This window comes from uncultured Pseudomonas sp. (assembly GCF_913777995.1).
Taxonomy (GTDB): domain Bacteria; phylum Pseudomonadota; class Gammaproteobacteria; order Pseudomonadales; family Pseudomonadaceae; genus Aquipseudomonas.
Genome location: NZ_CAJYVE010000011.1, coordinates 1 through 57671, shown reverse-complemented (window position 1 = coordinate 57671; position 57671 = coordinate 1). Strand labels below are relative to the sequence as shown.

The window sequence follows — 57671 nt, the reverse complement described above, 5'->3', positions numbered from 1 at the left end:
GCGCTACAGCCAGTTGCTGCTGGCGGTGACCGGCCCGCAGGGCAGCGGCAAGACGCTGTTGCGCCAGGCGCTGGTAGCCAGCACCAACAAGCAGTCGGTCCAGAGCGTCGTGGTTTCCGCGCGTGCGGCTGGCGAAGCGGCCGGTGTATTGCAACAGGTCGCCGAATCGCTGAGCGTGCCTCAGGCAGAGATCAAGCCGATCCTCGACCAGGTGGTGCAGCTGGCCCTCACCGGACAGGAGGTCTACATCCTGGTCGACGACGCGGAACAACTCGGCGACTCGGCGCTCGAAGTCCTGCTGGAACTGGCCGAAGGCGTGCCGGAAGGGCGTCCGCATGTGTTCCTGTTCGGTGAGGCGTCGCTGATCGACCGCCTGGACGAGATCTGCGGCCAGATGCAGGGCGAAGTCGAAGGCGAACGTTTCCACGTCATCGAGCTGCAGCCCTACAACGAAGAAGAAACCCGTGAATATCTGGCACAGCGCCTGGATGGCGCGGGGCAAGGCATTGCCCTGCTGACGGCGGAGCAGATCGCCGATATTCACGAACAGTCCGAAGGCTGGCCTGGGAACATCAACCAGGTGGCCCGCGACTCAATGATCGAAGCGATGATCGCAAGCCGTTCTGCGGTCAAGCGTCCTAGCGTGGGGTTCAAGATGCCGAAGAAACACGTACTGGCCCTTGGGGCCGTGGTCGTAGCGGCGGTGGCCGCGGCCGTGCTGATTCCGGGAGGCGACAAGGGCAAGGCGCCCAACGCTCCGGCCACGGCGCAGGCACAGCTGCCGCTCGGGCAAGGAGCGCCGGCCAACCAGCAATCCAACAATGGCGGCCCGGCCATCGAGTTCGCTGGCAACTCGCAGCCGATGCCGCTGCCGCTGGCTGGCAACTCGCAGCCTGTGATGCGCGGCCCGCTGGCAGAAGCTGCCGGCGGTAGCAGCGATGCCGACGAAGACAGCGTGCCGTCGACTTCGCCGGCGCATCCGCCAACCGTCAACACCAGCACGCCACCGGCCGGTCAGGCTGCCGACGTGCCACGGTCGTCGATTCCGGCGCCGACGCAGGCCGCTCCGGTCCAGGCGCCGGCAGCCAAGCCTGCTCCGGCGCCACAGACCCAGGTCGCCACCGCCAAGCCGGCGCCTGCCGCGCCCGCCAAACCGGTTGAAAAGCCGGTCGAGAAGCCGGTGGCGGCGGCCAAGCCGGCTGCCGGTGGTAACTGGTACAGCAGCCAGGCACCCGGTCATTACGTGGTGCAGATCCTCGGCACCAGTTCTGAAGCGGCGGCCCAGGCCTATGTGGCCGAGCAGGGTGGCGAATACCGCTACTTCAAGAAAACCCTGCAGGGTAAGCCGCTGTACGTGGTGACCTACGGCAACTTCAACGACCGCAACGCCGCCCTGGCTGCGATCAAAAACTTGCCAGCCAAGGTCCAGGCTGGTAAACCTTGGCCTCGGACAGTGGCCAGCATCCAGCAAGAGCTGGCAGCCACACGCTGAATCCTGCGGATTGAAGCGGTCCCGCAGGGACCGCTTATCTGAAAGATCCGACCCCTCCTTCGCCAGCCGCATCGCTTTCTTGGTGGTGCGCCTTGCGGTGTCTGCGCCGCAAATCCTGCCTCTCAGCCTGATCCATCGCCCAAACTAAAGCGGCTTATCACTTTTTTACGCTTTAAACCTTCATAAATGCGACATGCATTTTCAGTAATAAGTCATAAAATTTGTGGGCCTTGGCACTGCTGTGTACAATGGCCTCCGTTTTGCCTTTCCAAAGCCGGCGCACGTTCGGCGTGAAAGGTGGTGGTTGAATCGAAGAATTTGCCTCCAACGCGAGGCAGCCTGGTGAGAAAGTGTCTATGAAAACAGGTCTGTACCATCCGGATGTACATAAGGCTAACTGTGGATTTGGCCTGATCGCCCACATGCAAGGTGAAGCCAGTCATCACCTGCTGCAGACGGCCATGGCAGCCTTGACCTGCATGACCCACCGTGGCGGCATCAATGCCGACGGCAAGACCGGTGACGGCTGCGGCCTGCTGATCCAGAAGCCCGACCTGTTCCTGCGCGCCGTGGCCAAGGAGCAGTTCGGTGCAGAGCTGCCGGGCCAGTATGCCGTGGGCATGGTCTTCCTCAATCAGGACGACGCCAGTGCCGACGCCGCCCGGGAAAACATGAACCGCGAGATTCTCGCCGAAGGCCTGGACCTGATCGGCTGGCGCCAAGTGCCCATCGATACCAGCGTCCTGGGCCGTCTGGCCCTGGAGCGCCTGCCGAAGATCGAGCAGGTGTTCATCGGCGGCGACGGCCTGAGCGACTCGGAATTCGCGGTCAAGCTGTTCAGCGCCCGCCGTCGCTCCTCGGTGGCCAACGCCGAAGACACCGAGCACTACATCTGCAGCTTCTCGCACAAGACCATCATCTATAAGGGCCTGATGATGCCCGCCGACCTGGCGGCCTTCTATCCGGACCTGGGTGACGAACGCCTGCAGACCGCCATCTGCGTGTTCCACCAGCGTTTCTCGACCAACACCATGCCCAAGTGGCCGCTGGCCCAGCCGTTCCGCTTCCTGGCGCACAACGGCGAGATCAACACCATCACCGGCAACCGCAACTGGGCCCAGGCACGGCGCACCAAGTTCACCAACGACCTGATGGACCTGGAAGAACTCGGCCCGCTGGTCAACCGTGTCGGTTCCGACTCTTCGAGCATGGACAACATGCTGGAGCTGATGGTCACCGGCGGCATCGACCTGTTCCGTGGCGTGCGCATGATCATCCCGCCGGCCTGGCAGAACGTCGAGACCATGGACTCGGACCTGCGCGCCTTCTACGAATACAACTCCATGCACATGGAGCCGTGGGACGGCCCGGCCGGCGTGGTGATGACCGAAGGTCGCCACGCGGTGTGCCTGCTCGACCGTAACGGCCTGCGTCCGGCGCGCTGGGTGATGACCAAGAACGGCTACATCACCCTGGCCTCGGAAATCGGCGTGTGGGACTACACCCCCGAAGACGTCATTGCCAAAGGCCGTGTAGGGCCTGGGCAGATCTTTGCCGTCGACACCGAGACCGGCCAGATCCTCGACACCGACGCCATCGACAATCGCCTGAAGTCGCGTCACCCGTACAAGCAGTGGCTGCGCAAGAATGCCCTGCGCATCCAGGCGACCATGGAAGACAACGACCACGGTTCGGCCTTCTACAACCAGGACCAGCTCAAGCAGTACATGAAGATGTACCAGGTCACCTTCGAGGAGCGTGACCAGGTACTGCGTCCGCTGGGCGAGCAGGGCCAGGAAGCGGTGGGTTCGATGGGTGACGACACGCCGATGGCGGTCCTGTCGCGCCGCGTGCGCTCGCCTTACGACTACTTCCGCCAGCAGTTCGCGCAGGTCACCAACCCGCCGATCGACCCGCTGCGCGAAGCCATCGTCATGTCCCTGGAAATCTGCCTGGGCGCCGAGCGCAACATCTTCCAGGAGTCGCCCGAGCATGCTTCGCGGGTGATCCTCAGCTCGCCGGTCATTTCCCCGGCCAAATGGCGCGCCCTGATGAACCTGGAGCGCCCCGGCTTCGAGCGCTACATCATCGACCTGAACTACGACGAGAGCCTGGGCCTGGAAGCGGCCGTGCGCAACATCGCCGACCAGGCCGAGGAAGCGGTGCGCTCCGGCCATACGCTGATCGTCCTCAGCGACCGGCACATCGCCCCTGGCAAGCTGCCGGTGCACGCCTCGCTGGCCACCGGCGCCGTGCACCACCGCCTGACCGAGCAGGGCCTGCGCTGCGACAGCAACATCCTGGTGGAAACCGCCACCGCGCGTGACCCGCATCACTTTGCCGTGCTGATCGGCTTCGGTGCGTCGGCGGTGTACCCGTTCTTGGCCTACGAAGTGCTGGGCGACCTGATCCGCACCGGCGAGGTGCTGGGCGACCTGTACGAAGTCTTCAAGAACTACCGCAAGGGCATCACCAAGGGCCTGCTCAAGATTCTCTCGAAAATGGGTATCTCGACCATCGCCTCATACCGTGGCGCCCAGCTGTTCGAGGCCATCGGCCTGTCCGAGGAAGTCTGCAACCTCAGCTTCCGTGGCGTACCGAGCCGCCTGAAGGGCGCGCGCTTCGTCGACCTGGAGTCCGACCAGAAGCTGCTGGCCGCCGAAGCCTGGAGCCCGCGCAAGCCGATCCAGCAGGGCGGCCTGCTGAAGTTCGTCTACGGTGGCGAGTACCACGCCTACAACCCGGACGTGGTCAACACCCTGCAGGCCGCCGTGCAGCAGGGTAACTACGAGAAATTCAAGGAATACACCGCGCTGGTGGACAACCGTCCGGTGTCGATGCTGCGTGACCTGCTCAAGGTCAAGACCGCCGAGCAGCCGCTGAGCCTGGACGAAATCGAGCCGCTCAGCGACATCCTCAAGCGTTTCGACTCCGCCGGTATCTCCCTTGGCGCACTGTCGCCAGAGGCCCACGAAGCCCTGGCCGAGGCGATGAACCGCCTGGGCGCGCGCTCCAACTCCGGTGAGGGCGGCGAAGACCCGTCGCGCTACGGCACCATCCGCAGCTCGAAGATCAAGCAGATCGCCACGGGCCGCTTCGGTGTCACCCCCGAGTACCTGGTCAACGCCGACGTGCTGCAGATCAAGGTGGCCCAGGGCGCCAAGCCCGGTGAAGGCGGCCAGCTGCCCGGCGGCAAGGTCAACGGCCTGATCGCCAAGCTGCGCTATGCGGTGCCTGGCGTGACCCTGATCTCGCCACCGCCGCACCACGACATCTACTCCATCGAAGACCTGTCGCAGCTGATCTTCGACCTCAAGCAGGTCAACCCGCAGGCGCTGGTTTCGGTGAAGCTGGTGGCCGAGGCCGGTGTCGGCACCATCGCCGCCGGCGTGGCCAAGGCCTACGCCGACCTGATCACCATCTCCGGCTACGACGGCGGTACCGGCGCTTCGCCGCTGACCTCCATCAAGTACGCCGGCTCGCCGTGGGAGCTGGGCCTGGCCGAGACTCACCAGACCCTGCGCGGCAACGACCTGCGTGGCAAGGTCAAGGTGCAGACCGACGGCGGCCTGAAAACCGGCCTGGACGTCATCAAGGCGGCCATCCTCGGTGCCGAGAGCTTCGGTTTCGGTACCGCACCGATGATCGCCCTGGGCTGCAAGTACCTGCGTATCTGCCACCTGAACAACTGCGCCACCGGCGTAGCCACCCAGAACGACAAGCTGCGCAAGGACCACTACATCGGCACCGTCGACATGGTGATCAACTTCTTCACCTACATCGCCGAAGAAACCCGTGAGTGGCTGGCGCGCCTGGGCGTACGCTCGCTGGAAGAGCTGATCGGCCGTACCGACCTGCTGGAAGTGCTGCCGGGCGACACCGAGCGTCAGCACCACCTGGACATGACGCCGCTGCTGGGCAGCGACTTCGTGCCGGCCGACAAGCCGCAGTTCAGCCAGGTCGACCGCAACCCACCGTTCGACCAGGGCCTGCTGGCCGAGAAGATGGTCGAAATGGCCAAGCCGGCCATCGAAGCCATGAGTGGCGGTGAGTTCGAACTGGACATCTGCAACTGCGACCGTTCCATCGGCGCGCGGATCTCCGGCGAGATCGCCAAGCAGCACGGCAACCAGGGCATGGCCAAGGCGCCGGTCACCTTCCGTTTCAAGGGCACGGCCGGGCAGAGCTTCGGCGTGTGGAACGCCGGTGGCCTGAACATGTACCTCGAAGGCGATGCCAACGACTACGTGGGCAAGGGCATGACCGGTGGCAAGCTGGTGATCGTTGCGCCCAAGGGCAGCCCGTTCAAGACCCAGGAAAGCGCCATCATCGGCAACACCTGCCTGTACGGTGCCACCGGCGGCAAGCTGTTCGCCGCCGGCACGGCGGGCGAGCGTTTCGCCGTGCGTAACTCCGGCGCGCACACCGTGGTAGAAGGCACCGGTGACCACTGCTGCGAATACATGACCGGCGGTTTCGTCTGCGTACTGGGCAAGACCGGCTACAACTTCGGTTCCGGCATGACCGGTGGTTTCGCCTACGTGCTCGACCTGGACAACACCTTCGTTGACCGCGTCAACCACGAACTGGTGGAAATCCAGCGCATCAGCGGCGAAGCCATGGAAGCCTACCGCAGCCACCTGCAGAAGGTGCTCGACGAGTACGTCGCCGAGACCGGCAGCGAGTGGGGTCGCAACCTGGCCGAGAACCTGGACGACTTCGTACGCCGCTTCTGGCTGGTCAAGCCGAAAGCCGCGAGCCTCAAGTCGCTGCTCTCCAGCACCCGGGCCAACCCGCAGTAACGCAGCTGCAAGCGGCAAGCGACAAGCCGCAAGTTAAATGCAGTGCGAAGCTCGCCTGCTCACCGTGATTTTCTGCAGCTTCAGGTGCCTGGCCTGAAGCTGCCATGATGAGGCAACAACCATGGCTGAACGTCTGAGTAACGACTTCCAGTTCCTTGATGTCGGACGTAAGGATCCGAAGAAAAAGCTGCTGCGCCAGCGCAAGAAAGAGTTCGTGGAAATCTACGAACCCTTCAAGCCCCAGCAGTCCGTCGACCAGGCTCACCGCTGCCTGGGTTGCGGCAACCCATACTGCGAGTGGAAGTGCCCGGTGCACAACTTCATCCCCAACTGGCTGAAGCTGGTCGCCGAAGGCAACATCCTGGCCGCCGCCGAGCTGTCGCACCAGACCAACACCCTGCCGGAAGTCTGCGGCCGCGTCTGCCCGCAGGACCGTCTGTGCGAGGGCGCCTGCACCCTCAACGACGGTTTCGGTGCGGTGACCATCGGCTCGGTAGAGAAGTACATCACCGACACCGCCTTCGCCATGGGCTGGCGTCCGGACATGTCGCGTGTGGTGCCCACCGGCAAGCGCGTGGCGATCATCGGTGCCGGCCCGGCCGGCCTGGGCTGTGCCGATGTGCTGGTGCGCAGCGGCGTGACCCCGGTGGTGTTCGACAAGAACCCCGAAATCGGCGGCCTGCTGACCTTCGGTATTCCCGAGTTCAAGCTGGAAAAGAGCGTGCTGAGCCGTCGCCGTGAAGTGTTTACCGGCATGGGCATCGAGTTCCGCCTCAACACCGAGGTGGGCAAGGACGTGACCCTCGACCAGTTGCTGGCCGAATACGATGCCGTGTTCATGGGCATGGGCACCTACACCTACATGAAAGGCGGCTTCGCCGGCGAGGACCTGCCAGGCGTGCACGACGCGCTGGACTTCCTGATCGCCAACGTCAACCGCAACCTGGGCTTCGAGAAGTCGCCGGAAGATTTCGTCGACATGAAGGGCAAGAAGGTCGTGGTGCTCGGCGGTGGTGACACCGCGATGGACTGCAACCGTACGTCGATTCGCCAGGGCGCCAAGGCGGTGACCTGCGCCTATCGCCGTGACGAAGAGAACATGCCCGGCTCGCGCAAGGAAGTGAAGAACGCCAAGGAAGAGGGTGTGAAGTTCCTCTACAACCGGCAGCCGATCGCCATCATCGGCGAAGACAAGGTCGAAGGCGTGAAAGTGGTCGAGACCCGCCTGGGCGAGCCTGATGCCCGTGGCCGTCGCAGCCCCGAGCCGATTCCGGGTTCCGAAGAGATCATCCCGGCCGACGCCGTGGTCATCGCCTTCGGCTTCCGTCCCAGCCCCGCCCCGTGGTTCGAGCAGTTCGGCATCCAGACCGACAGCCAGGGCCGTGTGGTGGCGCCAGAGCAGGGCCAGTTCAAGCACCAGACCAGCAACCCGAAGATCTTCGCCGGTGGCGACATGGTGCGCGGTTCCGACCTGGTCGTGACGGCGATCTTCGAAGGCCGCAACGCCGCCGAAGGTATCCTCGACTACCTCGGGGTGTAACAGTAGTTGCAAGTTTCAAGCTCTAAGCTTCAAGCCAAAGCGAGTTGTGTTGAAATCGTGGGCGGAGCCTGACTTGCAGCTTGCAGTGCTGATGCACGTCAATGAGAAAGGGCCTTCGGGCCCTTTCTGTTTTCTGCGGCAAGCCTGTCGCTTGTATCTGTTCTTCCCGCTCTGAGAAAATGCGCGCACATTTTTTGCGGAAGCTGCCATGACTGCCTTGAAGAACGACCGTTTCCTGCGTGCCCTGCTCAAGCAACCGGTGGACGTGACGCCTGTCTGGATGATGCGCCAGGCCGGTCGCTACCTCCCGGAATACCGCGCCAGCCGGGCCAAGGCCGGTGACTTCATGAGCCTGTGCATGAACCCGCAGCTGGCGTGCGAAGTCACCCTGCAGCCGCTGGAGCGCTACCCGCTGGACGCGGCGATCCTGTTCTCCGACATCCTCACCATCCCCGACGCCATGGGCCAGGGCCTGTACTTCGAGACCGGCGAAGGCCCGCGCTTCAAGAAGACCGTCAGCAGCCTGGCCGACATCGAGGCCCTGCCGATTCCCGATCCGCAAAAGGACCTGGGCTATGTGATGGACGCGGTCAGTACCATTCGCCGCGAACTCAATGGCCGGGTACCGTTGATCGGTTTTTCCGGCAGCCCCTGGACCCTGGCCACCTACATGGTCGAGGGCGGTTCGTCCAAGGACTTCCGCAAGTCCAAGGCGATGCTCTACGACAATCCTCAGGCCATGCACCTGCTGCTCGACAAGCTGGCGCAGTCGGTCACCGCCTACCTCAACGGGCAGATCCGTGCCGGTGCCCAGGCGGTGCAGATCTTCGACAGCTGGGGCGGCAGCCTTTCGGCGGCGGCCTACCAGGAGTTCTCCCTGGCCTACATGCGCAAGATCGTCTCCGGGCTGATCCGCGAGCACGACGGTCGCCAGGTGCCGGTGATCCTGTTCACCAAGGGCGGCGGCCTGTGGCTGGAAAGCCTGGCCGACTCCGGTGCCGAGGCCTTGGGGCTGGACTGGACCTGCGACATCGGCCAGGCCCGTGCGCGGGTCGGTGACAAGGTGGCATTGCAGGGCAACATGGACCCCAGCGTGCTTTACGCCCGGCCCGAGGCGATCCGCCAGGAAGTGGCGCGTATCCTGGCCAGCTACGGCCACGGCAGCGGCCATGTGTTCAACCTCGGCCATGGCATTACCCCGGAAGTCGACCCGGCCAATGCCGGTGCCTTCATCGAAGCGGTCCACGAGTTCTCGGCGCAGTACCACGACTGATCGCAATACCCTCGCATTGGCCGCAATACGGGTCAGTCAGGCCGGGTAGGAGCGGCTTCAGCCGCGAAGCGACCGCCTGTTCACAGCAGATGCAGTGAATTTCCTGGCGCTTTCGCGGCTAAAGCCGCTCCCACCGGGCCACATGCCGCTTAAGCGAACAGTATTGGCTTTGGCCGCGCAACAGCTTCCCGGCTGAAGCCGGTCCTACAGGGCAATATTCGAGCATTAGCGGCTCAGTCACCGCCGGGCAGCGGTGCGAGCCTGGCCAGGCGCAGCGCCACCACCAGGGCCAGCAGCAACAACACGCCGATGAACAGACCAATGCCGTTCCAGCCCGCGTAGTGCCAGAACACCCCGCCACCGGTGCCGGCCACGCTGGAGCCTGCGTAGTAGCAGAACAGATACAGCGACGAGGCCTGGCCACGGGCGCGGCTGGCGCGACGGCCTACCCAACTGCTGGCCACGGTGTGTGCGCCGAAGAAGCCAAAGGTGAAGATCAGCACCCCGGCGACCACCACCGGCAGCGGCTTGAACAGGGTCATGCCCAGGCCGACGAGCATCAGCACGATCACCGCCCACAGCACGCGGCGGCGGCCCAGGCGGTCAGCCAGCGAGCCGACCTTCGCCGAACTGTAGATCCCCGACAGATAGACCACCGAGAACACCCCGACCAGGGCCTGGCTCAGGTGATACGGCGCTTCGAGAAAACGGTAGGCGATGTAGTTGAACAGGGTGACGAAGGCGCCCATCAGCAGGAACGCGGTGAGAAACAGCAGGGGCAGGCCGCGGTCGCGGAACTGCACCACGAAGCCCTCCAGCAGGCTGCGCGGGTGCAGCGAGCGCGGCTTGAAGTGCTGCGACTCGGGCAGGATGCGCCAGAACACCGCCGCGCAGACCAGCGCCAGGCCGCCGATCACCAGCAACGCCACATGCCAGTTCACGTAATCGATCAGCACCCCGGTGATCAAGCGCCCGGACATGCCGCCGACTGCACTGCCAGCGATGTACAGGCCCATGGCCAGGCCCAGGTGGGTGGGGTGGATCTCTTCGCTCAGGTAGGTCATCGCCACCGCCGCCAGGCCGCTCAGCGACAGGCCCACCAGGGCGCGGGTCACCAGCATGGTCTGCCAGTCGGGCATCAGCGCGCTGGCCAGCGTGGCCAAGGCGGCGCAGAACAACGCCAGCACCATCACCGCCTTGCGCCCGATACGGTCGGAAATCGGCCCGGTGATCAGCAGGCCGATGGCAAGCATCGCGGTCGACACCGACAACACCAGGCTGCTCTGCGCGGCGCTGATGGCAAACTCCTGCGACAGCAGCGGCATCATCGGCTGCACGCAGTACAACAGGGCGAACGTGGCGAAGCCGCCGGCGAACAGCGCCAGCACGGTGCGCTTGAACAGCGGCGTGTTTTTCTCGAGGTAGCGGGCTTGCGCGGGCCGCTCGGGGCTGGTGGTGGACGGGGCGTCATGGACGAGCACTGGGGTGTCGGGCTTCACGGCAGAACCTCGGTGGGGCGGGCAGCAGGCATGCGAAAAAGCATATAGCGCGCTATTTATGCAATCCAATATATTGTTCGACCCGTTTGATAGGTTTTACGAATCATTGAGGTGGGTATGGAGCTGCGTCATCTGCGCTATTTCATCGCGGTCGCCGAAGAGCTGCACTTCGGCCGTGCGGCCGAGGCGCTGGGCATCTCTCAGCCGCCGCTGAGCCAGCAGATCCAGGCCCTGGAACAGGAGCTGGGCGCCCGGCTGTTCGAGCGCACCAACCGCCGTGTGGCGCTCAGCGAGGCCGGTCGGCTGTTCCTCGACGAGGCCCGGCTGGTGCTGGCCCAGGTCGACAAGGCCGCCGACGTGGCACGGCGTGCGCAATTGGGTGAGCTGGGCGAGCTTAAGATCGGCTTCACCGCGTCGGCACCCTTCACCTCGAGCATTCCCAAGGCGATCTTTGCCTTTCGTCAGAGCTACCCTGCGGTGCACCTGGCCCTGCAGGAAATGACCAGCCAGGACGTGGTCGAGCGCCTGCAGGAGGGCAGCATGCAAGTGGGCATCATGCGCCCGCTGCCGCTGCCAGACACGCTAGTCGCGCAAGAGCTGTTGCACGAGCCGTTGGTGGCGATCATGCGCTCGGACCACCCGCTGGCGAGCGGCAGCGAAGCCGGGCTGCGCATGGCGGCACTGGCCGCCGAGCCGTTCGTGTTCTTCCCGCGCAGCTACGGCAGCGGGCTGTACGCGCAGATCCTCGGGCTGGCCCGTGCAGCCGGGTTCAGCCCGTTGATTACCCAGGAAGCCGGGGAGGTGATGACCATCATCGGTCTGGTGGCAGCCGGGCTGGGGGTGACAGTGCTGCCGGCCTCCTATCAGCGCCTGCGCATCGACGGCGTGGTGTACCGCACCCTGCTCGACGAGGGCGCCACCAGCGCCATCTGGCTGGTGCAGCGCCGCGATGAGACCTCACCCATGGCCAAGGCCTTCTACGACCTGGTGACCACCACTCTCACTACCGGGTAGCCACGTCTAGAGCCGCGCAAAGCTTCCCGGCTGAAGCTGCTCCCACCAGGTCGGGGGATCAAGGCCAGCGGCGGAAGATCAGCGAGGTATTGACGCCGCCGAAGGCGAAGTTGTTGTTCATCACGTACTCGTTGCTCATGGCCCGCGGGGCGTCCTTGAGGTAGTCCAGCTCGCCGCACTGCGGGTCGATGTGCTCCAGGTTCAGGGTGTGGATGTAATGGTCGCGCTTGAGCATCTCGATGCTGAACCACGACTCCAGCGCGCCGCACGCGCCCAGGGTGTGGCCGAGGAAGCTCTTCTGCGAGCTGATCGGCATGCGTGGGCCGAACAGCTCGCAGGTGGCCAGGGTCTCGGCGATGTCGCCCTGCTCGGTGGCGGTGCCGTGGCCGTTGACGTAGCCGATGGCGCCAGGCGCCAGCGCGGCGTCCTGCAGCGCCAGCTCCATGGCACGGCGCATGGTCACCTGTTCCGGGCGGGTGCTGTGCGCGCCGTCGGCATTGCTGCCGAAACCGACGATCTCGGCATGGATGCGCGCACCGCGTGCCAAGGCGTGTTGCAGTTCTTCGAGCACCAGCATGCCGGCGCCTTCGCCGATCACCAGGCCATCACGCCCGGTGTCGTAGGGGCGCGGGCTGCTTTGCGGCGCGTCGTTCTTCAGGCTGGTGGCGTACAGCGCATCGAACACCATGGCCTCGGTGGGGCACAGTTCTTCGGCGCCACCGGCGAGCATCATCGGCAGGCGGCCGAACTTGATCGCCTCGTAGGCGTAGCCGATGCCCTGGCTGCCGCTGGTGCAGGCGCTGGAAGTGGGGATCAGGCGCCCGGTGAGACCGAAGAAGATGCTGATGTTCGCCGCCGTGGTGTGCGGCATCATGCGCACGTAGGAATTGGCGTTCAGGCCATCGGCCACCGAGTTGAGCAGCATGTTGCCGAACGCCTTGATCTCTTCGGTACTGCCGGTGGACGAGCCGCAGGCGGTGCCCATGCGGCCGTCGCGGATCAGCGGGTCGTCGAGCAGCCCGGCGTCGCGCAGCGCCTGTTCCGAGGCCGCCACCGCCAGGCGCGACACCCGGCCCATGCTGCGCAGTTGCTTGCGGGTCCAGTGCGCCGGCACCTCGAAATCGTCCACTGGCCCGGCCAGGCGCGTGTTCAGTTCGCTGAAGCGATCCCACTCGGCCATGTAGCGAATGCCGCTGCGGTTGGCGGCGAAGTTCGCCGCGATACGCTCCCAGTCGCTGCCCAGCGAGGTGATGCCGGCCATGCCGGTCACGACAACGCGCTTCATCAACACAACCCTCCATTGACCGCCAGCACCTGGCGGGTGATGTAGGCCGCCTCGGCGGACATCAGGAAATTCACCGCGCCGGCGACTTCTTCCGGGGTGCCCATGCGCTGCGCCGGGATCATCTTCATCAGCTCTTCCACCGGCACGTTGTCGTCGAGCATCGCCGTGTCGATCAGCCCGGGGGCCACGCAGTTGACGGTGATCCTGCGCTTGGCCAGTTCCACCGCCAGGGCCTTGGCTGCACCGATCAGGCCGGCCTTGGAGGCGCTGTAATTGACCTGGCCACGGTTGCCGATCAGCCCGGACACCGAGGTGATGCAGACGATCCGCCCAGGTGCGCGGCGGCGGATCATCGGCATGCTCAGCGGGTGCAGCACGTTGTAGAAGCCGTCGAGGTTGGTGCGCAGCACCTGGTCCCAGTCGTCGTCACCCAGCGCCGGGAAGGCGCCGTCGCGGGTCAGCCCGGCATTGAGCACCACGCCGTAGTAGGCACCATGGGCCTCGACGTCCTGCTCCAGGATGGCCTTGCACGCCGCACGGTCGGACACATCGAACTGCAGCACGCGGGCCTGACGGCCCAGTGCCTGGATCTCGGCCTGCACCGCCTCGGCCTCGCGCCGGCCGCTGCGGCAGTGCAGCACCAGGTCGTAGCCGGCCTGTGCCAGGCGCAGCGCGATGGCCCGGCCGATGCCGCGGCTGGACCCGGTGACCAGGATGGATTCAGTCATGCGTGGGCTCCTTGGCCAGGTATTGGGCGGTGTTGGGCGGGCAATAGACGTTGAGACGGGCGAAGGCCTGGATGCCGGGGCCGCTCAGGGTGCATTCGAACACGCCCATGCCGCTGTCGTCCTGCAGCGAGCGCTGGGCGTGGATGTGCAGCTCGCTGCCGGCAGGGAAATGCTCGGTATTGCATTCGAAGCGGCGGGTGCCCAGCAGAAAGCCCAGGCGTACCGCTTCGCCGCGCTGGCGCGCCTGGCAGCCGGCAAAGGCCGCCACGCTCTGCGCCATCAGCTCGATGCCGACCCAGGCTGGCAGGCTTCCGTCAGGGGCGTTGAACAGGCCACCGGGGCGTACGCTCAGGCGGGTCTGGATACTGTCGTCGTCGAAGGCCAGCACCTGATCGATGAGGATCATGTCAGCAGCGTGCGGCACCAGTTCGGCGACCGGCCAGTCGGTCATGGTGCGTCTCCGATAATCAGGCTGATGTTGTTGCCCCCGAAGGCGAACGAGTTGCTCATCAGGTAGCGGGGCGTGTCACCGGGCAGGCGGCTGTCCGCGCCGGTCCAGCACAGCGCCGGTAACTGCGGGTCGGCCTGGCCGTCCCAGACGTGCGGCGGCAGGGCGCGGCGGGTATTGTCCGGCGCCAGGCACAGCCAGCAGAACGCCGCTTCCAGCGCCCCGGCGGCGCCCAGGGTGTGGCCGCTCATGGCTTTGCTCGACGAGCAGGGCACGCCCTGGGGAAACAGCGTCTGCACGGCCAGGCTTTCCATGGCGTCGTTGTGCAGGGTGGCGGTGCCATGCAGGTTCAGGTAGGCGATCTGGCTGGCCTGCAGGCCGGCGCTGTGCAGCGCGCGCTGCATCGATTCGCGAGCGCCACGGCCACTGGGCTCCGGCGCCGAAATGTGGTGGGCGTCGCTGCTGGCCCCGGCTCCGAGCAAGGCGATGCCCGGTGTATCGCCCGCCTCGCGGGTCATCAGAAACAGTGCCGCCGCCTCGCCGATGTTGATGCCATCACGATTGCGCGAGAACGGGTTGCAGCGTTGCCGCGACACCGCTTCCAGAGCGGTGAAACCGTTGAGGGTGAGCTGGCACAGGCTGTCCACGCCACCGCACAGCACCGCGTCACACAGGCCCAGGTCCAGGGCACGGCGGGCGCTGAGCAAGGCCCGGGCGCTGGAGGTGCAGGCCGTGGAAATCACATACGCCGGGCCGCTGAGCTGCAGCCACTCGGCGAGGAAATGCGCCGGGGCGCCAAGCTCCTGCTGCTGATAGTCGTAGTGTTCGGGAAAGCTCCGGTCGCGCAGCCAGGTGCCCAGGCTGCGGCTGGCCTCATCGATACCCGAGGTGCTGGTGCCGAGAATCACGCCGATGCGCGAGGCGCCGTAGCGGGCCATGGCGGTGCGAATCGATGCTTCGATCTGCAACGCGGCAGCCAGCAGCAGCTGGTTGTTGCGGCTGTGCATACCGAGGTGGCCGGGTATCGCCGGCAGCTCGCCACGCACCGCACCCACCGGCAGCTCGATACCGGGCACCCAGCCTGCCTCGTGGCGCATGCCGCTGCTGTCCCCGGCGAACAGCGCGCGCGCCACGCTGTGGCGATCATTGCCCAGCGCGCAGACCAGGCCCAGATCATTGAGGTAGGCGGTCATGGGCGGTTTCCTTGGTCGAGCGGGCTGATGCGGTAGTGCAGGCCCCCGGGCAATTGCAGTTCCAGGCGCGGGGCGGCGTGGTAGTCGACGACCCAGCGCGTGCCCAGCTGGCGCAGCATGCCTTGTTGGCGCGCTTCGGGGTAGCGTCTTGCCAGCTCCGCTTCCGGAGTCAAGGCAAACAGCAGCGCGGCAAACAGCTCGCGGGCCTGCGGATTGGGCGGCAGCAGGCCATCGGCCTGCCATTGGCCGTCGACCAGGCGCTGGCGGGCCTGGGGAATGCCCAAGGGGTCCATCATCGACCAGCGCAGCGCGCCGTCTTCGCGTTGCACGATCAGCAGCGCGTCCTCGCGCTGGCCGGCCTGCTCGCGCTCGACATGCCACTGGCTTGGCAGCGCCAGTGTCGGCAAACCCACCGGCAGCGGCGCCTGCGCGGCACAAGCGGCCAGCAGCACAGTGAACAGCAGGGCGAACAGACGCTTCATGAGGCGCTACCCGCCAGCGGCTTGCGCGCCAACACGTTGACCAGGGTTTCCTCGCGCTGGCCGAACGGCTTGGGCTTGCGCAATTTCAACAGCTCCAGCAGGCCGAAGTCGCTGGAACGGCTCCACCACAGGTAGGGGTAGGAGACGTTGCCCGCGCCGAACTCGAAGCCCTGGCCGCGCAGCATGTCCAGGTACTGGGCGGCGCTCTTCTGCACGTGCATGGGGTGGCGGAACAACCAGCGGATCACCCAGGTGTCGATGTAGGCCTCGGTGGACTCGGCGAACAGCAGGTAGCCGCCAGGCTTGAGCACCCGATAGAACTCGGCCAGGGCCTGCTCCTGCTCCACCAGGTGGTGGAAGGTCTGATGGCAGAACAGCAGGTCGACGCTGGCGTCGGGCAGCGGCAGGCTGGCGCAGTCGCTGCCGATCAGCTCGACATCCAGACCCAGCCGCGCGGCCTCGCTGGCGCTCTGTTCGAGGCTGTGCGGGTCGGCATCCACGCCGATGATGCGTCTGGGCTGGAACACCCGCTGCAAGTGCAGGAACGACTTGCCCTGGCCGCAGCCGGCGTCCAGCAGCACCGCCTCGCCGGGCGGTGGCGCATCGAACAGCCCGCGCAGGTCTTCGATCGCCACCCGCAGCACCCAGTACTGCCAGGTGTAGCTGCGCAGGAACCACAGGCCGAAGCGGGTCTCTTCGACGTAGCTGTCGCTCAGGTACGGACCGCTCATGAGGCCTGGCTCGCACAGACTTCAGCGAGCATGCGCAGGCGCCGCTTGGGCTCGCTGACGAAGGGGTTGTTCAGGTCCCAGGCGTAGCCGGCGAGGATCGAGCTGATCATCGCGCGGATGTCGGCCTGGCCGCCTTCGAAGAAGATCACGTCCTGGAAGCTGCCGTCGTACCAGCCCTCCACGTAGGCGCGGAAGGTGTCCACACCGCGCTTGAGCGGCACGGCAAAATCCTGTTCCCAGTCCACCGCCTCGCCGCGCAGTTGGCGGTCCAGCAGGCGGGCAGCCATGCTCGCCGAACGCATGGCGATGGTCACCCCGGAGGAAAACACCGGGTCGAGGAATTCCGCGGCGTTGCCCAGCAGCGCGAAGCCGGGGCCGTGCAGGCGCTTGACGTTGGCCGCGTAGCCGCCGATGGTCCGCGCCGGGGTGTCCCACACGGCGTGCTTCAGGGTGTCGCGCAGGCGCGGGGTCTCGTCGATGAAGGCGCGCAGGCAGGCGTCCAGGTCCTGGGGCTGGTCGGCAAAGCGTTCGGCACTGGCCACCACGCCCAGGGAGCAGCGGCCGTTGCTGAAGGGAATGGTCCAGAACCACACGTCACGGTGCTCGGGGTGCACGCTGACGAGGATCTTGTTGCGGTCGAAGGCCGGGTCGTCGATGTGGTCCTCGACATGCGTGAACACCGCCTGGCGCAGCGGAAAGCCCGACGGTGCTTCGAGGTCGAGCAGGCGCGGCAGCACGCGGCCGTAGCCGCTGGCGTCGAGTACGAAGCCGGCCTGCAGGGAGTACTGGCTGCCGTCCTCACGGCGCACCTCCAACAGCCCCTGGCCACTGCTGAAGTCGGCGCCGAGCAGTTCTTCCTGGTAGCGGATCTCCACGCCCTGCAGCGCCGCCTGGTCGGCCAGCAACTGGTCGAAGTCGGCACGCTGCACCTGGAAGGTGCTGGGCTTGCCGGGGGTGAAGGTGTTGCCGAAGTCGAAGTCGGAATAGCGCTCGCGCCAAGCGAAGGCCGCGCCATTCTTGTACTGGAAGCCCGCCGCCTGCACGGCGTCGAGCATGCCGGCTTCCTCGACGAAGTCCAGGCAGTGCGCCAGCAGGCTCTCGCCGATGGAGAAGCGCGGGAAGCGCTGGCGTTCGAGGATCAGCACGTCGTGGCCCTTGCGCTTGAGCAGCGCGGCGGCGATGGCGCCGGCCGGCCCGGCGCCGATGACCACCACCGGGCGATATTCCATATCAGTGCTTGGCACAGTGACTCCTTACCGGTCGGTCGGTTGCCTTGTCGATTGAGTGGGGGCTGGCGGCACTGGCCCAGGGCGCCAGCAGGAAGCTGAACACCAGGCCCAGGCTCACCGCCAGGCCGAAGTTGCTGATCGCCGGGGTCTGCGACAGCGCCAGCAGGCCGAACGACAGCCAGGTGGTGAGGGCCGCCAACAGGGTGCCGAGCAGGCTCACTGCGGCGCCACCGACCTGCTCGCGCATGAGGATCGCGTAGTCGACGCTGATCGCGGTGACCAGCAGCAGGCCGAACAGGCTGAATAGCGTCAGCGGCTGACCCAGCCAGCCGAGGCTGGCCAGGCTGCACAGTGCGGCGAGCAGCGGCAGGGCGACGATGCGCACGGCCCCGCCGAGGCCGAACGGGGCGATCAGCAGGGCGACGATCAGCACGCAGGACAGCAGCTTGAGTTCGGCAGCGCTGACCTGGGTCTGGGCGAATACGCCATTGAGGGCGCCCAGGCGGTCCACCAACTGCACGCCGGGCAGGTCCTTGGCCTGGGCCTGCAGCACCTGTGGATCGCCCAGGCCTTGCAGGCTGACGATGGCGGCCACGCCGTCGCCATCACGACCCAGCCACAAGGGGCGCCAGGCTTCGCTGAGCGGCCCGGCCAGGGCCTGCTCGATACCTTGCAGCGGCAGCGCCTGCAGCTGCTGCAGCTCGGCGTGCAGCGCGGCGTCGCTGACCCCCAGGGCGAGCAGCGGCTGCCAGTATTCCGGCAAGCGAGCCAGGGCCGTGCGGGTGGCCTGCTGGTCGGCGGTCGAAGCGAGCAACTGGCCGAGGGCCATATAGCCGCGCAGCTGGCCGTTGCCGACCTGTGTGTCGAGGCGTTGGGTGAGGGCGCGCTGGCGTTCCAGCAACTGCTGTTCGTCTTGGGCGCGGATGAGGAAGAACTGGCTGGTCGGCTGGTAGCCGGTGATTCGCGCGATGGCCCGGGCTTCGTCAGTCAGGGCGGCGGGTGCGGAAATCCACTGGCGGATATCGTTGCGGGTGCTCAACTGCCACAGGCCCGCCGCACAGAACGCCGCCAGCAGCGCCAGCAGCATGGGCGTACCGACCCGGCGCAGCAGGGCCTGACGTGCGTCGAGCAGGCGTTGGGCGAGATCCAGTGGCCATTGCGCCGGGCGCAGTTCGACCCGCGCCAGCAGCGCCGGCAGCAGGCACACGGCGGTGAGGTAGGCGCCCAGCAGACCGGCGGCGGAGAAGGCGGCGATCTGGGTCAGAGCCGGGAACGGCGTCCAGGCCAGGGCCAGGTAGCCGATGCAGCTGGTGATCAGGCTCAGGGTCAGGCCCGGCAGGGTCACACGCAACGCCGGCCAGGCCCGCCAGGGCTTGAGGCTCCAGCTCTTGGACAGGTAGTGCAGCGGGTAGTCCACGGCCACGCCGATCAGGCTGGAGCCCAGCACCAGGGTCATGACGTGCAGGGTGCCGAACAGCGCCACGCAGGCCACCGCGCCGAACAGCATGCCCACCAGCACCGGCACGAAGGCCAGTAGCACGCGCCAGCGGCGGAACGCCAACAGCAGCAGCAGGAGAATGCCGAGGGTGGCGCCACCACCGACCCAGGTGATTTCCTGGCGCGCCTGCTGCTGGCCGGCGGCGGCGTACAGCAGGCCGCTGGCCGCCAGCAGTTGGCCGTGGGCCTGGGTGACCTTGTTGCGCGCTTCGGCCACTTGCGCGGCGATCCGCGTCGGCAACTGCAGGTCGAAGGCATCGCCAGCGGTGCGTACACGCAGCAGCACCCACTGCTGGCCGTCGGCCTCGGCGACCAGCGCACCACTGGCGAGGTCCGGCTGTACCGCGCCGGTGCGCGGCAGGCCGTTCTGGATGCGCCCGGTCAGCCCCAGCCAGTCGTCCTGGCTGGGCACCAGGCTGAAGCTGGCGAAGGGGTCGAACAGGCTCTGCACGCGCTGTTCGATGAAGCGCTGCGGTTGTTCGATCAGCAACTGGCGGTCTGCTGCCGGGAGCATCGCCAGGCGGCCTTGCAGCAGTTGCGTGCGGATCGCCGGCAGGTCGGCGGCGAGGTTCCACTGGACCTTCTCGAACAAGCCGCTGGCCTGCCATTGCGCAGCCAGCTCACGGGTCAGGTCGATAGCGCGCTGGCGCTCGGCATGCCCGACCAGCACCAGCATTTCCCGGTTCAGCGGTTCCTGCATGCGTTGTTCGGCGCGCAGTTCCAGCGGATCGGGACGGCTGCCCGGCACCAGATCCATGAGGTTGGCCGACAGCGGCGCGCCCTGCCGCCACTGCCAGCCGGCCACGGCCAGCACTGCCAGCAAAATCAGCAGGAACAGGCGCGGCAGGCGCCGCTCAGGATTGGAAATCTTCACGCTGCGCGTCGCTCAGGGCTGGAAGGGCGTGGCTGTCGAGCATCTTCAGCACGGTGCGGTCGCCCTGGGTTTCGTGCAGTTCGATCTGCCGCACCAGCTCGCCGCCCTCGATGTCGATCTGCTTGAACACTTGCTGCAGCAGCATCGAACGCGGCACCAGTACCAGTTTCCAGGCCTGCGCGTCGCCGCTGAGCTGCAGCTCGAAGTCGCGCTGCAGGCCGCTGCTGTCACCTTGCAGCACGGCCAGGAACAGGCGGTTCTGTTCGGCACCGGCGCCCTTGCCGGGCAGCTTCTGCCAGCCTTGGGCATCGCGGCGGGCGATGCCCTCGGCGGTGATGCGGTAGTCCTGCTTGAGAGGCGCTTCGAGCAGCCACAGCAAGCCGAACTGCCGCGCCAGCACGAAGTGCCCGGTACTGGTCAGCGGCTGCGGCAGGGCGCGCAGGTGTTTTTCCTGGATGAAGCGGCCCTCGATGGCCTGGGGCCGCGACAACTGTTCGCTCAGTTGTTGCAGGTCGAAGGCCAGGGCCTGGGTCGACAGGCACAGCAGGACCAGGGCGGTGAACAGGTGCTTCATGACAGGGCCCTCTGCACGGCATCGACGAAGACTTTCGGCGAGGCCAGCTGCATCTCGCGGCTGGCACTTTCCACCGCGACCTGCACGGTGCTGGCGCGGGTCAGGCGTTCACCGGTGGCGGCGTCGCTGATCAGGTAGTTGATCTTCAGGCGGTTCTCCCACTCGACCAGGCTGGCGCGCACGATCAGCTTCTGGCCGAACACCGCCGGGCGCACGTAGCGCAGTTGCAGGTCGATCACTGGCCAGCCGTAGCCGGACGCGCGCATCTGCATGTAGTTGTGGCCGATGTGGTCGAGCAGCGCGCAGCGCGCCACTTCCAGGTATTTCACGTAATGGCCGTGCCAGACGATGTCCATCATGTCCACGTCGAAGAACGGCACCAGCACTTCGGTTTCGATGTCGATCAGGCCCTTACCGCGCATACAGCCTCCAGTGGCGTTCGCCGATCCGTTGCAGGCACAGGCGCAGCTCGCCCTCCAGGCCACGGTCGTCGATGACCGGCGCGAACTCCGCCGCCAGTTGCTCGCGCATGGCCGCCAGCGGTGCCGGCAGTGGTCGGGCCTCGGGCGCGCGGCTGCGCAGCCACAGGCCCTGGTTGGCGGCCAGCAGGGTGGCGGCGGCGACCTGTTCGGTGAGTTCCAGCACGCGCAGGGCATCGCGTGCGGCGATGGTGCCCATGCTCACCTTGTCCTGGTTGTGGCATTCGGTGGAGCGCGAGAACACGCTGGCTGGCATGGTCTGCTTGAGGGCTTCGGCGGTCCAGGCGCTGGCGCCGATCTGCACGGCCTTGAAGCCGTGGTTGAGCATCGCCCGCTCGGCGCTGGCCCCGGAGAGGTTGCTGGGCAGGCCGTGGTTGTAGCGCACGTCGACCAGCAGCGCCAGCTGGCGGTCGAGCAGGTCGGCGACGTTGGCCACCAGGGTCTTGAGGCTGTCCATGGCAAAAGCGATGTGCCCGCCGTAGAAGTGCCCGCCGTGCAGCACCCGCTCGGCGTCGCCGTCGATGATCGGGTTGTCGTTGGCGCTGTTCAGTTCGGTTTCGATGAACGAACGCAGCCAGCCCAGGCTGTCGGCCAGCACGCCCAGTACGTGGGGCGCGCAGCGCAACGAATAGCGGTCCTGCAGGCGGTGCAGCGGCGCGGTCGGCGCGTCGATGGCCAGGTCCTGGCGCAGCCAGGCGGCGACCTGGCTCTGCCCCGGATGCGGCTTGGCGGCGAACAGGCGCTCGTCGAAGTGCTCGGGGTTACCTTGCAGCGCCACCACGTTCATCGCGGTGATGCGCGTGGCCAGTTGCAGCAGGTAGTCGGCGCGGGCGAAGGCCAGGCAGGCCAGGCCGGTCATCACGGCGGTGCCGTTCATCAGCGCCAGGGCTTCCTTGGGGCGCAGCACCAGCGGTTGCCAGCCCAGCTCGCGGTGTACGTCCGAAGCGTTGCGGCGCTGGCCACGGAACAGCACCTCGCGCTCGCCGGACAGTGTCGCGGCCACGTACGACAGCGGCGTCAGGTCGCCACTGGCGCCCACCGAGCCTTCCTCGGGAATCAGCGGCAGCACGTCATGGCTGAGAAACGCCTGCAGGCGCTCCAGCAACTCGATGCGTACCCCGGATACGCCGTGACACAGCGACTGCAAGCGCGCCGCCAGCACGGCGCGGGTGGCGCGCGCGTCGAGCAGGCTGCCCAGCCCGCAGCCATGAAAGGTGTACAGGTGGCGCGGCAGGGCTTCGACATGCTCCAGCGGCACCGCGACCACGCAGGAGTCGCCATAACCGGTGGTCACGCCGTAGATCACGCCTTCCTTGTCCAGCAGCGAGTCGAGGAAGCGCGCGCCACGGGCGATGCGCTCGCGATACTCGGCGTCGTCCTGCAGCGCCACGGGGGCCTGGCGGTCGGCGACGGCCAGCACCTGCTCGATGCTTAGCGGGTGGGCGCCGAAACTCACGGGGTCATGAACTTGAGGATTCATCGGGCTTCCAGAAAGGGTAGAAGTTGAACCACTGCTGCGGTGCCTGCAGGCAGTAATGGGCCAGGCGTTCGGCGTAGCGGGCGGCCCAGTGGGCGATCACCTCGGCGCGGTCGCTGCGTTTCCATTGCACGGCGTCGGTGAATGGTTCGAGGATCATCCGGTAGCCCTGGGCATCCTTGAGGCAGAAGAACAGGTTGACCGGGCACTTGAGCAGCCCGGCCAGCAGCCAGGGACCTTGCGGGAAGGCCGCTGGCTGGCCGAGGAAGTCGACCTGCACGGTGCGCCCGCCATGCAGCGGCACGCGGTCGCCGGCGATGGCCAGCCACTCGCCGTTGTCCAGGCGCTGGCTCAGTTGCAGCATGATCGCCGGGTCCAGCTCGCTGACCTGCACCAGGCGCAGGTGGGTGGCTCCCGCCTCACCGAGCAGGCGATTGAAACGCTCGGCGTGCTTGGTGTGCACCAGGACGTTCATGGTCACTTTCTCGCCCAGCTCGGCCAGCGCCCGGCACACCTCCAGGTTGCCCAGGTGTGCGCCGACCAGCATCTGCCCACGCTGGCCGCGCATCTGCCGGCGCAGCCCGGCCGGGTCGTCCAGGCGGATCTGCTCGACGTCCAGCTTGCCGTTCCACACGTCGAGCTTGTCGAGCAACGAGTCGGCGAAGGCCATGAACTGGCGAAACACCCGCCCGGTGCTGGGGCGCAGGCCTGGCTGGCCGCTCCAGCGCGCCAGGTTGCGGTGAAATTCGGCGATGCTGCGCCGTGCGGTGCGACCGAACACGAAGAAATACAGCACGATGCCGTACAGCACCGGCGTGAGCAGGCGCCGACCGAGCAGGCGCACCGCCCAGGCGGTGAGCTTCATCAGTGCAAAACTGCCGCGCTCTTCGCGGTCGGCCCAGTGCCGAGGGTCGCGGCTCATGGACGCACCTTGCGCCACAGCAGCACCGGCAGGCGCAGCAACATGCCGAAGAACAGCTTGGCGTGCATCTTGGAAATCAGCGCATTGTCGTGGAACAGGCGAAAGTGCGAGCGGCCGTCGGCGGGGTAATGGACGCGGATCGGCAGCCAGAGCATCGGCTGGCCGCGCCAGAACAGGCGCACCAGGATCTCGGTGTCGAAGTCCATGCGGCGGCCCAGGTGCACCGCATCGATCAGGCGCAGTACCGGCTTGAGCGGGTAGATCCGGAAGCCGCACATCGAGTCGCGGATCTGCAGCGACAGGGTGTTGATCCACACCCACACGTGGGTCAGGTAGCGCGCATACAGGCGCCCCTTGGGCACGCTGGCGTCGTACTGCGGGTAGCCGCATACCAGCGCCTCGGGGTGCTGGTGCGACAGCTGCAGGAAGCGCGCGAGGTCGCTCAGGTCGTGCTGGCCGTCGGCGTCCACCTGCAAGGCATGGCTGTAGCCGCGCTGCGCCGCTTCCTGGAAACCGGCCATTACCGCACCGCCCTTGCCCTGATTGACCGGCAGGCGGATCAGGTGCACGCCGTCGCGCTGCGCCAGCGCCTGCAGCACCTGGGCGCAGGCCGGGCCGCTGCCGTCGTCGACCAGTACGCAGGGCAGGCCGGCCAGGCGCAGTGCATCGACCACGTGGGTGACCGCGTGTTCATGGTCGAACACCGGGATCACGGCGCAGGGGTTATGCATGCTCGGGCTCCGTGGCGATCGGCCCTTCCAGCAGGATGCGGCCACTGGAGCAGGGCTGCTGGTCCAGGTTGTGATAGGCGAAGTGCAGCTTGTTGCGGGCGCTATCGAAGCGCAGGGTCAGGCTCAATTGGTCGCCGGGGCGTACCAGTTGCTGGAACTTGATCACTTCCATGCCGGCGAAGCGCGGGGGCAGGTTCAGCAGGCGCTGGCCCAGTTGCACGGCCCAGTCCAGCTGCACCACGCCGGGCAGCACCGGGGAGCGCGGAAAATGCCCGGTGAAGAAGGCCAGGTCGGGGGGGACCCGCAGGTCGAGGTGCAGGCCGTCGTCGCTGCGGTGTTGTGCCAGCAGTTCCGGCTCTTTGCCCCGCGGCGCGGCCAGCAGCGCGTCGATACGTGCCTGGGGCAGCTTGCCTTGGGTGTTGAGCGGCAACTGGCCCAGCAGCCGCCAGCGGCGCGGCAGCGCCAGGGCTTCGCAGTGGCCACGCAGGTGCTCGCGCAGTGTTTCGGTCAGGGCTCGGCGACCGCCCTCGCGCAAGGCTTGCAGGCCCGCCGCGCTGAGGACCGCCAGCACGCCGAGGTAGGCGCGGCGTTCGCGCACCACGCCCAGACGCGCCTCGCTGACCCAGGCATGGTTGGCCAATGCCTGCTCCAGTGCCGGCAGGGCGATGCGTTTCTCTTCCAGTTTGACGATACGGTCGAGGCGGCCGAGCAGCTCGAAGCGCCCATCGGCCTCGAAGCGGACCGCGTCGGCCGTCTGCTCGACGTGCCCGACGGGCAGGTACGGCGAGCGCACCTGCAGGGCGCCCTGGTCATCGCCGCTCAGCTGCACGCCGTCGAAGGCCTGCCACAGCGGCTGGCCCTGGCGCCAGGCGATACCGCCGGTTTCCGAACTGCCGAGAATCTCGCAGGGCCACTGGCCCAGGCGCTGCTGCAGGCTTTGCGCGGCGTCGCCGGGCAGTGCACCGCCGGAAGAAAACACCCGGCGCACCGCGCTCAGGGCCGGCCAGTCGAGGTTGTCGCCCATGCGCTTGAGCAGCGCCGGGCTGGCCACCCAGGCGAAGCGCGGGTACTGGCGGCTGACGCGCTGCAGGTCTTCGGGAAAAGGCACTGGCAGGCGCACCCACTGACGCCCGGCGCACAGCGGCCACAGCACGCGGAACAGCAGGCCGTAGATGTGCTGGGCGGCGACGCTGCCGATCATGCAGGCATCGCCCAGCTGGGCGCCCCACAGGCGTTCCAGGCCGCGCACTTCGTTGTCCAGCTGGCGCAGGCGTTTGTCGATGCGCTTGGGCTCGCCGCTGGAGCCTGAGGTGCACAGGCTCAGCTGGCAGGCGTCGAGGTCCAGGGCGGCTGGCGCCAACGGCGCGCTGGTGCACAGTTCGGCCAGGCTGGCGTCGCCGGCGTGGGGGCTGAGCCACAGGTCGACCTGCGGTGTCCAGCGCTCGCGGGTCTGCGCCTGCAGGTCGGCAGGCAGCAAGACGCTGGCCCCGGCACGCCAGGCGGCGAACAGCGCGACCACCAGTTCCCCGGCGTCTTCCAGGTGCACGGCCAGGCGCCGCACCCCGCGTTGTTGCAGGGCGGCCGCGGCGCACAGTGCCTGGTAGCGGAACTGCGCAAGGGTCATGTCCGGCGCCTGGCACAGCAGGCGCTCGGGCTGCTCGTCGAGCAGCAGGTGTTCAAGGTTCGACCAGTTCATCGCATTCACTTCAAGCACCGCCTCGGACCCGGCGGCGGACCATCCATTCGCCTGCGAACAGCAGGCCCATCAAGACGTAGGACAGCAATCCGGTCCACAGCGCCCACCAGTGCAGCGGCGCCCACAGGGTCAGGGCGGTCGTGGTCAGGCCGTTGAACAGAAAGAACCCGCACCACACCCAGGTCACCTGCCGCGTGTAGCGCACCCCCGACTCGGGCATGTCCGGCTCGCGCAGCCGCGCCAGGCGTTCGACCAGCGGCGGCCCCTGAATGAGGCTGCTGCCGAACAGGCCGAGCATGAAGACGCTGATCAGCACCGGGTACCAGCGCAGCAGCACGGGGCTGTCGAGCAGCGCCAGCAGCAGGCAGAAGCCCAGGGCGACTGCCGCCATGGCCAGGGTGCCGGGGCGGCGCTCGCCGCTGAGCAGCCGCGCCAGCCACAGGCCGCCCAGCAGCAGGGCGAACTGCCAGGGGGCGAAGTGCTCGATACCCAGGTAGACCACGATGGGGTAGAGCACACCGGCCAGCACCAGCAGCAGGCCCGCCAGCCGCTTCATGCGGCGGGGCTGACCATGCGGTAGACCGCTTCGACCACGTCGTTGACCGTACGCACCGACTTGAATTCCTCGGCGGCGATCTTTTTTCCGGTCTTGCGCTTGATGTGGTCGATCAGGTCCACGGCATCGATGCTGTCGATTTCCAGGTCCTGGTAGAGGTTGGCCTCCAGGGTCACACGCTCGGGCTCGATCTCGAACAGCTCTACCAGCGCGGTGCGCAGGGTTTCGAAGATGTCGTCACGGGTTTGCATGATCAATCCTCAGGCCGATTGCCGGGCGCTGACGAAGGCCGCGAGGCTGTCGACGCTGGTGAAGTGCGAGCGGGTGTCCTTGGCTTCGGCGTCGATCTTGATGCCGTAGCGCTTCTGGATGGCCAGGCCCAGTTCCAGGGCGTCCACCGAGTCCAGGCCGAGGCCTTCGCCGAACAGGATCTGGTCGTCGCCGATGTCCTGGGTGGTGATGTCTTCGAGGCCCAGGGCATCGATGATCAGTTGCTTGATGTCACGGTGCAGATCGCTCATCTGGGGCGAGCTCCTTGATGAAATAGTCGTGCAGGTAATCGTTGAGCTTGCGTGAGGCCAGCGGTGGCGGGCCCATCTCGTTGAAACGCTGCGGATCGATATCGGTACCGACACGCAGGCTGAAGTGCACGCGGCGTTGCGGTATGCGGTACCAGGGTTCGGCTTTGGTCAGGGTGGTGGGGTGGACCACGATGGTCACCGGGGTGATGACCTGCGCCCCGCGCAGGGCGATGGCGGCGGCGCCGCGGTGGAAGGCTGGCGGCTGACCCGGCGTGGTGCGCGTGCCCTCGGGAAAGATCACCAGGGTCTGTCCGGCCTGCAGGCTGCCGACCGCCAGGTCGAGCATGTCGATGCTGCCGTCGTTGCTGACGTAACCGGCGCGGCGCACCGGCCCGCGGGTGCAGGGGTTGTCCCAGAGGCTGCGCTTGACCACGCAGTTGGCGTCGCGGACCAGGCCGATGAGGAACACCACGTCGATCAGCGATGGGTGGTTGGCGATGATCATCTGCCCTGGCCGGCCGAGCTTTTCGGCACCCTGCACCTCGTAGGTGAGTACGCGCAGGCGCGCCATGATGCGGATGAAGCGCCAGAACAGCAGGCTGATGGTGTAACGCGCGCGGCGCTGATGGCTGGCGGCGTCACCGGGCAGACAGGCCAGCACCGGAAACACCAGCACGCGCAGGCACAGGCCGCCCAGACCGAACAGGGCGAAGCTGGCAGCGGTGGCCAGCAGGCGCCAGTAATAGGCATCGCGGTGCTTGCTCAGTGATTGCGTTGCCAGGTCCATAAACGCTTCTTCCACGGATGTTGGCAGGCAGGCTGATCGGCATGCAGGGTCTGGAGCAGACTCAGGGCGTGTGGCCAGCGCGAAGGCTGCGCATCCGCCCCGGTGCTGTCCAGGGACAGGCTCCAGGTGTCGCCGGGGGTCAGCAGCAGCCCCACGGCATAAGGAAAGGGCACGTCGTCGATCCACTGGGCGTAGGCTTCGGGCGGTCGCTCTTCGGTGATGATCAGCAGCACCGCGGCAGCGCCTTCGGCGAGCAGCGTGGCGGCCTCGAGAACCCCGTGCTCCAGGCCATCGCCAGCGGCGGCCAGGGCCGTCATCTCGCAGGTGGCGCCGCGCATGATCGACCACAGGCCGATCACCGCGTTATGCACCGACAGGCTGAACTGGGTCGGCGACAGCGGCTCGCCGGCGGCCAGGTCGCGCAGGATGTCGAAGGTGCGTGGGGTTTCGCCATGGCGCGAGACGAACACCAGGGGCAGCTGCTCATGGTCTTGCGCCAATGGCCAGCCGACGGCGAACGCCATGCGTGCCATGCGCCCAAGGCGACGGCGCTGCATGGCCGGCAGGAAGGATACGTCCGGGGATTCGTCGTGATCGGGCAGCGGGCGGGGCGCCAGGCTCCACTGCTGCCAGTCTTCGACGCTGGCCAGGCCAGGCGCCCAGGCACGCCATTGTGCGATGTTGAACGTGATCAAAGTTTATTCCCGCCCCTGCGGACTGCTTCTTTTCGTCCCGGTGACACGGGGACGACACCGACCTTGGCGTGACTATTGACCGAGTGCGCGCATTATCCAGATGGGGGTCCGGAGTAGCAAATTTGTTACACATTATCTGTGTGCCGCATCGCTATTTCCGACTGAAGGCAAGCCTGGCGGGTGCCTGAAGAGCGAGCTGCCGTCGGAATCCGGTGCTGTTGGGCGTGGCGAACCCGGTTGTCATATGGATTGCCTAGACTCGCATGGCACTACGGTCCACACTGACCTGTTTCCAATTTTTGCCAATCCGGGAGGGCGAACGATGCGCCGTGTGGTGTTCAATCAGAAAGGGGGTGTCGGCAAGTCCAGCATCGCCTGCAACCTGGCGGCTGTCAGTGCCAGCGAAGGCTATCGGACGCTGCTGATCGATCTCGATGCCCAGGCCAACTCGACCCATTACCTCACCGGCCTGACCGGCGATGACATTCCCATGGGCATTGCCGAGTTCTTCAGGCAGACCCTGGCGTCCGGCCCGTTCACGCGCAAGAACCAGGTGGATATCTACGAAACGCCCTACGACAACCTGCATGTGATCACTGCCACGGCAGAGCTGGCCGAGCTGCAGCCCAAGCTGGAGGCCAAGCACAAGATCAACAAGCTGCGCAAATTGCTCGAAACACTGGATGAAGACTACGAGCGCATCTATATCGATACCCCGCCAGCCTTGAACTTCTATGCGGTTTCGGCGCTGATCGCCGCCGACAAGGTGCTGATTCCTTTCGACTGCGACAGTTTTTCGCGCCAGGCGCTGTATGGGCTGATCAAGGAACTCGAAGAGTTGAAGGAGGACCACAACGAGGCGCTGGAACTCGAAGGCATCATCGTCAACCAGTTCCAGCCTCGCGCCAGCCTACCCCAGCAGATACTCGACGAGTTGCTGGGCGAAGGCCTGCCGGTGTTGCCGGTGTATCTCAATGCCTCGGTGAAGATGCGCGAATCCCATCAGGTGGCTCAGCCCCTGATCCATATGGACCCGCGCCATAAGCTGACACAGCAGTTCGTTGAATTGCATCACCACCTGGAAAGCCAGTCCCGGTATTGAATCGCGTCGCGAGGGGATTGTTCAGGATGTCGTCATGGTACGCATGACGCGCTGAGGGTAGCAGCCTTCCTTGATTTCCCGGGTCAGGCGCTCGGCCTGGGCACGGGCGTTCTCGGCCATATCGGCGGGAATGTCGATGGTGGCTTCCATGTCGGCCTTGAACTGCTGTTGCGAGGCCTTGACGCTATTGCTGCCAGCCTTGCAGCCGCAGGATATACGGTGACCGTGGGTGGCTACGGCGACCTGCCCGTCGACCCAGGTGGGGTTGCCCTGGGCGATGTAGCCGACTTCACGGCACGCCGGGCACCAGACCGGGTCGCCCATGCGGGCAATGCGAAACAGGTCGATGGCCTCGCTGGCGGACCCTGCCAGCACGAAACCGCCGCTTGTGGTGGGGTCGCCTTCCCTGACTACGAATGGCATGGCGTGGTTTCCTTCTGTAAGAGTGGGAGACCGATGCTAGGGCCTGAGTCGGGTTTCGTAGAGTGGGGGCAGGTGGTTAAGGACCGTTCCTACAGCAGAATCAGCGGTGGCTTGCGCTGCCCGGTACAGACATCGGTAAGAGCGGTGATACCGCGGAAAAACGTCCCGGCTCCAGCCAATATGGGTCAGTCAGGCGCGCTCTGGCTTTTGTTGGAGCTTGCTCGCGAAGAGGCCGGGAAAGTCACTGCATCTGCGCTGAACATGAGGCAGCCTTCGCGAGCAAGCTCGCTCCCACGGCTGAACTGACGCTTAGTGCATCTGAAGCCAGTCCAACAGGTCAGAAATACCGGCGGCGGGTCAGGACGAGCAGCTGATTTCCAGGTGCTTGCCCCAATCCGGCGGCCGTTTGGCGTATTCGGCCATGCCGGGCTGTTCGGTGAATGGCGTGCTCAATACTCGGTGCAGTTGCCGCACTTCGCTGTAGTCGCCCTGTTCCGCCGCTTCGATGGCCTTCTGCGCCAGGTAGTTGCGCAGCACATACAGCGGGTTGACCGCATGCATCCGCTCGCGGCGCTGTTGCTCGGTGCCTTCCGCCTGGCGGCCCAGGCGCTCCAGCAGGCTTTCGCCCCAGGCATCGAAACCCTGGATGTCGATGAAGTCGTCACGCAGCGTGCGCAACGCGTCGGCAGCCGGGCGGTCGCCCAAGCGGCGGAAGAACAGGTTGTAATCCACGCCGCCCATCTGCATCAGCTGCAACAGCCGGGCGATGAGTTCGGCGTCCTGTTCCTCGGCATGGGTCAGCCCCAGGCGGCGGCGCATCAGGTCCAGGTACTGGGCCTGGTACAACGGCAGGAACAGACCGATGGCCTCACGCAGCGCCTCGACGCTGATGAACGGCGTCAACGCCTGGGCCAGGGCGCTGAGGTTCCATTGGGCGATGGGCACCTGGTTGCTGAAGGCATAGCGGCCTTCGTGGTCGGAATGGTTGCAGATGAAATGCTGGTCGAAGTCGTCGAGGAAGGCGTAGGGGCCGAAGTCGAAGGTGATGCCCAGAATCGACATGTTGTCGGTGTTCATCACGCCGTGGCAGAAGCCATAGGCCTGCCACAGGCCAAGCAGCTCGGCGTTGCGCTCGACGATGTCGCGGAACATCGCCAGCCAGGGTTCGTCCTGCTCCAGGCAGTGCGGGTAATGGTTGGCCAGCACGTACTCGCCCAGTTCTTTCAAGCGCTCGGGCTGTTTGGTGTAGTAGAAGTACTCGAAGCTGCCGAAGCGCACGTGGCTTTGCGCCAGGCGCAGCACCATGGCCGCGCTTTCCTTGCGCTCGCGCCACACCGGGGTGCTGGAGCCGATCACGCAGGCTGCGCGGCTAGTGGGAATGCCCAGGGCATGCAGCGCTTCGCTGGCGAGGAATTCGCGGATCGACGAGCGCAGTACCGCGCGGCCATCGCCCATGCGCGAGTAAGGCGTCTGCCCGGCACCCTTGAGGTGCAAGTCCCAGTGCTGGCCGGCATCGTTGACCACTTCACCAAGCAGCAGGCCGCGGCCGTCGCCCAGCCGCGGCGTATAGCCGCCGAACTGGTGTCCGGAATAGACCATCGCCCGCGGGTCGGCGTCGGCCCACAGCTTGTGGCCGCTGAACACTTCGGTGAACAGCGGCGCTTCGGCGTCGGTGCAGGTCAGGTCGAGCAGCGCCAAGGCTGCCTCGCTGGCCACCACCAGGCGCGGCTCGTCGATGGGTTCGGGCAATACCTGGGTGGAGAATGCATCGCCCAGGCGGGCGAAGCGGTTGTCGAAATCGAGTTCGTCGAGGGCTTTCACAGGCTGTTGCCTCCAGCTGTATAGGTGAAGCGGCTGCTTAGCGGCTGAGGCTGCGCTCGTAGGCAGCCAGCACGGTGCGCTCGGACTGCACCAGGTAGCCTTCGAGCAGGTGCGTCGCTTCTTCGGCACGGCCCTGTTCCAGGCGTTCGAGAATTGCGGCATTCATATCGACATAGGGCGAGTGGAGGAATTCGGGGTTTTTCAACAGGCCGAAGGCCAGGCGCAGCTCGGCGGAAATCTGCCCATAGAAGGCTGACAGGCGCGGGCTGTCGGCCATTTCCACGATGGCCCGGTGAAACATCATGTTGGCCGTACCCACCGCCACCCAGTCCTTGGCCTCACGGGCGCACATGCCGCTCTCGACGGCTTCGCGCATGTGTCGTGCGCCCGGGTGCTGTGGATAACCCTGTGCCAGGGCCTTGCACTCGATGAAGCGGCGCACCCGGTAGATATCGATGATCGACGCCATGTCGGGCACCGCCACGGTCACACCGCGATTGGGCGCGTGCTTGAGCAGGCCTTCCTGGGTCAGGACCCTGAACGCTTCCCGCAAGGTATTGCGCGAGATCTGCAGGCTTTCCGCCAGCGCTGCTTCAGAGAGCCGCTGGCCGGGGACCAGCTCGCCCTCGACCAGCATTCTGCGCATTTCTTGGGTGATGGATTCTCCCAGCGTGCGTGGCTGTGGAGAGCAAGCGTCGTTCATAGAAGGTCCAGGATGAGAAAAAGCCTGCTGATGTTCCCTGAGTGCTGGAGGGCTGGCAAGCAGCAAGGAGGGGCGCCATGCTCCATCAGGTAGCACGGCTGGGTCGAAGGGTAACAATTTGGTGCGTATAGCCTGACTATTCGATCATCATTGTTGAACAATATTCTCTTGTTTCTCCTACGTTAGAAGGTCTAAGAGTGGTCATTGGCATGCTCATTGCTCAATTCTCTGCTGCCTGCTCTCCCCCTATCCAGGAGCGATGCCGTGACACAGACCGCCACAGAGTTTACGAAAGCACGTCGATCTTCCCTGATCGCCGCCATGTTCATGATGACGACTTCCGCCATCGGCCCAGGTTTCCTGACCCAGACCGCCACCTTCACCGCGACCCTCGGTGCAGCCTTCGCCTTCGGTATCCTGGCCTCGATCCTCATCGACTTCGTCGTTCAGCTGAATATCTGGCGCATTGTCACCCTGACCCGCATGCGCGCCTCGGACCTGGCCAATACGGCGATTCCGGGTAGTGGCTACTTGCTGGCAGCCTTGGTGATTTCCGGCGGCCTGGTGTTCAGCCTCGGCAACCTGGCCGGCGCCGGCCTGGGCCTCAATGCGCTGACCGGCCTGGATCCGGTCTGGGGCGGGGCACTGAGCGCCTTGCTGGCGATTGCCATCTTCTCGTCGCAGCGCGCTGGCATCGCCATGGACCGCATCATGATCGTGCTGGGCGTGCTGAAGATCTCGCTGATCGTCTTCGCCTGCTTTGCGTCGCACCCGCCACTCGGTGAGGCGCTACGTCAGTCGGTATGGCCGGACTTCATCGACTTCGCCTCCATCACCACCATCGTCGGCGGCACCGTCGGCGGCTACATCACCTATGCTGGCGCACACCGTCTGCTCGACCGCGGCACCGTGGGTGTAGAGAACATCGATGCGGTGACCAAGGCGGCCCTGAGCGGCATCCTGGTCACCGGCATCGCCCGCTACGTGCTGTTCCTGGCGATTCTCGGCGTGGTCGCCAGTGGCGTGGTCATCGACGTTTCCGGCCAGGGTGCCAACCCGGCCGGCCAGGCCTTCGGCGCCGCCGCCGGGCAGTTCGGCATGCTGATGTTCGGCCTGGTGCTGTGGGCCGCGGGCATCAGCAGCATGATCGGTGCGTCCTACACTTCGATGTCGTTCATCACCGTGTTTTCGAAGAAAATCAGCGAGCGTGCGCGTAACCTCGCGACCGTGGGCTTCATCGTCCTGGCGCTGGTCTGCTTCCTGCTGCTGGGCAAGCCGCCTGCGGCGCTGCTGGTGTTCGCCGGGGGCTTCAACGGCCTGATCCTGCCCCTGGGCCTGAGCATCTTCATGTACGTGGGCTGGCGCCGCGCTGACCTGATGGACGGCTACCACTATCCGCGCTGGCTGCTGGTGCTGGGCGCGCTGACCTGCCTGCTGTCGTGGTACATGGCGTTCAAGTCTGCCAAATCCATTTTCGCCTTCATTGGCGCTGCCTGATTCCTACGGAGAACCGAACATGCGAACCATCGACATCAACAGTGACCTGGGCGAGAGCTTTGGCGCCTGGAGCATGGGCGAAGACGCGGCGATTCTCGAAATCGTCAGCAGCGCCAACGTTGCCTGTGGCTTTCACGCCGGTGACCCGGCCGGCATCCTGCGCACCCTGGAGGCGGCGGCGGCCAGGGGCGTGGCGGTCGGCGCGCATGTCGCCTATCCCGACCTGGTCGGCTTCGGGCGGCGCAACATGGACATCGGCTCGGCCGAGCTGAGCGCCGATGTGATCTACCAGATCGGCGCCCTGCAGGGCCTGGCGCGCAGCGTCGGCACCCAGGTCAGCTACGTGAAGCCGCATGGCGCGCTGTACAACACCATCGCCCAGAACCGCCGCCAGGCCGATGCGGTGATCGACGCGCTGCTGCGCCTCGACCCGACGCTGAAACTGGTATGCCTGGCCAATTCACCGCTGCTCGGCTGGGCCCGTGAGGCCGGTTTGCAGTGCGTGGCCGAGGCGTTTGCCGACCGCGCCTACACCGCTGAAGGCACCCTGGTGTCGCGCTCACGGCCCGGCGCCGTGCTGCACGATGCCGAACTGATCGCCCGACGCATGCTGCGTCTGGTCGCCGAAGGCGTCATCGAAGCCGAAGACGGTCGCCAGATCCCTCTGCAGGCCGACTCGATCTGCGTGCATGGCGACAGTCACGACGCGGTGACCATCGCCCGTACCCTCAAGGCCGGGCTGCTCGCCGCTGGTGTGAACATCCGTGCATTCAGCCAGGGCCAAGCATCATGAACGCACTGCAACGCGCCCGTGAGTCCGCTGCCGCCGCCCGCGCCCGTTACCGCGCCGGTGAAGTGGCGCCCACCGCCGGCCAGGCCCCCGGCCTGACCCAGGCCAACCTGATTTCGCTACCGCGCGAATGGGCCTATGACTTCCTGCTGTTCGCCCAGCGCAACCCGCAGGCCTGCCCGATCCTCGACGTCACCGAGCCGGGCAGCCACCAGACCGTGCTGGCCGAGCAGGCCGACTTGCGCACCGACATTCCGCTGTACCGGGTGTGGCGCGACGGCCAGCTGGTCGATGAAGTGCAGGATGCCTCGCCCCTGTGGGCGCAGCAGGGCGACCTGGTGAGCTTTCTGATCGGCTGCAGTTTTACCTTCGAAGCCGACCTGCTGGAGGCCGGCATCGACGTGCGGCACATCAGCCAAGGCTGCAACGTGCCGATGTATCGTTCCAACCGCCAGTGCCGGCCCGCCGGCCGGCTGCAGGGCGAGATGGTGGTGTCGATGCGCCCGATCCCGGCCAGCCGGGTGTCCGAGGCGGTGAAGATCACCGCGCGCTATCCGGCGGTGCATGGCGCCCCGGTGCATATCGGCGAGCCGCGTCTGCTGGGCATCGAGGACATCGCCAGGCCGGACTTCGGTGACGCGGTAGCGGTGCACGAAGGCGAGATTCCGGTGTTCTGGGCCTGTGGGGTCACGCCTCAGGCCGTGGTCATGGCGTCTCGCGTGCCGTTTGCGATCACGCATGCGCCGGGGCACATGTTCATCACCGACGTGCCCGACAGCCATTACCACGTATAGGAGAGCCCCATGCGTTTCTATCCGGTCAACCTGGACGCCCTCCTGGTTGAATTGGCCAATCTGGACGAGACCCTCGCGCTGTTCGATTCGTTGCAGCAGCAGCCCATCGCCGGCGTGCAGGAGATCGTCCCGGCGGCGCGGACCCTGCTGGTGCAGTTCCGCCCGGGCGCCATCGGCCCTGAGGTCCTGGCGGCGCAGATCGCCGCGCGGGATATCCATGGCCCGGCGCGCCAGGCCGGGCGCCTGGTGGAGATTCCCGTGCATTACAACGGCGAAGACCTCCAGGACGTCGCCCGTGAGCTGGACATCAGCGTCGAAGAGGTCATTCGTCGCCACACCGGCAGCGACTACAACGTGGCCTTCTGCGGCTTTGCGCCGGGCTTCGCCTACCTGAGCGGCGGCGCCGGCTTCGTGGTGTCGCGGCGCAGCACGCCGCGCACGCGCATCCCCGCCGGGGCGGTGGCCCTGGCCGGTGGCTTCAGCGGCATCTATCCACAGGCCAGCCCCGGCGGCTGGCAGATCATCGGCGTCACGCCGCTGAAAATGTGGGACCTGCAGCGTGACGAAGCGGCGCTGCTCAAGCCCGGCTACCGGGTGCGTTTCCAGGATGCCGGTCCATTGCCGACGCAGAGCGTGACAGTGCCGGTCGCCGAGCGCCAACCCGCTGCGCCGGTCACGGGCGACTGCCTGGAAATTCTCTCGCCGGGCCTGCAGACCCTGCTGCAGGACCTCGGCCGGCCGGGCCGCGCCGGGGAGGGTATCTCCGCCTCCGGAGCCATGGACCGTAGCGCGCTGCGTTCGGCCAACCGCGCCGTGGGCAATGACCCTGCCACGGCCTGCCTGGAAATCCTCATGGGCGGCCTGAGTTTCACCTGCCATGGCCAGGCGCTGGTCGCGCTCACGGGGGCCGAGGCGGCCATCGAAGTGCGCAGCGCCGAGGGCCAGGTGCTGCATCCGCCGCTGTACCAGCCTTTCGCCCTGCACGACGGCGACCGGGTCAGCATCGGCTCGCCCAGCGCCGGCCTGCGCAACTACCTGGCGGTGCGCGGCGGCTTCAGCGTGGCGCCGATCCTCGGCAGCTTGTCCACCGACACCCTGGCGCAGGTCGGCCCGGCACCGCTGGCAAGCGGCGACCGCCTGGGCTTCGAGCGCCAGCCTGGTGGCCGGGCGGTGTCGCTCAGCGAGCAGCCGGCTTTCGCCATGCCGCGCCGTGACCAGCTGATTACCCTGGATGTGGTCATGGGCCCGCGCAGCGACTGGTTCACCCCGGCGGCCCTGGCGCTGCTCGCCGAGCAAATCTGGCAGGTCACCCCGCAGTCGAACCGCATCGGCATCCGCCTGGCGGGCGAGCAGAGCATGGAGCGCGCCGTGGGTGGCGAGCTGCCCAGCGAAGGCACGGTGGTCGGCGCCATCCAGGTGCCACCCAGCGGCCAGCCGGTGCTGTTTCTTGCCGACCACCCGCTGACCGGCGGCTACCCGGTGATCGGTGCTGTGGCCAGCCACCACCTTGACCTGGCCGGGCAGATCCCGGTCAACGCGCGCATCCGCTTCAACCCGCTGGCGGCTTTCGAACCCGTGCTTCCCGTTTCTCCAGACGAGACCCAGAACAAATGAAAAAGGTCCTGATCGCCAACCGTGGCGAAATCGCCGTGCGTATTGCCCGAGCCTGCCGTGATTACGGCGTCGCCTCGGTAGCGGTGTACGCCGACGGTGACATCGACGCCGTGCATGTCGGTGCCGCCGACGAAGCCTATGCGCTGCAGGGCGAGCGCTCCACCGACACCTACCTGAACATCGACAAACTGCTGGCCGTGGCGGCGCGTGCCGGTGCCGATGCCGTACACCCCGGCTATGGCTTTCTCTCTGAGCGCGCCGACTTCGCCCGGGCGGTGATCGATGCCGGGCTGACCTGGATCGGCCCGGACCCGGCGACCATCGACGCCCTGGGCGACAAGGTCCAGGCCCGGCGCATCGCGCTGAAGGTAGGCGCTCCGCTGGTGGCCGGCACCGAAGACCCGGTGGCCGATGCCAGCGAGGTCGTGGCATTCGCCGAACAGCATGGCCTGCCGATCGCCATCAAGGCCGCCTTCGGCGGCGGTGGCCGTGGCCTGAAGGTCGCCTGGCAGCTGGAGGAAGTGCGCGAGCTGTATGAGTCTGCCGTACGGGAGGCCACTGCCGCCTTCGGCCGTGGCGAGTGCTTCGTCGAGCGCTTCCTCGACCGCCCACGGCATATCGAAGCGCAGATCATCGCCGACCGCCATGGCCAGGTGGTGGTGGCCGGCACCCGCGACTGCTCGCTGCAACGCCGCAACCAGAAACTCATCGAAGAGGCTCCGGCGCCCTACCTGGACGCCGCGCTGCGTCAGCGCATCCATGACTCGGCCCGCGATATCTGCGCCGCCGCCGGTTATGTCGGCGCCGGCACCGTGGAATTCCTGCTCAGTGCCGACGGCACCCTGTCGTTCCTCGAGGTCAACACGCGCCTGCAGGTCGAACACCCGGTCACCGAAGAAACCAGCGGTATCGACCTGGTCATCGAGCAACTGCGGGTCGCCGAGGGCCTGCCGTTGTCCTTCGAAGGCACGCCGGTGCCACGCGGCCACAGCTTCGAGTTCCGCATCAATGCCGAAGACGCTGGCAACGGCTTCCTGCCCACCCCCGGACTGATCGAGCGCTTCCAGGCGCCCTCGGGGCCGGGCGTGCGTCTGGACACCGGAGTAGCGGAAGGCTCGCGGGTGTCGCCGAACTTCGACTCGATGATCGCCAAGCTGATCGTCACCGGGGCCACCCGCGAGCAGGCCATCCGCCGCGCCCGGCGCGCCCTGGCAGAGTTTCGTGTCGACGGCGTGGCCACTGTGCTGCCGTTCCATCGGGCGGTGATGGACCACGCGGACTTCACCGCGCCAGACACCTTTGCCGTGCACACCCGCTGGATCGAGACCGATTTCGCCCGCGACATCAGCATCGCACCGCGCAGTGCTGCCGTGGCGGAGGCCGGGGTGCTGCGCACCTTCGTCGAAATCGACGGCAAACGTCATGAGCTGGGCCTGCCCGCCGCGTTGTTGCGTGGTGTGAGCCTGGAAGGCAGCGCGCCGGTGGCGGCGACCACCAGCGCCGAAGCGGTCGACCCGCAGGCGGTGCTGGCACCGGTGGCGGGCAATCTGCACGCCTGGGTGGTGGAGGAGGGCACGCAGGTCGAGGCCGGGCAAGTCGTCGCGGTGATGGAAGCGATGAAAATGGAGACTTCGATCGTGGCGCCCTGCGCCGGGACACTGGTCATCGAACAACAGCCCGGCGGTTACTTCGACGCCCGTACGGTGATCGGGCGTATCGCAGCCACTGCGTAACGGCATGTGGCCCGGTGGGAACGGCTGTAGCCGCAATACGGTTCGATTAAGCGCTTTGCGGTTCTGTGGGAGCGAGCTTGCTCGCGAAGAGGTCGGCAAAGTCACCCCATTTGTTGTGAGCATGACGCCGCCTTCGCGAGCAAGCTCGCCCACGGTCTAACCGAATTGCAGTCCAGGCCGCTCCCATCGTTGGGCAGTGGCCAAGGCTGGCATTCAGTCCAGTCGCGTTTCCGGCGGCTCCGGGGCGTCCTTGGGGGGGTTGTCCAGGCTGGGGGCTGGCGTCGGGTCCGGGTCCTTGGCCTGAGGCGTGGGGGGCTCGACCGGCACCAGCTTCAGCTCGCCGCCGTGGATGTTCTTCAGGTAGACCTCCATCTGCCGGAACGAGATGTTGATCTTCTGCTTCTTGAACTCGCGGCTGATGAAGCGGTTGATCTCGTCGAGCACCGGGTTGCGGTCGCCCAGGTCGCGGACATGCATGCGCAGTTCGTGGTCCAGGGTGCTCTCGCCGAAATTCAGGAAGTACACGATCGGCTCCGGCTCCTTGAGCACCCGCGGGTTGTCACGGGCGGCCTGCAGCAGCAGGCTACGCACCAGCTCCAGGTCCGAGCCGTAGTCCACGCCCAGTTTCAGCGTGACCCGGGTGATGGTGTCGGTCAGCGACCAGTTGATCAGTTGGCCGGTGATGAAGGTCTTGTTGGGGACGATGATGTCCTTGCGGTCGAAGTCGGTGATGGTCGTGGCACGAATGCGGATCTTGCTCACCGTGCCGGACAGGTTGCCGATGGTGATGGTGTCGCCGATGCGCACCGGGCGTTCGAAGAGAATCATGATGCCGGAGATGAAGTTGGCGAAGATCTCCTGCATACCGAAGCCCAGGCCCACCGACAGTGCGGCGACCAGCCACTGCAGCTTGTCCCAGCTGACCCCGAGGGTCGACAGGGTACTGACGAAACCGACCCCGGCGATGGTGTACGACAGCAGCGTGGTGGTGGCGTAGGCGCTGCCCTGGGCGAGGTTCATGCGCGACAGCACGAAGACTTCCAGCAGGCCCGGCAGGTTGCGCGCCAGTATGAAGGTGATGGCCACGATCACCAGCGCGCCGAGCATGTCGCCCAGGCTGATCGGCACCATGCTGATATTGGCTCCGGTGCCGCTGGTGTATTCGTACAGGGTCACGTTGTCCAGGTAGGAGAACACCGTGATCAGGTCGGCCCAGACCCAGTACATGGCACCGATGAACAACGCCATCAGGGCCAGGCGGATCAGGCGCAGCGACTGCTGGTTGACCTGTTCGATGTCCAGCTTGGGTTCTTCGACCGGTATGTCGCCGTCGCCGTTTTCCCGCGCCGCCTGGCGCTTGGCCAGGGCGCGCTGGTAGGCCAGGCGCCGGGCCGCGACGTTCAGGCCACGGATGAACGCTGCCTCGACCACCAACCACAACAGCAGCAGGTAAAGGGTGTCGATCAGCCGGTCGGTGAGCTTCAGGGCGGTGTAGTAGTAGCCGAAGCACACGGCGATGAACAGCGCCACCGGCATGGCGGTGTAGGCCATGCCCAGCGCCTTGCGAAACAGCGAAGCGTTGTGATGGGTAGGGCTGGAGAGCAGCAGCCGGCCCAGCAGCAGGGTCATCAGCGCGTAGCAGCTGAGCACCACGCCGATGCCCAGCACGTCGTCGGCCAGCGCCGCCGGCTGGTGCTCGGCCACCGCCACCACGGCGACCAGCGCCAGCACCACCAGCCCCAGGCGCCGCACCCAGCCGCGCAGGAACTCTACTTGTGATGGCTCCCAGCGAAAGTGCAGCTGGGCGACGCCGTCCGGGGCGAGGATCCGGTAGGCGGTGTAGAACATCAGCCAGGTCAGGCCGATTTCCTGCAGGGCCACGCCGAGGTTGGCGTTCTGTCCACGGGCGTCGATCTGCAAGGCATAGCCGCACGAGGCCAGGGTCAGCGCCACCGGCATCGCCAGCAGCACGTTGATCAGCAGCGCCGCCGGGGTCTTCCACTGGTTGTCGCGGCGGAAGTGGCCGATGTCGGCATGCAACTGGTTGAGCTTTTCGTACAGGGCCTTGCGCCGCCAGGTGAGCAGGCCGATGGTCAGCAGCAGCGGCAGGAACACCAGGGGCCGCTGCACCAGGCCGTCGAGCAGTTCGCTGAAGCTCGACGCCCAGGGCAGGGTGGAGACCTGCTTCTTCAGGCGCGGCCAGATGCCCTGGAACCACTCGGCGTCCAGCGGCTTGTTGCTGGGGATCCAGAACATCTGCTCGTCGAGGGTGGCGCGCAGGCTGATGGCGGTGCTGATCAGTTGCTTCTGGTTGAGCTGCAGGTTGATCGATTCGTTGAGCAGCGCGGCCAGCAGTCGGTTGAGGCGTTCGAGCAGGTCGCTGCGGGTCACTGCCAGGTCCATCAGGGTGCGCCGCAGGGCCGGGGTGACTTGTTCGCTGGGCTGGCTGGCCAGCAGCTTTTCCACGTAGTCGAGCGGCGTGCTCATCTGTTCGCGCTGCTGGTTGACCTCGAACTGGTACAGGCGGATGTCGGCGATTTCGTCAGCGAGGTTCTTGTCCACCTGCAGATGCGGCAGCGACTGCTTTTGTTTGTAGAGGATCTTCGACAGCAGCAGGCTGCCGCTGAGCACGTTGATCTGCTCGTCCAGGGCCTGGTCGGTCTGGGTCAGGTTGTCCAGCTGCTGCTTGGTCTGCAGGTTGCTCTGGGTCAGTTCGTTGAGGCGTTCGGTGCCGCGCAGCAGGTAGTCGGAGAGTTTCAGGTTGGCAGCGCTTTCGCTGGCCAGCACGCTGCTGCCACCGGTCTTCTGCGCTTCCCTGGCCAGGTCTTCGACGGTCTTCTGCGACTGCGCGCGACGCTTGTCATTGATCAGGGTCTGCAGGTCCTGGATTTCCTGGTCCTGGCGCTGCACCTTCTCGTTCAGCAAGTCGTGCTGGCTGTTGCCCAGGTCCTGCAACTGACTGTTGCCGGCCAGCTCCTGGCGGCGCAGCTGGTTGAGGGCGCTGAGTGCGGCGATCTCGGCGTTGTACAGGTTGCGCTGGTCGCCGCTGAGCGGCTTGCCGCCGTCCTTGCCGTTCTTGAGCAGGGTGTTGAGCTGCTGGATGCGTGTCTGGTTGCTGGAGATTTCCGCCTGGGCGCGTTCAGGGCGGGTCTGGGCGGTGAGGATCAGGTTGCTGGCGTCGTTGAGCGCCTTCTGCTGGTCGCTCTGCTGGGTACTGCGGTCGCTGAGCAGCTGTTCGAGCTGCGGCACGTCGAGGTTGGCGTAGCGCTGGGCGACCGGAATCACCTTGCTGTTCTTCAGGCGATCGAGTTCGCGCTGGTTGTCGATGATCTGCCGCGGCGCGCGGTCCAGCTGCTGCTTGAGCGCGGCGAGCTTCTGCTCGCTGTCGTCCTTGCTGTCGAGAAAGCCCAGGGTCTGCTCCAGCACCTGTTGCAGCGCCTTCTGGTCGGCGTCGGACAGCTTGCGGTCGGCGATCTTGTCCAGGCTCTGCTGGACGCTGTCGCGGTTGGGCGGGTCGGCGGCCAGCGCCGCGCAGGAAGTGGTCAGGCAAAGGCCGAGCAGGGCGGCGGCCAGGAAGGTGCGCAAGGAAGACATAGACACCGATCGCTTGCAGAAACGGACAGGCGCGCAGTTTAAAACAATGCCCCCGGCAGGGGGCACTGGCAAACAGGCGATTTAATCGACGAGGTCTGCAAAGCGTGCGGGTGTCGCCGTTTTCAGCTCGTCTTAGGTTTCGTACGAAAAGTTGGCGAGCGAAGGTCAGGCAAGGCAAAAACAGGCGAGGAACGCTCGGAGTCGCGGGCGACTTTACTGGAGTAAATGAGCATTCCGACCGGGCTGGCGATCCAGCCTGTTTTTAACGCAGCATGGCCGAGCGCAGGCACTTTTCGTACAAAACCTAGAGGAACAGGCCCGGACCCGGGCGTGCGCCTTCGGGGAATTTGACCCCGACCTTGAGGATCCTGTTCCCTTCTGTCGAAGCGACGGTCCACAACGTGCCGTTCCACTCGATCTGGTCGCCGACGATCACTGCGCCGCGGTTCTTCTGCACGATGAACTGGGCCAACGGCATGTTCGGGTCCAGACCGTCGAGGTTCAGGCCGTACAGGGCGGCCACCGCGCCGAGCTGGGCATCGCCTTCCAGCACGAAATCGCCGAAGAAACGCAGGTCCTGGCCGCGTTGAGGGGCCTGGCTGAACAGCTTGCCGAGGGCCGGCAGGTCATGTTCGTGACCGATCACGCAGAGCAGGTCACCGACCTCCAGGGTGGTACTGCCGGACGGGTGCAGCAGTTGTTTGCCACGGAACAGCGCGGCGATACGCGTGCCCTCGGGCATCTTCAGTTCGCGCAGGGCGGCGCCGATGCACCACTTTTCCGCGCCCAGGCGGTAGACGAACAGCTCCCATTCACTGGTGACGTGGACTTCCAGCGCCGAGCGGGAAATCGGCGCCGGGTCTGGCGGCACCGTGACCTTCAGCAGCTTGGCCATCCACGGCAGGCTGGTGCCTTGCAGCAGCAGCGAGATGAGCACGATGAAGAACGCCAGGTTGAAGTACAGCTGGGCATTGGGCAGCCCGGCCATCAGCGGGAACACCGCCAGGATGATCGGTACTGCGCCACGCAGGCCGACCCAGGCGATGAAGGCCTTTTCCCGACCATGGAAGGCCTTGAACGGCAGCAGGCCGACCATGACCGACAGGGGGCGTGCCACCAGGATCATCCACAGCGCCAGGCCCAGGGCTGGAATGGCGATGGGCAGCAGGTCGTGCGGGGTGACCAGCAAACCGAGAACCAGGAACATGCCGATCTGCGCCAGCCAGGCCATGCCATCGAGCATGTGCAGGATGCCATGGCGGCTGCGGATCGGGCGGTTGCCCAGTACCAGGCCGAACAGGTAGATGGCCAGGAAACCGCTGCCGTGGATGGCGTTGGTCAGGGCGAATACCGCCGTGCCCCCGGCGATCACCAGAATCGGGTACAGGCCCGCGGTCAGGTTGATACGGTTGACCAGTTGCAGCATCAGCCAGCCACTGCCCAAGCCCATCAGGGTGCCGATGCCGAACTCCTGGATCAGGTGCCCGAGCAGGCTCCAGTGCAGGCCGGTCTGGCCGCTGGCGAGCATGCCGATCAGGGTGACGGTGAGGAACACGGCCATGGGGTCGTTGCTGCCCGACTCGATCTCCAGGCTGGCGGTGACCCGCTCGTTGAGGCCCTTGCCGCCCAGCAGCGAGAACACCGCCGCGGCGTCGGTGGAGCCGACGATGGCGCCGATCAACAGGCCCTGCATGAGGTTCAGGTTGAACAGCCAGGCGGCCACCATGCCGGTCAAGGCCGTGGTGATCAACACGCCGACGGTGGCCAGCGACAGGGCCGGCCACAGCGCCACGCGGAAACTGGCGACCCGGGTGCGCAGACCGCCGTCGAGGAGGATCACCGCCAGCGCCAGGTTGCCGACCAGGTAGGCGGCGGCGTAGTTGTCGAAAATGATGCCGCCACCGTCGACGCCAGCGACCATGCCGACGGCGAGGATGATGACCAGGATCGGAATGCCCAGCCGCGAAGACAGCGAACTGACCAGGATGCTGGCCCCGACCAACACCGCGCCGATCAGGAACAGGCTGTTGATGGTCGATGCATCCAAGGGCAGTACTCCATGACTGTAAGAATCGGGCTTCGCTTTGCGTAGGAAATGTTACTTATGCAGCGAGCGTGCCAAGGGATTTAACCCGTTGAATTGCCTGGCTGTCAAAGCCTTGTCGGACAGGAAGGCTGAAACAACTTTCATTCGTATGAAACAGTTATGCCATAACTAACTACCGCACGGGGTATCGGTGTCCCTGATCAGCTGCATGGCTTTCTCGATCAAGGAGTCCGTCATGCCGCATTCGGCAGAGTTCATCGCAGGGGCGCAGCAGCGCCGTTATCAGTCCGAGCAGCGGCTGCTCAGGCAAAAGGCCCGGCAATTCATCCAGGACTATCCCGACGTCCATGGCCAGGCCTGGGCGCAGGCCCGCAAACTGTTGCAGGAGCTGGCCGGCAGCCAGGCCGATCCGGACAAGGTCTGGTGGCATCGCTTCGCCACGGCGGTCAGCAGCTCGCGCACCTACAACGGTTGGGCGCACACCGGCACGCCGGTGGAGTCGATGACCCTGGTCGAACTGGTGATGCACCGCTTCAACGCCCGGGATCAGGATGCCAGCGATGAGTTGCAGATGTATGGCGGCTTCTATGTCGACGGGCCTGGGCATGGCCATTTCGATGAGCGCAACGAAGTGCGGCTGTTGCCGCAACAGGTGCTGCAGCGTCTCTGGGCAGACGATTTCGCCCAAGTGTTTCGCCAGCGTGTGGAGCACTTCTGGAGCACCCACGCACAGACCTTCCTGATACTGGCCCGCGTCGGCTGCAAGGCGTCTGGTGCGCTCGCGGTGCGCAACGGCCAGCTGTCGCCTGGCGACCTGGCCCTGTTCGACCAGGCGATCAGCGGCGTGCCAACGCCTTCGGCGAATGCCACGACGGGTGCCTCCCTGAACGGGACACCGGCGCTCAGCGTGCGCAGCTTCGATATCGGCGGGCTGGAGTCGAGCCATATCATCCGCGTCGTCGACGGTGCCGGACGGCAGATTCTCTACGTGGCTGGCAGCGAGGCCGCGTTCCACGTGTTCGCTACCGAAGCCGAGCTATTTGCCTGGGTGCGTGGTTGCTTGAGTGATGAACCTTCGCGCCAGGCCTTCAGTGCGCTGTTCCTAAGCGGGCCCGAAGTGACCCAGGAGCGCGCCAGCGAGCTGGCTGCAATGCTGGACCGCCTACGCGATGCGGCCTCGGGCCCTGACACCAACCACATCGCCGACCCCGAGGCGCTGGGGCTGCTCAACCAGGCCGACCGGGTCATTCTCGGTGATGTCTTCGAGCACTGGCGAGACCTGGCCCAGCGGGAAATGCACAGCGTGACGCAGGCGCTGACCTCCAATGCCAGCCTGCGCAAGCAGATGTGGATCGGTTACCTGAATGCGCTGATCCGCGTGTTCGGCCCCATGACGGTGGCGTCCTGGCCGCTGGCGCTGAGCCTTATCGGTGCCGGGCTGGGCAATCTCGGGCTGAACATCGACCAGGCAGTCAATGGCGTCGACTCCCGGCAACGCAAGGCCGGCGTGATCGGTGCCGTGTGCAATGCGATCTTCGTACTGTTCAGCCTGCCGTTGTTGGTCGATACCCTGCCGGCGCTGAGACGCGCCCTGGCACCCCGACCGTCAAGCGAGCTGGCAAGCCCAGACGGCGAGTGGATCCCCCTGCAGGAACTCGGCACCTCCAGCAGCGGCGACGTGCCCATGCAGGGCATTGAACGCACGGCCAGCGGCGAGACCTGGATCATGCTGGGAGAAACGCCCCGCCGCGTGCGTTTCAGTTCGTCGCTCAACACTTGGCTGGCCGTCGACCCGCTCAATCCCTTCTCCTTCGAAGGGGCCACGCCGGTGCGGCTCGATGCCCAGGGGCAGTGGCAGGCGCTGCCGTCTCTGAAGCTCGCCGGTGGCATGGAGGGCGCAAGCGCCGGTCCGTTGGCCGGTCCGTCGCAGGCGACGGGCTACCCGACGGTCGGTTCGGAGTTCTGGGATGTGCACATGCGCTTCGACCTCGAAGAGGAGGAGCGTTTATCGGAGATGGCCCTGGCAAGGCAGAAGGCAGTGATCAACGTGCACGAGATGGCGCCTGAAGACGAACTCAGCGTCGACAGCGAGGGCGACCAGGTGGTGGTTGACGCCTGGGGTGACGAATATCGTGTGTTCAAGACCCCGGCGGGCCGTTATTACGGTGGCCGGGTGAATCGTTACTCGCAGCGTGAAGAAGAGTTCAACCAGTACCTGCGCACCGGCAAGCCGAGCATTACCAACCAGGTGGAGATGATCGAGGAACTGGCCGACGACCTGCGGGCCATCGGCCATGACAACCATGCCACGCTGTATCGCGGTGGCAGCGGCGCACGGGGCACCTCGGGGCTGAATTTCCGCCAGGGGCATATCAAGGCAGGCGACGTGCTGGTCAACACGGACTTTACTTCGTTCTCGGAAAACCCCTATGTGGCACGGTCCTTCGCCAGCAGCCAGGCGGGGGCGCCGTCGTATGGCTACGATGGCGCGGTCACCTTCGACGACTCGTCCATCGTCTTCGAAATCCTCGCCGAGCAGTACCTCAACGCCACACCTGTCGCGCCGTTTTCGGAGGAGGAAGAGGAGGCAGAATCCCTGTTCGCACCAGGGCACTACTTTCAGGTACGCGATATACGTGAAATCAGCGGTGCCGCCTATCGCTTCATTCGCGTGCGGATGCAGGAAATTCCGAGGCCTTCCAGTGACGTACGGTTGTTCGAAATGCGTACCGGCGAGCCGTTCAGCCGCGCGCAATACGCAGCCAGGCTCGGGGAGCAGGGCAAGCGCCTGGTCGAGCGCTTCTTCCCGTTGCCGCAAACGCCGGCGGCCAGCCCAGGGCATGAATGAGAACCGGCCGCTGTCGCCAGCGGCCGGTGGGGTGGCGCGGTATCAGCCGATGGTCATCAGGCTGGCGTTGCCACCGGCGGCGGCGGTGTTGACGCTCAGTGCGCGTTCGATGACCAGGCGCTCCAGGGCAATGCCGGTGTCGCCGTAGGCGAGGCCATGGACGCCGACGATGGCACCGCTGCGTTGCGCAACCTGCTCGCAGATCGCGCGCAGTTGGTCGCTGTCGCCGTGGTGCAGCACGGCATCGAAGCTCACCTCGTCACGCTGCCAGTCATTGACCAGTTGCACGCGGGCCTGGACTTCGCGAGGCAGGCGCTTGTGCAGCGAGCGCCCTGGCTCGCCGTCCAGCCACAGCGCACGACTGCCCACCGCCAGCACCGCAGTCAGTTGCGCGAGCAGGTCGCCTTCGTCGTCGGCCAGGCACAGCACCTGCTCGCGCGGCAGGATGGTGTAGCTGTTGCGCTCGCCGGTCGGCCCGGCCAGGGTGCGGCTGATGCCGCTCTGCGATTGCGCGGCGAAGCTGTCGCTCAGTTGCACCAGCTCCTCGCGCTGCTGGCTGGCCGCCCAGGCCTTGAAGGCTTCCAGCGGCTTGAGCAGCGCTTCATGCAGGCGGGTGTCCGGCGCGCTGCCGGCATCGGCTCCGGCGAACGAGCGGGCGATGGCCTCCTGTGGGCGGGTGCTGAGCAGGCGGTACAGGTACAGCGGGCCACCGGCTTTCGGGCCGGTGCCGGACAGACCTTCGCCGCCGAACGGCTGTACGCCGACCACGGCGCCGACGATGTTGCGGTTCACGTAGAGGTTGCCGGCATGCGCCTTGTCGATGACCTTGGCGATGGTCTCGTCGATGCGCGTGTGTACACCGAGGGTCAGGCCATAGCCCGAGGCGTTTATCTGGCCGATCAGCGCGTCGAGGTCCTTGCGGGCATAGCGCACCACGTGCAGCACCGGACCGAAGATCTCGCGTTGCAGCTCATCGAAGCTTTCCAGTTCGATCAGGGTGGGCATCACGAAGGTGCCACGCTTGATCTCGTCGGTGTCGGCCAGGGCCATCTGGTATACGGCACGGCCTTTGTCGCGCATGGTCTGGATGTGCTTTTCGATACCGGCCTTGGCCTCGGCGTCGATCACCGGGCCGATGTCCACGGCCAGGCGCTCGGGGTTACCCAGGCGGCTCTCGGCCATGGCGCCCTTGAGCATTTCGATCACGCGGTCGGCGGAGTCTTCCTGCAGGCACAGCACGCGCAGTGCCGAGCAGCGCTGGCCGGCGCTGTCGAAGGCCGAGGACACCACATCGATGACGACTTGTTCAGTGAGTGCCGAGGAATCGACGATCATGGCGTTCTGGCCGCCGGTTTCGGCGATCAACGGGATCGGTCGGCCCTGGGCGTCCAGGCGACCGGCGACATTGCGTTGCAGCAGGCGCGCCACTTCGGTGGAACCGGTGAACATCACGCCCTTCACGCGCTCGTCGCCCACCAGCCCGGCGCCGACGCTTTCACCGCGGCCGGGCAGCAGTTGCAGGGCGCCTTCCGGAATGCCCGCTTCGAGCAGGATACGCACCGCCTGGGCGGCGACCAGCGGGGTCTGTTCGGCTGGCTTGGCCAGCACCGGGTTGCCGGCGGCCAGGGCGGCGGCCACCTGGCCGCTGAAAATGGCCAGTGGGAAGTTCCACGGGCTGATACACACCACCGGGCCGAGCGGACGGTGGCTGTCGTTGCTGAATTCGTTGCGTGCCTGCACCGCGTAGTAACGCAGGAAGTCCACCGCCTCGCGCACTTCGGCGATGGCATTGAGGTAAGTCTTGCCAGCCTCGCGCACCAGCAGGCCCATCAGTGGCTGGATCTCGCTTTCCATCAGGTCGGCGGCACGCTCCAGGATCGCGGCGCGCTCACCCGGCGGCGTGGCCTGCCAGATCGGCCCGGCGCTCATGGCGCATTGGATGGCGCCGTTGACGTCGGCCAGGGTGGCCTCTTGCACATGACCCACCACGTCGCGGTGGTCGGAAGGGTTGAGTACTGCCTGCGGAGTTTCCTGGCTGGCCGGGCAACCGAGCAGCGGAGCGGCTTGCCACTGATGGTTGGCGCTGGTCAGCAGCGCCGAGGACAGCGACGCCAGGCGATGCTCGTTGGCCATGTCGATGCCGCTGGAGTTGGCCCGCTCGCGGCCATACAGCTCGCGCGGCAGCGGGATACGCGGGTGTGGCAGGCCGCACTGGCCTTCCTGGGTGGCCATGCGCTCGATGCTGGTGACCGGGTCGGCGACCAGTTCCTGGATGGAAATCGATTGGTCGGCGATGCGGTTGACGAACGAGGTGTTGGCGCCGTTCTCCAGCAGGCGGCGTACCAGATAGGCCAGCAGGGTTTCGTGGGTGCCCACTGGCGCGTACACCCGGCACGGGCGGTTCAGCTTGCCGTCGGCGACCTTGCCCACTACTTGCTCGTAGAGCGGCTCGCCCATGCCGTGCAGGCACTGGAATTCGTACTGGCCGGGGTAATAGTTCTGCCCGGCGATGTGGTAGATGGCCGCCAGGGTGTGGGCGTTGTGGGTCGCGAACTGCGGGTAGATGACCTCCGGCGCGGCGAGCAGCTTGCGCGCACACGCGATATAGGACACGTCGGTGTACACCTTGCGGGTGTATACCGGGTAGCCTTCCAGGCCGTCGAGTTGGGCGCGCTTGATCTCGCTGTCCCAGTAGGCGCCTTTCACCAGGCGGATCATCAGGCGATGGCGGCTGCGGCGGGCCAGGTCGATGACGTAGTCGATCACGTACGGGCAGCGCTTCTGGTAAGCCTGGATGACGAAGCCGATGCCGTTCCAGCCGGCCAGTTGCGGCTCGAAGCACAGGCGTTCGAGCAGGTCCAGCGACAGCTCCAGGCGGTCGGCCTCTTCGGCGTCGATGTTCAGGCCGATGTCGTATTGCTTGGCCAGCAGGGTCAGCGACAGCAGGCGCGGGTACAGCTCGTCCATCACTCGCTCGTACTGGGCGCGGCTGTAGCGCGGATGCAGGGCCGAGAGCTTGATGGAAATGCCCGGGCCTTCATAGATGCCCCGGCCATGGGAGGCCTTGCCGATGGAGTGGATGGCCTGCTCGTAGGAGGCCAGGTACTTCTGCGCGTCGTGTTCGGTCAGCGCGGCTTCGCCGAGCATGTCGTAGGAGTAGCGGAAGCCCTTGCTCTCGAACTTGGCGGCGTTGGCCAGGGCCTCGCCGATGGTTTCGCCGGTGACGAACTGCTCGCCCATCAGGCGCATGGCCATGTCCACACCCTTGCGGATCATCGGTTCGCCGCTCTTGCCGATGATGCGGCTCAGCGAGGAGGTCAGACCGGTTTCGTTGTGGGTCGAGACCAGCTTGCCGGTCAGCAGCAGGCCCCAGGTCGCGGCGTTGACGAACAGCGACGGGCTGTTGCCCAGGTGCGGCTGCCAGTTGCCGGTGCTGATCTTGTCGCGGATCAGCGCGTCGCGGGTGCCTTTGTCCGGGATGCGCAGCAGGGCTTCGGCCAGGCACATCAGCGCCACGCCTTCCTGCGACGACAGCGAGAATTCCTGCAGCAGGCCCTGGACGATGCCGGCGCGGCCACCGGCGCTTTTCTGGTGGCGCAGCTTGTCGGCGATGCTGGCGGCCAGTTTGTGGGTGGCTTCGGCTTGCGGGGCGGGCAGGCGCGCCTGCTCCAGCAGCATGGGCACCACTTCCTGTTCAGGGCGGCGGTAGGCCGAGGTGATGGCGGCGCGCAGCACCGATTGCGGCAGAATGCTCTCGGCGAAGTCGAGGAACGGCTGGTAACCGGTGTCGGCCGGTGCATCGACGCGTTCATCGCCCTCGCGGGCGTCGTGGCCGTTGAGTTCCAGCAGGGGGGCACCACTTTCGAGCCGTTCGAGGTAATTGAAGATCGCCTGCTTGATCACCCAGTGCGGGGTGCGATCAATGCCCTGTGCAGCGCTTTTCAGGCGTTCGCGGGTCTGCTCGTCGAGCTTGACGCCCAAAGTGGTGGTGGCCATGTCTTGTCCTCATTATCGCCATCGTGGATGTGGCATCCGGTCGTGGGCAGCAGATTAGCTGTGAGTCGCCCAAGGTGCAACCAGGTGCAACCTAAATTTTCGTGCCAGGCCCACCCGCTTTCGGTCGGTCGTCGGGTTCACGGAAAAATGCCTGATTGCGGGCGCTCGAAGCCGAATTTTGCGGGGTTTTGCACTGCTGCGGTGCGCTTTCGTTTCGAGAACGGTGTCACGCAGAGGTACAACTGCCATCTGAAAGCGGTTGCACCTGTTTGGCGTTGTTGTCTAGGATGCCTGCCCAGCGGTGCAACCGACAGCCCCTTTCGGGGGCCGAGGTCAGCGAGGTGTCCGGGGACGGGCTGTTTTGGTGAGTCCTTGGCGGCTTCCCCGGGCGCTGAATAACAACAACACCAAGGCAGACATATGAGTTTCTTCAATCCCACCCTGATCACCTTCGTGGTCTATATCGCGGCCATGGTCCTGATCGGTTTCATGGCCTATCGCTCGACCAATAATTTCTCTGACTACATCCTCGGCGGGCGCAGCCTCGGCAGCCTGGTCACGGCGCTGTCGGCAGGTGCCTCGGACATGAGCGGCTGGCTGCTGATGGGCCTGCCAGGGGCGATTTTCGTTTCCGGCCTGTCGGAAAGCTGGATCGCCATCGGCCTGATCGCTGGTGCCTATCTGAACTGGCTGTTCGTCGCCGGGCGCCTGCGCGTGCACACCGAGTACAACGGTGACGCCCTGACCCTGCCGGACTACTTCTCCAGCCGTTTCGAAGATCGCAGTGGGGTACTGCGTATCATCTCGGCAGTGGTGATTCTGGTTTTCTTCACCATTTATTGCGCCTCGGGCATCGTCGCCGGTGCGCGCCTGTTCGAAAGCACCTTCGGCATGTCCTATGAAACGGCGCTGTGGGCCGGCGCTGCGGCGACCATCGCCTACACCTTCGTCGGTGGCTTCCTGGCAGTGAGCTGGACGGACACCGTGCAGGCCTCGCTGATGATCTTCGCGCTGATCCTCACACCGATCTTCGTGTTGCTGGCCACTGGCGGCGTCGACCCGACGTTCCTGGCCATTGAGGCGCAGGTACCGGGCAGCTTCGACATGTTCAAGGGCACCACCTTCATCGGTGTGATCTCCCTGCTGGCCTGGGGCCTGGGCTATTTCGGCCAGCCGCATATCCTGGCGCGCTTCATGGCCGCCGACTCGGCCAAGTCGATCGCCAACGCCCGACGCATCTCCATGACCTGGATGATCCTGTGCCTGGGCGGCGCGGTGGCCGTGGGCTTCTTCGGTATCGCCTATTTCTCGGCCAACCCTGATGTCGCCGGCCCAGTGACGGAAAACCCGGAGCGGGTGTTCATCGAGTTGTCCAAGCTGCTGTTCAACCCTTGGGTGGCGGGCGTGCTGCTGTCGGCGATTCTTGCGGCGGTGATGAGTACCCTGAGCTGCCAGCTGCTGGTGTGCTCCAGCGCGCTCACCGAAGATTTCTACAAGGCCTACCTGCGCAAGGGCGCCACGCAGAAGGAGCTGGTCTGGGTCGGTCGGGCCATGGTGCTGCTGGTGGCAGTGGTGGCCATTTTCCTGGCCGCTAACCCGAACAACCGTGTGCTCGGTCTGGTCAGCTACGCCTGGGCCGGCTTCGGTGCGGCCTTTGGCCCGGTGGTGTTGATCTCGCTGCTGTGGAAGGGCATGACCCGCAATGGTGCGTTGGCCGGCGTGGTGGTCGGTGCGGTTACCGTCGTGCTGTGGAAGCAGTTCACCAGCTTCGGCCTGTACGAGATCGTGCCGGGCTTTATCTTCGCCAGTATCGCCATCGTGGTGTTCAGTCTGCTGGGCCAGAAGCCCTCGGCGGCGATGCAAGCGCGTTTCGACACTGCCGACAAGTCTTACAAAGACGCGGTGCGCTGAGTACCTGGCTGACCTGAAGCGGCCCGCATGCCTGCCTGGCATGCGGGCCGTTTTCATTTGTTGTGGTCGATATCCAGGCGATAGAAGGTCGCCTTGCCGCCTTCGCTGGTGTAGCCGGTATTGTCCTGGGTGTAGACGCCCGCCTTGAAGTACAGGGGCTTGTCGCGCCAACTGGCACCCACCGAAGTCCGCCAGTTGCTGTCCTTGACGCTGACGCTCAATTCGCCGCCGCGGCTGAGGTGGATGATGTACCTGAAGCGTTCTTCGAGCGCCACGCCTTCCAGGAGGGTGATGATCCGCGCTTCCTTGTCTTCGAAGCGCTGGCGCACCTTGGCAACGATGTTGCCGGTCTTGGTGGCGTCCTTGTACTGGTATTCGACCTTGAGCATGGGGCGGTCGCTGTCTTTGGTATGGATCTGGCCAATGACGATCCTGCCACTGGAGGGGACCTGGTTGACCGTCAGGGTGGCGTAGAGGAAGTTGTCCGCTTCGGGGAACAGCCAGTTGTGAGGCGTGCCGTCGGACCAGGTTTCGCGCAGTTCGCTACGCGGGAATTTGGCATTGTCGGTCTTGGTGCCGGTCACGGGGGCCCAGAAAAAGATCCGGTCGCTGTGTGACTCGAAGTACTTGCCGTCGTAGCCCTGTTTCAGTTGCTGGGTTTCGATGGTTTTGGGGGGTGAGCCCACAGGAATGCTGAGATTCCATGAACCGAGGTCGATCATCCGCTTTGTTCCGCAAGTGACTGATATCTCCGGTGCAGAATCGATTCCGGAGAGATGAAGCGGAGTTATATACGAATAATAAGCAAACTTGTTAGCGCCGAATTAAGCAAAGTTTGGAATCAAAATGATTTCAATTTGTCCTAAGCGCCGGAGATTGAAGGGCTGAACGAACGCTACCGTTAGTCGGCAAAATCTCGGTTTCGTGATGGCAATCAGCTTCCCGCCTTACGCTTTCGAATACGCAGGGCTACAGTGGTGTCACTGTGATGACACGGTGTTGGCGTCAGGCAGTCGCTTAACAAGAGAAGCAGCATGGAATGCGCGAATACCAATGCTAATGACGGCAATGCGGTATTACTGGTCGTCGATGATTACCCTGAAAACCTCGTGACGATGCAGGCGGTCCTGCAGCGCGCCGATTGGTGCATCGTGACCGCCAGCTCGGGTTTCGAGGCGCTCAACGTGCTGCTGGAGCGCGAAGTCGACCTGGTGCTGCTGGACGTACAGATGCCCGGCATGGATGGCTTCGAAGTCGCTCGCCTGATGCGGGGCAGCCAGCGCACGCGCCTGACGCCCATCATCTTTCTGACCGCCAACGAGCAGAGCCAGGAAGCGGTGCATCGCGGCTATGCCAACGGCGCCACCGATTACCTGTTCAAGCCCTTCGACCCCCACGTGCTCAGGCCCAAGGTGCAGGCCCTGCTGGAGCAGCAGCGTAATCGCCGCGCCCTGCAGAAACTGACCCAGGAGCTGGACGCCGCGCGCGCGTTCAACGCCTCGGTGCTGTCCAACGTCGCCGAAGGCATCCTGGTGGTCGACGAGCAGGGCAGCATCCGCTTCGCCAATCCGGCCATCTGCCGTTTGCTCGACCTGGCCGAGAGCGCCCTGGATGGCTCTGCGCTGCTCGATCATTTCAGCTATCCCAAGGCCGGGCACTGGCTGGAGTCAGGCTTTCATACCCATTACCGACGCGGCGAAACCTGGCGTGTGCATGACGCGACCCTGCTGACCCGCACCGGCGGCCAGTTGCCTGTGGCGTTTTCCTGTGCTCCCCTGCCGACCGAGCAGAAAGGCATGGTGCTGAGCATTCTCGACATGTCCGTCGAGCGCGATCTCTACCGCCAGCTGGAACAACAGGCGGTCACCGATGCACTGACCGGCCTGCTCAATCGTCGTGGTTTGTTCAAGGCCGTGGACAGCATGCTGCCGCGCAACGAGCGGGCCGGCAAATGCCTGGCGGTGCTGTATCTGGACCTGGACGGCTTCAAGCGCATCAACGATTCGCTGGGGCACGAATCCGGTGACCAGGTGCTGCTCTGGGTGGCCGGGCAATTGCGTGAATGCATGCGCCCCTACGACGTGCTGGCGCGCATCGGCGGTGACGAGTTCGTGGTGGTCATCGAAGGCCTGGAGCACGCCGAGCAGGCGGCCAAGGTGGCCGAGAAACTCATCGAGCGCGTGTCGGTGCGCCGCCATGTGGACGGTGTGGACGTGACCCTGGGGGTGAGCATCGGCATTTCCACCCACCCAGCCTGCGGTGCCCAGCTCGACGACCTGCTGCGGGTGGCCGACACCGCCATGTACGAAGCCAAGCGTGCCGGGCGTCAGCAATATCGCTTCTATGACCAGAGCATGAATGGCCGTGCACGCTCACGGTTGATGCTGGAGGAGGGCATACGCAGCGCCATCAAAGACCAGCAGTTCTCGGTCATCTACCAGCCCCAGGTGTATGCCGTCGATGGCCGCCTGCGCGGTTTTGAGGCGATCCTGCACTGGCAGCATCCGCTGGTGGGCGATGTGCCGCGTGACCTGTTCATGCCGCTGCTGGAGGAAACCCGGCTGATCAATCGCCTTGGCGACTGGATGTTCGACCAGAGTACCGAACAGCGGCACCGCTGGAACGGCGTCTTCGACGCCGACCTGGTCATGAGCGTGGGAATCAGTGCCTCGCAGTTCTGCCTGCCCAGCCTGGCGACCGAACTGCAAGCTGCGATGCAGCGCCACGGTATCGCGCCGGGCCAGCTGGAAGTGGAAATCAGCGAAACGGCACTGGTGCACAACCTCAACCACAGTCGCCGACAACTGCAGCAGTTGCATGACATCGGGGTGCGGGTATCGCTGGACGATTTTGGTGCCGGTGATTGCTCGCTGGCGCACCTGCGCAATCTGGAACTGGATACCCTCAAGTTCGATCGGCACTTCATCGAAACCCTGCTCGATTGCCCGCGGGACATGGCCATGGCAAGCAGTGTCATCGAGCTGGCGCATCGCCTGAACATTCTGGTGGTTGCCGATGGCGTGACGCGCGTCGAGCAGCTGCGCTGGTTGGTCGAGCAGGGTTGCCACCTGCTGCAAGGCGCCTTGCTGGCCGCGCCGCTGAGTGCCGCGCAGGCCCAAGACCAGCCGCGGCGCATGGACCTGCACGCCTGGAACCTGAGCGAACCCTCCCGGCCGCGCTGACGCCGATGGTGTAGACTGCCGGGCTCATTCCGACTCGCGACGGCCCCGATGAGCGCTTCCAGTCAAGCACCGTTGAAATACCTGCAGGCCTATCCGGCGGCCTTGCAGGAGCAGGTTCGCCAGCTGATCGCCCAGCAGCGCCTGGGCGATTACCTGCAGCAGCGTTACCCCGCTCGGCATGCGGTACAGAGCGACAAGGCCCTGTACGCCTATGCGCTGGAGCTGAAGAACCAGTACCTGCGCAACGCCCCGGCCATCGACAAGGTGCTGTTCGACAATCGCCTCGACCTGACCCATCGTGCGCTCGGCCTGCACACGACGGTGTCGCGGGTGCAGGGGGCCAGGCTCAAGGCCAGCAAGGAGATCCGCGTGGCCTCGCTGTTCAAGGAAGCGGCCCCGGAGTTCCTCAACATGATCGTTGTCCACGAGCTGGCGCACTTCAAGGAAACCGAGCACAACAAGGCGTTCTACAAGCTCTGTGAGCACATGTTGCCCGGTTATCACCAACTGGAATTCGACCTGCGTGTCTACCTGACCTGGCGCGACCTGCAGGCGGCCTGAAGCGAGAGCCTTTCATGGAAGTGAGCAAGACCAAGAGCAGTTTTTATCGCCGTCTCTACGTGGCCTGGCTGATCGACAGCGGGCAGGCCAGCAGCGTGCCGGCGCTCACCGAACTGACCGGCATGCCGCGGCGCACCGCCCAGGACACCATTGCCGCATTGGCTGACCTGGATATCGTCTGTGAATTCGAGCAGCGCGACGGCGCGCGCAACCATGCCGGTGATTACCGCATTCGCGACTGGGGAGCGATCGACCCGCGCTGGATCGAGCGCAACCTGCCGACTATCAGACAGGTGCTGGGCTACCCCCTTTAGGAGAAATACTGGTCAGTTAGACCGTTGGAGCTTGCTCGCGAATAGCAGGCTATCTGGAGCGGGTACACCCGTCGCTGCATCTGCGCCCTTGAGTCACCTTTCCGCCTTTACGGCGGGTTACTTTTGGTTTCGGCCAAAAGTAACCAAAAGCCATTGCTCCTGGCTTGGGTCTGCCCTGCGGGCAGACTTCCCTCCTTCCGGCGCCATTCCAGGGGG

43 protein-coding genes (1 of these 43 running past the window's edge) are annotated in these 57671 nt (G+C 65.6%); 16 read left to right on the top strand and 27 right to left on the bottom strand.

Going from position 1 to position 57671, the window contains the following annotated elements; all coding sequences use genetic code 11:
- From QZ497_RS04995 to hemE, 4 genes are all read left to right on the top strand, one after another.
- Positions 1-1492, top strand: partial view of an AAA family ATPase gene (locus tag QZ497_RS04995; protein WP_295471673.1) — the 3' portion only. 137 nt of this gene lie to the left of the window's left edge; 1492 of the gene's 1629 nt are visible here — the last part of the coding sequence; its start codon lies off the left edge, out of view; its stop codon occupies positions 1490-1492.
- Between the two features lie 356 nt (positions 1493-1848).
- Positions 1849-6294: a glutamate synthase large subunit gene (gene gltB, locus QZ497_RS04990; protein WP_295471670.1), complete on the top strand. Its 4446-nt coding sequence runs from the start codon at positions 1849-1851 to the stop codon at positions 6292-6294.
- A 121-nt stretch (positions 6295-6415) separates the two neighbouring features.
- The gene (locus QZ497_RS04985) at positions 6416-7834 is read left to right on the top strand and encodes an FAD-dependent oxidoreductase (protein ID WP_295471668.1); all 1419 of its coding nucleotides are present in this window, start codon (positions 6416-6418) and stop codon (positions 7832-7834) included.
- A 208-nt stretch (positions 7835-8042) separates the two neighbouring features.
- A complete protein-coding gene (gene hemE / locus QZ497_RS04980) occupies positions 8043-9107 on the top strand; it encodes a uroporphyrinogen decarboxylase (protein ID WP_295471666.1) in 1065 nt (354 codons plus the stop codon).
- A 233-nt stretch (positions 9108-9340) separates the two neighbouring features.
- Here hemE and QZ497_RS04975 read toward each other — a convergent pair whose 3' ends face one another.
- The gene (locus QZ497_RS04975; protein ID WP_295471733.1) at positions 9341-10588 is read right to left on the bottom strand and encodes an MFS transporter; all 1248 of its coding nucleotides are present in this window, start codon (positions 10586-10588) and stop codon (positions 9341-9343) included.
- A gap of 135 nt (positions 10589-10723) precedes the next feature.
- Between QZ497_RS04975 and QZ497_RS04970 the strand changes: the two genes are divergently transcribed.
- Positions 10724-11620: a LysR family transcriptional regulator gene (locus QZ497_RS04970; RefSeq protein WP_295471664.1), complete on the top strand. Its 897-nt coding sequence runs from the start codon at positions 10724-10726 to the stop codon at positions 11618-11620.
- 58 nt (positions 11621-11678) lie between these two features.
- Here QZ497_RS04970 and QZ497_RS04965 read toward each other — a convergent pair whose 3' ends face one another.
- Genes QZ497_RS04965 through QZ497_RS04875 form a run of 19 tightly spaced genes read right to left on the bottom strand, consistent with a single transcriptional unit; the run spans position 11679 to position 28525 of the window.
- Positions 11679-12905: a beta-ketoacyl-ACP synthase gene (locus QZ497_RS04965; RefSeq protein WP_295471661.1), complete on the bottom strand. Its 1227-nt coding sequence runs from the start codon at positions 12903-12905 to the stop codon at positions 11679-11681.
- Positions 12905-13633 carry a 3-oxoacyl-ACP reductase FabG gene (gene fabG / locus QZ497_RS04960; protein ID WP_295471659.1) on the bottom strand — a complete coding sequence of 243 codons (729 nt, stop codon included), beginning with the start codon at positions 13631-13633 and terminating at the stop codon, positions 12905-12907. Before fabG ends, QZ497_RS04965 begins: the two co-directional genes overlap by 1 nt.
- A complete protein-coding gene (locus QZ497_RS04955) occupies positions 13626-14084 on the bottom strand; it encodes a hotdog family protein (protein ID WP_295471657.1) in 459 nt (152 codons plus the stop codon). Before QZ497_RS04955 ends, fabG begins: the two co-directional genes overlap by 8 nt.
- On the bottom strand, positions 14081-15274 hold the full coding sequence (locus tag QZ497_RS04950) for a beta-ketoacyl-[acyl-carrier-protein] synthase family protein (RefSeq protein WP_295471655.1): 1194 nt from the start codon (positions 15272-15274) through the stop codon (positions 14081-14083). Before QZ497_RS04950 ends, QZ497_RS04955 begins: the two co-directional genes overlap by 4 nt.
- Positions 15271-15756, bottom strand: a complete 486-nt coding sequence (locus QZ497_RS04945) for a hypothetical protein (protein WP_295471654.1) — start codon at positions 15754-15756, stop codon at positions 15271-15273. The genes QZ497_RS04950 and QZ497_RS04945 overlap by 4 nt, the downstream gene beginning before the upstream one ends.
- A complete protein-coding gene (locus tag QZ497_RS04940) occupies positions 15753-16487 on the bottom strand; it encodes a class I SAM-dependent methyltransferase (RefSeq protein ID WP_295471651.1) in 735 nt (244 codons plus the stop codon). The genes QZ497_RS04945 and QZ497_RS04940 overlap by 4 nt, the downstream gene beginning before the upstream one ends.
- Entirely contained in the window at positions 16484-17731 is a 1248-nt protein-coding gene (locus tag QZ497_RS04935) for an NAD(P)/FAD-dependent oxidoreductase (protein WP_295471649.1), read from the bottom strand. Before QZ497_RS04935 ends, QZ497_RS04940 begins: the two co-directional genes overlap by 4 nt.
- Complete coding sequence (locus QZ497_RS04930; protein ID WP_295471731.1) at positions 17718-20060, bottom strand: MMPL family transporter; 2343 nt, start codon at positions 20058-20060, stop codon at positions 17718-17720. Before QZ497_RS04930 ends, QZ497_RS04935 begins: the two co-directional genes overlap by 14 nt.
- Positions 20061-20067: 7 nt before the next feature.
- The gene (locus QZ497_RS04925; protein ID WP_295471647.1) at positions 20068-20661 is read right to left on the bottom strand and encodes an outer membrane lipoprotein carrier protein LolA; all 594 of its coding nucleotides are present in this window, start codon (positions 20659-20661) and stop codon (positions 20068-20070) included.
- Complete coding sequence (locus tag QZ497_RS04920; protein ID WP_295471644.1) at positions 20658-21083, bottom strand: acyl-CoA thioesterase; 426 nt, start codon at positions 21081-21083, stop codon at positions 20658-20660. The genes QZ497_RS04925 and QZ497_RS04920 overlap by 4 nt, the downstream gene beginning before the upstream one ends.
- Complete coding sequence (locus QZ497_RS04915) at positions 21073-22620, bottom strand: histidine ammonia-lyase (protein ID WP_295471642.1); 1548 nt, start codon at positions 22618-22620, stop codon at positions 21073-21075. The genes QZ497_RS04920 and QZ497_RS04915 overlap by 11 nt, the downstream gene beginning before the upstream one ends.
- Positions 22601-23539, bottom strand: a complete 939-nt coding sequence (locus tag QZ497_RS04910; protein WP_295471640.1) for a glycosyl transferase — start codon at positions 23537-23539, stop codon at positions 22601-22603. Before QZ497_RS04910 ends, QZ497_RS04915 begins: the two co-directional genes overlap by 20 nt.
- Positions 23536-24270: a glycosyltransferase family 2 protein gene (locus tag QZ497_RS04905; RefSeq protein WP_295471638.1), complete on the bottom strand. Its 735-nt coding sequence runs from the start codon at positions 24268-24270 to the stop codon at positions 23536-23538. The genes QZ497_RS04910 and QZ497_RS04905 overlap by 4 nt, the downstream gene beginning before the upstream one ends.
- Complete coding sequence (locus QZ497_RS04900; protein WP_295471636.1) at positions 24263-25966, bottom strand: acyl-CoA synthetase family protein; 1704 nt, start codon at positions 25964-25966, stop codon at positions 24263-24265. The genes QZ497_RS04905 and QZ497_RS04900 overlap by 8 nt, the downstream gene beginning before the upstream one ends.
- Positions 25967-25976: 10 nt before the next feature.
- Positions 25977-26522 (bottom strand): hypothetical protein, encoded by a 546-nt coding sequence (locus QZ497_RS04895; protein ID WP_295471634.1) that lies wholly within the window; start codon positions 26520-26522, stop codon positions 25977-25979.
- Positions 26519-26773: an acyl carrier protein gene (locus tag QZ497_RS04890; protein WP_295471631.1), complete on the bottom strand. Its 255-nt coding sequence runs from the start codon at positions 26771-26773 to the stop codon at positions 26519-26521. Before QZ497_RS04890 ends, QZ497_RS04895 begins: the two co-directional genes overlap by 4 nt.
- Positions 26774-26782: 9 nt before the next feature.
- Entirely contained in the window at positions 26783-27043 is a 261-nt protein-coding gene (locus QZ497_RS04885; RefSeq protein ID WP_295471629.1) for a phosphopantetheine-binding protein, read from the bottom strand.
- Positions 27024-27830: a 1-acyl-sn-glycerol-3-phosphate acyltransferase gene (locus tag QZ497_RS04880; RefSeq protein ID WP_295471627.1), complete on the bottom strand. Its 807-nt coding sequence runs from the start codon at positions 27828-27830 to the stop codon at positions 27024-27026. Before QZ497_RS04880 ends, QZ497_RS04885 begins: the two co-directional genes overlap by 20 nt.
- The gene (locus tag QZ497_RS04875) at positions 27806-28525 is read right to left on the bottom strand and encodes a beta-ketoacyl synthase chain length factor (RefSeq protein ID WP_295471625.1); all 720 of its coding nucleotides are present in this window, start codon (positions 28523-28525) and stop codon (positions 27806-27808) included. The genes QZ497_RS04880 and QZ497_RS04875 overlap by 25 nt, the downstream gene beginning before the upstream one ends.
- A 322-nt stretch (positions 28526-28847) precedes the next feature.
- Between QZ497_RS04875 and QZ497_RS04870 the strand changes: the two genes are divergently transcribed.
- On the top strand, positions 28848-29627 hold the full coding sequence (locus QZ497_RS04870; RefSeq protein ID WP_295471622.1) for a ParA family protein: 780 nt from the start codon (positions 28848-28850) through the stop codon (positions 29625-29627).
- Positions 29628-29648: 21 nt separating this feature from the next.
- Here QZ497_RS04870 and QZ497_RS04865 read toward each other — a convergent pair whose 3' ends face one another.
- The 3 genes from QZ497_RS04865 to QZ497_RS04855 form a co-directional block, all read right to left on the bottom strand.
- Positions 29649-30050 (bottom strand): PAAR domain-containing protein, encoded by a 402-nt coding sequence (locus QZ497_RS04865; RefSeq protein ID WP_295471620.1) that lies wholly within the window; start codon positions 30048-30050, stop codon positions 29649-29651.
- A 357-nt stretch (positions 30051-30407) separates the two neighbouring features.
- Positions 30408-31871 (bottom strand): protein adenylyltransferase SelO, encoded by a 1464-nt coding sequence (gene selO, locus QZ497_RS04860; RefSeq protein ID WP_295471618.1) that lies wholly within the window; start codon positions 31869-31871, stop codon positions 30408-30410.
- 37 nt (positions 31872-31908) lie between these two features.
- Positions 31909-32574 carry a GntR family transcriptional regulator gene (locus tag QZ497_RS04855; protein ID WP_295471616.1) on the bottom strand — a complete coding sequence of 222 codons (666 nt, stop codon included), beginning with the start codon at positions 32572-32574 and terminating at the stop codon, positions 31909-31911.
- Between the two features lie 264 nt (positions 32575-32838).
- Here QZ497_RS04855 and QZ497_RS04850 point away from each other — a divergent pair, with 264 nt between their 5' ends.
- The 5 genes from QZ497_RS04850 to QZ497_RS04830 are packed head-to-tail and all read left to right on the top strand — an operon-like array spanning position 32839 to position 39002.
- A complete protein-coding gene (locus tag QZ497_RS04850; protein ID WP_295471614.1) occupies positions 32839-34071 on the top strand; it encodes an NRAMP family divalent metal transporter in 1233 nt (410 codons plus the stop codon).
- A 19-nt stretch (positions 34072-34090) separates the two neighbouring features.
- A complete protein-coding gene (locus tag QZ497_RS04845) occupies positions 34091-34864 on the top strand; it encodes a 5-oxoprolinase subunit PxpA (protein ID WP_295471612.1) in 774 nt (257 codons plus the stop codon).
- Positions 34861-35655: a putative hydro-lyase gene (locus tag QZ497_RS04840; RefSeq protein WP_295471610.1), complete on the top strand. Its 795-nt coding sequence runs from the start codon at positions 34861-34863 to the stop codon at positions 35653-35655. Before QZ497_RS04845 ends, QZ497_RS04840 begins: the two co-directional genes overlap by 4 nt.
- A gap of 9 nt (positions 35656-35664) precedes the next feature.
- Positions 35665-37269 carry a 5-oxoprolinase/urea amidolyase family protein gene (locus tag QZ497_RS04835; RefSeq protein WP_295471608.1) on the top strand — a complete coding sequence of 535 codons (1605 nt, stop codon included), beginning with the start codon at positions 35665-35667 and terminating at the stop codon, positions 37267-37269.
- A complete protein-coding gene (locus QZ497_RS04830) occupies positions 37266-39002 on the top strand; it encodes a biotin carboxylase N-terminal domain-containing protein (RefSeq protein ID WP_295471606.1) in 1737 nt (578 codons plus the stop codon). Before QZ497_RS04835 ends, QZ497_RS04830 begins: the two co-directional genes overlap by 4 nt.
- Positions 39003-39215: 213 nt before the next feature.
- On the opposite strand, the gene mscK is transcribed toward QZ497_RS04830, so the two are convergent.
- Both mscK and QZ497_RS04820 read right to left on the bottom strand, forming a co-directional pair.
- Positions 39216-42596, bottom strand: a complete 3381-nt coding sequence (gene mscK, locus QZ497_RS04825) for a mechanosensitive channel MscK (RefSeq protein WP_295471604.1) — start codon at positions 42594-42596, stop codon at positions 39216-39218.
- A 304-nt stretch (positions 42597-42900) separates the two neighbouring features.
- The gene (locus QZ497_RS04820; RefSeq protein ID WP_295471603.1) at positions 42901-44643 is read right to left on the bottom strand and encodes a potassium/proton antiporter; all 1743 of its coding nucleotides are present in this window, start codon (positions 44641-44643) and stop codon (positions 42901-42903) included.
- Between the two features lie 235 nt (positions 44644-44878).
- On the opposite strand from QZ497_RS04820, the gene QZ497_RS04815 reads away from it, so the two are divergent.
- Positions 44879-47491 (top strand): DUF6543 domain-containing protein, encoded by a 2613-nt coding sequence (locus tag QZ497_RS04815; protein ID WP_295471601.1) that lies wholly within the window; start codon positions 44879-44881, stop codon positions 47489-47491.
- A 42-nt stretch (positions 47492-47533) separates the two neighbouring features.
- On the opposite strand, the gene putA is transcribed toward QZ497_RS04815, so the two are convergent.
- Complete coding sequence (putA, locus tag QZ497_RS04810; protein ID WP_295471599.1) at positions 47534-51487, bottom strand: trifunctional transcriptional regulator/proline dehydrogenase/L-glutamate gamma-semialdehyde dehydrogenase; 3954 nt, start codon at positions 51485-51487, stop codon at positions 47534-47536.
- A gap of 420 nt (positions 51488-51907) precedes the next feature.
- On the opposite strand from putA, the gene putP reads away from it, so the two are divergent.
- Positions 51908-53398, top strand: coding sequence for a sodium/proline symporter PutP (gene putP / locus QZ497_RS04805; RefSeq protein WP_295471597.1), 1491 nt, complete (start codon positions 51908-51910; stop codon positions 53396-53398).
- A 53-nt stretch (positions 53399-53451) separates the two neighbouring features.
- Here the strand turns inward: putP and QZ497_RS04800 are convergent, their stop codons facing one another.
- The gene (locus QZ497_RS04800; RefSeq protein ID WP_295471595.1) at positions 53452-54120 is read right to left on the bottom strand and encodes a polysaccharide lyase family 7 protein; all 669 of its coding nucleotides are present in this window, start codon (positions 54118-54120) and stop codon (positions 53452-53454) included.
- Between the two features lie 312 nt (positions 54121-54432).
- On the opposite strand from QZ497_RS04800, the gene QZ497_RS04795 reads away from it, so the two are divergent.
- Genes QZ497_RS04795 through QZ497_RS04785 form a run of 3 tightly spaced genes read left to right on the top strand, consistent with a single transcriptional unit; the run spans position 54433 to position 57455 of the window.
- Positions 54433-56580 carry an EAL domain-containing protein gene (locus QZ497_RS04795; RefSeq protein WP_295471593.1) on the top strand — a complete coding sequence of 716 codons (2148 nt, stop codon included), beginning with the start codon at positions 54433-54435 and terminating at the stop codon, positions 56578-56580.
- A gap of 48 nt (positions 56581-56628) precedes the next feature.
- Entirely contained in the window at positions 56629-57141 is a 513-nt protein-coding gene (locus QZ497_RS04790; protein ID WP_295471591.1) for a YgjP-like metallopeptidase domain-containing protein, read from the top strand.
- A 14-nt stretch (positions 57142-57155) separates the two neighbouring features.
- Positions 57156-57455 (top strand): winged helix-turn-helix domain-containing protein, encoded by a 300-nt coding sequence (locus QZ497_RS04785; RefSeq protein WP_295471589.1) that lies wholly within the window; start codon positions 57156-57158, stop codon positions 57453-57455.
- Positions 57456-57671 lie beyond the last annotated feature (216 nt).

Coding starts and splice junctions, on each gene's coding strand:
- gltB (WP_295471670.1), top strand. CDS start 1,849: ATGAAAACAGGTCTGTACCATCCGGATGTACATAAGGCTAACTGTGGA.
- QZ497_RS04985 (WP_295471668.1), top strand. CDS start 6,416: ATGGCTGAACGTCTGAGTAACGACTTCCAGTTCCTTGATGTCGGACGT.
- hemE (WP_295471666.1), top strand. CDS start 8,043: ATGACTGCCTTGAAGAACGACCGTTTCCTGCGTGCCCTGCTCAAGCAA.
- QZ497_RS04970 (WP_295471664.1), top strand. CDS start 10,724: ATGGAGCTGCGTCATCTGCGCTATTTCATCGCGGTCGCCGAAGAGCTG.
- QZ497_RS04965 (WP_295471661.1), bottom strand. CDS start 12,905: ATGAAGCGCGTTGTCGTGACCGGCATGGCCGGCATCACCTCGCTGGGC.
- fabG (WP_295471659.1), bottom strand. CDS start 13,633: ATGACTGAATCCATCCTGGTCACCGGGTCCAGCCGCGGCATCGGCCGG.
- QZ497_RS04955 (WP_295471657.1), bottom strand. CDS start 14,084: ATGACCGACTGGCCGGTCGCCGAACTGGTGCCGCACGCTGCTGACATG.
- QZ497_RS04950 (WP_295471655.1), bottom strand. CDS start 15,274: ATGACCGCCTACCTCAATGATCTGGGCCTGGTCTGCGCGCTGGGCAAT.
- QZ497_RS04945 (WP_295471654.1), bottom strand. CDS start 15,756: ATGAAGCGTCTGTTCGCCCTGCTGTTCACTGTGCTGCTGGCCGCTTGT.
- QZ497_RS04940 (WP_295471651.1), bottom strand. CDS start 16,487: ATGAGCGGTCCGTACCTGAGCGACAGCTACGTCGAAGAGACCCGCTTC.
- QZ497_RS04925 (WP_295471647.1), bottom strand. CDS start 20,661: ATGAAGCACCTGTTCACCGCCCTGGTCCTGCTGTGCCTGTCGACCCAG.
- QZ497_RS04920 (WP_295471644.1), bottom strand. CDS start 21,083: ATGCGCGGTAAGGGCCTGATCGACATCGAAACCGAAGTGCTGGTGCCG.
- QZ497_RS04915 (WP_295471642.1), bottom strand. CDS start 22,620: ATGAATCCTCAAGTTCATGACCCCGTGAGTTTCGGCGCCCACCCGCTA.
- QZ497_RS04910 (WP_295471640.1), bottom strand. CDS start 23,539: ATGAGCCGCGACCCTCGGCACTGGGCCGACCGCGAAGAGCGCGGCAGT.
- QZ497_RS04905 (WP_295471638.1), bottom strand. CDS start 24,270: ATGCATAACCCCTGCGCCGTGATCCCGGTGTTCGACCATGAACACGCG.
- QZ497_RS04900 (WP_295471636.1), bottom strand. CDS start 25,966: ATGAACTGGTCGAACCTTGAACACCTGCTGCTCGACGAGCAGCCCGAG.
- QZ497_RS04895 (WP_295471634.1), bottom strand. CDS start 26,522: ATGAAGCGGCTGGCGGGCCTGCTGCTGGTGCTGGCCGGTGTGCTCTAC.
- QZ497_RS04890 (WP_295471631.1), bottom strand. CDS start 26,773: ATGCAAACCCGTGACGACATCTTCGAAACCCTGCGCACCGCGCTGGTA.
- QZ497_RS04885 (WP_295471629.1), bottom strand. CDS start 27,043: ATGAGCGATCTGCACCGTGACATCAAGCAACTGATCATCGATGCCCTG.
- QZ497_RS04880 (WP_295471627.1), bottom strand. CDS start 27,830: ATGGACCTGGCAACGCAATCACTGAGCAAGCACCGCGATGCCTATTAC.
- QZ497_RS04870 (WP_295471622.1), top strand. CDS start 28,848: ATGCGCCGTGTGGTGTTCAATCAGAAAGGGGGTGTCGGCAAGTCCAGC.
- QZ497_RS04865 (WP_295471620.1), bottom strand. CDS start 30,050: ATGCCATTCGTAGTCAGGGAAGGCGACCCCACCACAAGCGGCGGTTTC.
- QZ497_RS04855 (WP_295471616.1), bottom strand. CDS start 32,574: ATGAACGACGCTTGCTCTCCACAGCCACGCACGCTGGGAGAATCCATC.
- QZ497_RS04845 (WP_295471612.1), top strand. CDS start 34,091: ATGCGAACCATCGACATCAACAGTGACCTGGGCGAGAGCTTTGGCGCC.
- QZ497_RS04840 (WP_295471610.1), top strand. CDS start 34,861: ATGAACGCACTGCAACGCGCCCGTGAGTCCGCTGCCGCCGCCCGCGCC.
- QZ497_RS04835 (WP_295471608.1), top strand. CDS start 35,665: ATGCGTTTCTATCCGGTCAACCTGGACGCCCTCCTGGTTGAATTGGCC.
- QZ497_RS04830 (WP_295471606.1), top strand. CDS start 37,266: ATGAAAAAGGTCCTGATCGCCAACCGTGGCGAAATCGCCGTGCGTATT.
- mscK (WP_295471604.1), bottom strand. CDS start 42,596: ATGTCTTCCTTGCGCACCTTCCTGGCCGCCGCCCTGCTCGGCCTTTGC.
- QZ497_RS04815 (WP_295471601.1), top strand. CDS start 44,879: ATGCCGCATTCGGCAGAGTTCATCGCAGGGGCGCAGCAGCGCCGTTAT.
- putA (WP_295471599.1), bottom strand. CDS start 51,487: ATGGCCACCACCACTTTGGGCGTCAAGCTCGACGAGCAGACCCGCGAA.
- putP (WP_295471597.1), top strand. CDS start 51,908: ATGAGTTTCTTCAATCCCACCCTGATCACCTTCGTGGTCTATATCGCG.
- QZ497_RS04800 (WP_295471595.1), bottom strand. CDS start 54,120: ATGATCGACCTCGGTTCATGGAATCTCAGCATTCCTGTGGGCTCACCC.
- QZ497_RS04795 (WP_295471593.1), top strand. CDS start 54,433: ATGGAATGCGCGAATACCAATGCTAATGACGGCAATGCGGTATTACTG.
- QZ497_RS04790 (WP_295471591.1), top strand. CDS start 56,629: ATGAGCGCTTCCAGTCAAGCACCGTTGAAATACCTGCAGGCCTATCCG.
- QZ497_RS04785 (WP_295471589.1), top strand. CDS start 57,156: ATGGAAGTGAGCAAGACCAAGAGCAGTTTTTATCGCCGTCTCTACGTG.